Consider the following 54,627-nt stretch of genomic DNA (forward strand, 5'->3'; position numbering starts at 1 on the left):
GGTGGCTGCGCTGAGGCGCGTGGTTCCCGTCGCTGCGCTCAAGCCACCCAGCCGCGCAACGTCGAGAAACAGCCTCAGATCGTCCCAGTCGATATTCATTTTGCAGAAATGAAAAACTCCTTGCGAGCGTGGCTGTAGCGCGAAGCGGGCATCACGCGCAAGTATGCAGGCATTGAAGGAGTTGAACAATCCTGCCTGGAGCGACAGTGACAAGCGCCTCGGCTGGCCAAGAAGTCAGCGAATCCTTGCGAAACGCGCATGCGCTTCGCGCAGATGCTTTGCGTTTTCGACCAACCCCAGCGCGCGGCCATTCTGCGCGCCAAAGGAGACGATCATGTTCGATAAACTTCGACACCGTTTCGCCCGCTGGCTGGCCTATCGCCAGACGCTTGCGAGCTTGAGGCAGGCCCCAGACAGCACACTGGCGGATGCTGGCATTTCTCGCGAAGAGATCCGCGAGCATGCCCGCCACGCCAGCCTGCGTCGTTGAGGAGGCGGGTATGAGATGATGGAGCTTTGGGATGGCCGCTCGGTACCGCGCATCGGGATCGGCACCTGGGCGGCGGTGGCGCCGCGCGCTGGCGATGGCCTATGACATCGGCGCGCGGGTGTTCCGACTAGCATCCCTCTGAGGCATCGCCGAGATAAATGCGTCAGATGTTTTCCGGCGTGACTATTTCAAAAGGTATGGACCGCTGAAGGGTCGCGACCGGTGCTTGCGGTCCAATCACGTCAATCATCGTCTGCACAAGGAGGGCCGAGGTCGCCTCGAGTGGATGACAAAGCGCTGCGGTGATCATTCCCTCGGACAAGCCTTTTCGCGTCTCGGGGCCAATGTCACGGCAAACCAGCTTGATTCCCGCTCGCCTTTCGGCAGGGACCTCTCGCAGCGCACGGAGCACCCCGGTTATTCCACCACCGACGATCAGAATTCCCACAAGGTCATCAGTCGTCTTCAGGAGCTCGGCTACCATACGATAAGCTTCACTCGATTCCTCACGAGTAGGGCGACTTTCTTCCACTGCGAGCCGCGGAGCGTGTTCGCGCAAGTACGAACGGAAGCTGGCGTCTGAGACGTCTTGGCATTGATACCGGTGATTGCCTATGAAAACCGCAATGCGCCCTGGACCTTGGGTGGTTTGCGCAACCAAGAATGCCGCTGTGCGTCCCAGCTTCCAGTTGTCCGTGCCCACGTACGCTGCCCGTTCCGGCGCGGATTGGTCAGTAATATAAGCAACAACGGGCTTCCCCATTTCCTTCAGTGAACGGATGGCCTGACCTATGATTGGGTGATCTGCGGCAACCACCGCGACTGCGTCGCAAGTGTCGCCAAGCGCGATGAGGCGGCTAGAGATAGTCTCCGGCGTCAGTAGATCGACAAACTCGACGACAGCCTCGACCACCTCGTCGCGACGATCGCGACAGGCTGCGATGATTTTCTTTCCGAACAGTTGGTAGAGTTCACGGGTAGATTGCTGCAGCAGGAAACCAAATCGGTGATGGGGCGATAGTTTCTTGGCTCGGTCGTCGATCGCTCCGATCCCATAGAACCCGATTTCTTCGGCTGCGCTTTGTACTCGTTGCACGGTTTTTGGGCGAACGGAAACAGTGCCGCTGAGGATTCTGTTCACGGTGGCCACTGATACGCCAGCGGTTTGAGCGAGGTCGCGAATCGTCGGTCGCCTCATAGAACCGTCCCTCTACTGTATCATCATGAGTGAGACATTATGATACAAATGCAACCTCAATACTATTTTTGTGTTCCGACGATATCAAGCCTCCGATATGAATCGCCTCCGTTGAGGCCAATCGGGTGAAGGCAAACCGGGATTGGTCGGCCAGGAGGCGCTGTTCAGATGGATGACCTTCAGTATGGAACGCGCGACAAACGCGGAAACTGGGTCCCGCGCCGCCGCGCCGAACCGGTGCCGATCTGGCATCGCCCGTTCAACGCCAAGAAGGTACTAGCTTGGATTCCCGAGTTTCTGTGGCCTTGGAACGCGTTCCACATGGCCACGGCAATCATTTGGGTCAACTTGCTCATTCCGAGCTGGGACAGCCTGGCTTCCTTTTCGCTGCTCAACTACCTTTGGCTTTACGGCCTGAACGCGGGGGGCATTTTTCTCTTCTACGGGTTCTTTGAGCTGCGCTATTACATCCAGCGCAAGCAAGAGACGCGCTTCAAGTATAATCCAAAATTCCCCTCCGACGCGCCGTCCGACGTCTTCTGGTTTCAGAGCCAGAATATCGACAATTTCGGCCGATCGTTTTTCATCACCATACCGCTGTGGACCGTGGTCGAAATCGTGATGCTTTGGGCCTACGCCAATAGCTGGGCGGTCTGGCTGCCCTGGACGACGAATTGGCTTTACCTATCGTTCCTCGTCATCATCGCGCCGGCCGTGCACGAGATCTATTTCTTCTTCCTGCACCGCGCCATCCATTGGCAGCCGCTCTACAAATGGGTGCACTCGGTTCACCACAACTCGATCAACCCCAGTCCGTGGTCGTCGCTGTCCATGCATCCGGTGGAAGGGTTCCTCTACCATGCCGAAGCCTGGCTGCACCTGCTGATCCCATCCAACCCGGTCTGCGCGTACTTCACGCTGCATGGGGCCGGCTTCGGAGCGGTGAATGGCCATCTTGGGTTTGAGACCTTCGAACTTACCGACAAGGTCAAGCTCGATAGCCATTCCTACGTCCACTACCTGCACCACAAGTATTTCGAGGTGAACTACGGCGGTGACGGTCTGGTCCCTCTCGATAAGCTTTTCGGCACTTGGCACGACGGAAGCAAGGAGGCCGACGAGGCTATGAAGGCGCGCTTTCGCAAGAAGAAAGAAAAGCTCCGCGCCAAGCAGGAAGCCCCCGACGGCAGGGCCTCTGACATGCCGGCAGAGTAATCAACAGTCGCTGTTTCGCTTTGTGTGCCCGGAGGAGGGTGAGCGGATCGGCCATGTTTTTTCAAACCCGCGGGGCGGGTCAACCTGGGAGGAAGACCATGAAACTTTTCAAGACGCTCGTGTCGGCAACGGTGCTTACCGCATTCAGCACCGGCGTGACGCTCGCCGCCGACATCTTCGTTATCGGCGGCAAGCCGGACGATCCATTCTGGTCGATCGTCAAGCGTGGTGCCGAAGACGCCGGGAAGGTCGTTGAAGCTCAAGGCGGTAAAGTCACCTGGCTCGGGCCGCAGAACTACGACAATCTGGGTGTGGACGCGGCCGAACTGATCCGCCAAGCCATCGACCAGAAGGCCGACGCCATTGTCGGTCCTGACTGGGTGCCGGAAGCCATGGATCCGGCGTTCAAGGCGGTTGTGGACGCTGGCATCCCGCTTGTCATCTACAATGCCGGCGGTTTGCAGGCGGCAGATCGCCTCGGCGCCATGAACTATGTCGGCTCGGACGACTACAAGGGCGGCGTCGCCGGCGGCGAGTATCTCGCCAAGGCCGGCAACAAGAAAGGCGTCTGCATCAACACACTGCCGGGTGCGGCCAATATCGAGGCCTATTGTGGTGGCTTCAAGGAGGGGATGAAGAATGGCGGCGGCGAGGCCGATGTGTTGCCGTTGCCAGCCACCTCTTTCGGCTCGGCAACAGCAGTAGCGCAGGCGGTGAAGGCCTATCTTCTGCAGCATCAAGACGTGACCGCTGTGTTCACCATCGGCAATGTCGACGCCAATTCGGCCATGAACGGCCTCACCCAGGCCGGCAAGGCCGGGCAGGTTCAGCTGTGCGGCATCAACTTTGACGAGACCATCCTGAACAACATCAGAGATGGGAAGCAGGCCTGCGCGATCGACCAGCAGGGCTACTGGCAAGGCTACCTCGCCGTCTCGATCTTGAATGGCAAGATAAACTACGGGCTGACTGTGCCGACGCGCGAGATCCTCACCGGTCCTGGTATCATCGACAAGAACACTGTCGAGCTGACCATTGCCGGCGTGAAGGCCGGCGCGCGCTAGGTGTCCTTACGACCGCCCGCCTTGTGAGGCGGGCGGTCAGTTCTTTGTACTTCCATAGCGACCGCAATTTTGGCGCTCGATAACTCGCGGATTACCCATGATGACGGCACATCCCGTGACATCCACCCCAACGCCGTTGGCAAACCGCGGCGGTTCTGGACTGGCCCTGGGTCGTCTCGCGCGGCGGCCCGAGACGGGCTCGTTCCTGGGCATGGTCGCAGTCTTTCTGTTCTTCGCCATATTCGGAGGCAGTGGCTTTTTGTCAGCAGCCGGTACGGCCAGTTGGCTGAGCATCGCCTCCGAGATCGGCATCATCGCTCTGCCGATAGGGCTGCTGATGATCGCTGGTGAGCTGGACATCTCGGTCGGCGCCGTGATTCCCGCGGCCTCCCTAACGGCTGCGATCATATCCGGCTACTATGGCCTGCCTGATTGGCTCGGCATCACGGCCGCGCTTGGGCTCGGTCTCGCCATCGGCTTGATCAACGGCGTGTTCGTCACGCGAACCACGATCCCGTCGCTGATAATCACAATAGGAACGATGTTCGGCACAATGGGCCTGACGCTGGGTCTTACGGTGATGATCGCCGGCAGCACCGGTGTCTCGCTGGTACCCGACGAACTCACGAAGATGCTTCTCGGCCAATATCTCGGGGGCATGTTCCAAGTGACGATTCTCTGGTGGCTCGTCTACATCGCCGCCCTTCTCTGGCTCCTCCACATTTCGCCCGTGGGCAACTGGATCTATGCACTCGGGGGCGACAAGGAGAGCGCGCGCAACGCGGGCATCCCCACCAAACGGCTTACCATCGGTCTATTCATGCTTTCGGGGTTTTCCGCCGCGTTCATCGGAGTCAGCCAGGTGATGGTTTACCAGAGCTCTCAGGTTCTGGCTGGGCAGTCCTTCATCTTCAATTCGATCATGTGCGTGGTCATCGGGGGCGTTCTGCTTACCGGCGGATTTGGCTCGGTCGTAGGTATCGTGTTCGGCACGATCACCTTCTCCATCGTAAACCAGGGCATCTACTTCACGGGTATCGATCCCAACATGGGAAGCGTCATCATCGGCGCGCTTCTCCTGATCGCCGTGCTCACCAACGACACCTTTCGGCAGCTGGCGCTCAGCTACTCATCGAAGAAGGCTTGAGGGACCGCCATGACTGAGGCAATCAAATCCTTGTTGCGCCGCCCGGAAGCCGGCTCGATCCTCAGCCTGATCGGGGTGGTGCTGTTCTTCGTGTTTTTCGGTGGCGTGGACCTGGGCACACTCCTTGGCGCGGCGAGCTGGGTGAATTTCGCCGCCAATCTCGGCATTGTCGCCATTCCGGTCGGTCTGCTGATGATCTCGGGTGAACTCGACATCTCCATCGGCGCATTGATCCCCGCGGGCTCTATGACCACCGCCATCCTTAGCGGCTACTATGACCTGCCCATCGCGGTAGGCATGGCCGGCGCCCTGGCGGTCGGCGTGGCGGTCGGCCTCGTCAATGGTTTGCTGACGATCCGCACCTCGGTGCCTTCGTTGATCATCACGCTCGCCACCCTGGTTGCGATGCAGGGCTTGGTGCTCAGTGGCTCCGTGTTGTTAACTGGCAACGCCAGCGTTGCCGTCACCGCTCCCGAATGGGCCAAATTCCTGTTCGGACAGCTTATCGGTGGAAGCCATCAGGTCATCATCGTCTGGTGGGTGGTGTTCGCTGTCATCATTGGCTTCGTGCTGCACAAGACCCGCTATGGCAACTGGCTGTTTGCAATGGGCGGCGATCGCGTCAGCGCCCGCAATGCAGGCATACCGACAAACCGCATGACCATCGCACTGTTCGTGCTGTCCGCCGTTAGCGCCACATTCGTTGGCATGTGCCAGGCGATCCTGTTCAACTCGGCCCAGGTTTCCGGCGGAATGAACTTCATCTTCAACGCGATCGTGTCCGTGGTGGTCGGCGGCGTGCTGCTCACGGGAGGGTTCGGCTCGGTCATCGGCATCTTCGTCGGTACCATCACGTTCGCCATTGTCAGCCAGGGCATCTACTTCACCCAGATCGACCGGAACTGGTCGAACCTGATCATCGGCGTGATGCTTTTGACGGCGGTTCTGATGAATCAGGCATTCCGGGAACTGGCTCTGTCTTATTGGCGAGGTTCAAAACAAAGCGTGCCGAGGGCACCCATACAGCACTGAGCGATGCGGCTGCAGTTGCGATCAGCGACTGCTTGGAAGAACGAAAGATGCGACAATCATGAGCGAAAAACCTGCCATTCTCGAACTGAAAAATGTCAACAAGTCTTTCGGCCCGATCGACGTGTTGCATAACATCTCGCTGCAAATTCGCCGGGGTGAGGTCTTGTGTCTCCTCGGCGACAACGGCGCCGGGAAGTCCACTCTCATCAAGGTGTTGGCAGGCGTCCACAAACCGACCAGCGGCGAGATCCTGATGGACGGAAAGGCGGTCAGCTTCGACCGTCCGAGCGCTGCGCAGGAGCGGGGCATTGCCACCGTGCACCAGTTCGGCGGAACGTTCCCCTTAATGAGCATTGGCCGCTCCTTCTTCGTTGGGTTGGAGCCGACAAAGGGTTGGGGTCCGTTCAAGATCTACGACCGCAAGCGCGCCAACGAGATCGCGGTGAAAGCGGTGCGGGATTTCGGCATCACGCGTATCGACGACGGCGACCGGCTGGTCGGTGGCCTGTCAGGCGGCGAACGCCAGTCTTTGGCCATTGCCCGCGCCGTGCATTTCGGCGCTCGTGTTCTGATCCTCGATGAGCCGACGGCAGCGCTCGGCGTCAAGCAGGCAGCTCACGTGCTGCGCATCGTCAATGAAGCCAAGCGGCGCGGTCTCGCGGTCGTCTTCATCACCCACCAGGTGATGCACGCGATGGCGGTGGGAGACCATTTCGCCGTCCTCATTCGCGGTGCGATCGCCGCCGATTTCCGGAAGCGCGAGAAGACCCGCGAGGAGATCACCGACCTGATGGCCGGCGGTGAAACCATGGCTGACCTCGAGGCGGAAATCGAGCATGAATTGCATGCATGATCACAATGACAATGCGCCGTCTTTCGAGCTGGATCGGCGGGCGGCTCGATCGTTTTCCTCGGGAAACCTCTGCCGTCGACCGGCCCTGATGACCCTTGGCGCCACTAGCCACTTCACGTCGAACAAAGCAGAAGAAATATGACAATACGGATTGCTGTGATCGGTGCCGGTGTGATGGGCGCCGACCACGCCAGGATAGTGGCGGAAGACCTTCCCGGAGCAAGCCTTCAGCTGGTGTGCGATAGGGATGAGGCGCGTGCCCGCACTGTGGCCGACACCTTTGGTGCGCTCGACATCTCCACCGATCCAGAAGGCGTTGTTGCGCGGAAGGACGTGGACGCAATCATCGTGGCGAGCCCTGACGCCACGCATGCGCCGCTGTCGAAGGCCTGCATTGCCGCCGGCAAGCGTGTCTTGTGCGAAAAACCCCTCTCGCAAGCGTCCGCTGACTGTATAGCGGTGATGGAGGCCGAACAGAAGTCGGGCGCGAAATTCGTCCAGCTTGGTTTCATGCGGCGCTACGATCGCTCCTACGAAGAGATTAAGCGGGCGCTCGCAGACGGCCGCCTTGGCCAGCCCCTGATGATGCACAATTTTCACCGCAATGTCGAAACGCCGGCTGCAGATTTCACCGGCGCTATGGCTATCACCAATTCGGCTCCACACGAGTTCGATGTCGTGCGCTATGTGCTCTCGACGGAATATGCGTCGATCTCAGCCTTCCAGCCAAAGCGCTCAGATGCCCGAGTCGCGCCTGTCTTCATGGTGCTGGAGACGGTCGATGGCCAACTCGTCAACATCGAGATCAACAACAATGCCGCCTATGGTTACGATGTCCGTGCCGAGCTGATCGGCGAGCGGGGGACCGTTGCGATGAACAACGTCGCCTACACTCGCATCGATTCTGCGCTTGCACAGAGCACGAGCTACGACGCCGACTGGCGAACCCGCTATGCCGATGCCTACCGTCGGCAGAACCGCGACTTCCTACGCTTCGCCATGACTGGTGAGTTCCCGGCAACCGCTGCGAATTGCTGGGACGGTTATTGCGCCGCCGTCGTTGCCGAGGCGGGCGTGAAGGCGTTGCACGAGGGCCGCCGCATACCCGTCCAAATGATTGCAAAGCCGGAGTTTTACACGTGAAGCTGGGTTTCGTTTCAGACAGCCTCGGCAACCTGCCCTTCGAAACGATGCTGGATCATGCGAAGCGCATGGGTGTCTCCGGCGTCGAGGTAAACACCTGTGGCTGGTCCACCGCGCCGCATTTTCGGCTTTCGCCCATGCTGGGCAACAGGGAAGGCCAGAAGCGCTTCGTTGGCGCGTTCGAGGAGCGCGGCCTGGAAATCATCAGCCTCAACGCAAACGGCAACCCGCTACACCCGACCGACCCGGCCCAGGGCGAAGGGCTGAAAACCACTATTCGCGTCGCGGGCGAAATGGGCATCCGGACGGTCTGCACCATGAGCGGCCTCCCGGCCGGCAACGCTGCAGATACCATGCCCAACTGGGTCGTCTCGTCGTGGCCTCCGGAAACACAGGCCATTTTGAAATACCAGTGGGAAGAGAAGCTGATTCCCTTCTGGACCGAGATCGTGGCGTTGGCTGAAGAGAACGGCGTGGAGCGCATCGCGCTTGAACTCCACGGCAACCAGTGTGTCTTCAACGTGCCCTCGCTTCTGAAGCTGCGACAGGCGGTCGGACCGGTCGTAGGGGCGAATCTGGACCCTTCGCATCTGTTCTGGATGGGTGCCGACCCGCTGGCGGCGGCCCAATCGTTGGGCGAGGCGGTTTATCACGTTCATGCCAAGGACACGATGCTCAACGCACCAGTGCAGGCGACGACATCTCTGCTCGAGAATGGCAGCCTGATGGATCTTCCGGCCCGGTCATGGAGCTACATCACGCTTGGCTTCGGCCATGGCGAGGAGTGGTGGCGGCAATTCTGCTATCGCCTCAAGATGGCCGGCTATGACGGCTGGCTTTCCATCGAGCATGAGGACGTGCTCCTGAACTCCCTGGAGGGACTCGAAAAGTCCGTGGCGCTACTGCAGGGGGTCATGCCGTCCGCCCCCGCCGACTACAAACCGCAAGCCATCTGAAGGAAGGTTCCATGCCTTGGATCGACGCCTGTGCCGCCGACGACATCGAAGCCGAGGAAGCCAAGCGCTTCGATCATGGCGGTCGCACCTTTGCGATCTTTCGAAATGATGCGGACGAATATTTCTGCACCGACGGGCTTTGCACGCACGAGAGTATTCACCTCGCTGACGGTCTCGTAATGGGGAATACAGTGGAGTGTCCTAAACACGCATCCGTCTTCGACTTCACGACTGGGGACGTAGAGACCCCGCCAGCTTGCGAGAATCTCAAGACATACAAAACGAAGGTCGAAAATGGCCGCATCATGATCGAGATCTGAGCCATATGGACCAGCCGTTCCAGCTTGCAGCCTGCGCCGAGATGCTCTGGCGCGATCGCCCGATTACTTGGCGCGCCGAAATGAATTGGCCATTCATCGCCAAAGCGCTGTTTGACATACAAGGCTGCCTGATCCCCTGCGGAGGCTGATTATGGGCATGTATCATAACCGTCCTCATGTCGAGGACATCCGCAAGATGAAGAAGAGCGGACAGAAAATCTCCATGCTCTTCGTCAGCACCCCGGATGAGGCGGCTGCCGCAGCCGCCGCCGGCATCCATATGCTCTCCATCGAAGGTCGATATTTCGATCCGGAAATGCGCCAGGCAGCCGGCGATTGTTTCGTACAAGTCGGTTTGCCATATGGCAGCTATGGGAGTTTCGCGGGCCGCCCGCTCGCAACAGCGGAGGACTATCTGCGTGCAGCGTTCCACTTTGCCGGCATGGGCGGCGACGCCTTTTATTGTGCGGCGTCATACGACATCCAGAAGACGTTATGCGACAACTACATTCCCGTCGTTGGCCATATCGGCCTGGTGCCGTCTTATATCACCTGGACGGGTTGGCGCGCAGTCGGCAAGACCGCCGACGAAGCAGTGTGCATTTGGCGACACACCCAAAAGCTGGAGCAAATAGGAGTCTTCGGCGCGGAACTGGAAGTCGTCCCAGATCGCGTCGCGAAATTCCTCACCGAAAACTCCTCGCTTGTCATGCTAGGCATGGGCGCTGGCAAATATGCCGATGCGCAGTACCTCTTCACAGAAGATGTTTGCGGTTACGGCAAGAACCATAAGCCGCGACACGGAAAAGTTTATCGAAACCTTGGCCCTGAGCTGGAGAAGATTCAGGACGAGCGCGTCGCTGCCTTTAAGGATTACAAGGCAGACGTCGATTCAGGCAGATATCCCGGTTGCGAGCACACGGTTCCAATTGTGGATGCCGAGTTCGATATCTTCATGAAAATAGTTAAAGGTTGAGAACTATGTCTGTGGGCCCATCTTGTCCCTCACCGACATGCGGTCGACCGCGCGTATCAGTTGACAACCGACGAGCGCCATCGCTTGACGATCTCAAAGCGCTGATTGCCAAAAGGGAACTGACACTTCCGGCGAAGTCGGAGGCTGTCGCCCGGGTGATATTTGCGGAGCCGGATTACGTGGCTTTCGAAAATGCCGCCGCAATCGCGCGCCGATGCCATGTATCACCCGCGACCGTGTCCCGACTTGCATCGCGTCTCGGGTTTGGATCGTTTGAGGAAATGCAGAGCAGCTTCCGAAATCATATTCTGCATCGATTCAAACTTCAGGAAGAACACGTGAAGGCGAACTGCTGAGAAGGACCATGGCATAAAAGTGGCGCTTGCCTGCTGCGCCAAACAGTCATGCCGGGACGCCCATTCATTCTCCACTCCAACGCCATCCCAGACGGGTTAACCAACTTCTAACTCACAGCGATTCGCAGGCCGGTGTCATCGAAAAGATGCAGATGGCTGGTATCGAACTTCAGATCCACCGTGTCGCCGGAAGCCACCGGATATTGTCCGGCGACAACCGCCAGCATGGTCTGGCCGCCGCTTGTCCTGGTGTGGACGATCGTCTCGGAGCCGAGGGCTTCGACCAGCGCGACGCGGGCCGCAACGTCTCCCTTGCCGGCATCGGCGAGGCTGATGTGATGTGGCCGCAGCCCGAGCGTCACGTCGCCATTGGCCGCGCTGACGTTCCCGTCGATCTCGAATCCGGCTGAACCGTCCAGCGTGAGGCTTGACCGGCCAGTGCCCCCGGGTGCCACCTTTACCGGCAGGAAGTTCATACGCGGTGCACCGATGAAACCGGCGACGAACAGATTGGCCGGATGGTTGTAGAGCTCGAGCGGCGTGCCGATCTGCTCGATGCGGCCGGCGCGCAGCACGACGATGCGGTCGGCAAGCGTCATCGCCTCGATCTGGTCGTGCGTGACATAGACCATCGTCGCCGACAGCCGCTCGTGCAGCGCGGCCAGTTCGGCGCGTGTCGAGATGCGCAACTCGGCGTCGAGATTGGACAGCGGCTCGTCGAGCAGGAAAGCGGTTGGATTGCGCACGATGGCGCGGCCGATCGCGACGCGCTGGCGCTGGCCGCCGGAGAGCTGGCCGGGGCGCCGGTCGAGATATGGCGCGATTTCCAGCATCCGCGCGGCTTCGGCGATGCGCGCATCGATTTCGGCGCGCGCCATACGGGCGTTCTCCAGTCCGAAGGCCAGGTTCTGGCGCACGCTCATGTGCGGGTACAGCGCGTAGGATTGGAACACCATCGCCAATCCCCTGTCGGCGGCCGGAACGGTGGTCACGTTCTTGCCGTCGATCGCGATGGCGCCGCCTGTCGGCCGGTCAAGCCCGGCGATGAGCCGCAGCAGCGTGGACTTGCCGCAGCCGGAGGGGCCGACGAAGACGATCAGCTCGCCGTCAAGGATGTCGAGATTTATGTCGTGCAGCACGCCGACCTTGCCGAAAGCCCTCGATACGCCGGTAAGTGTGATCTGGCTCATGATAGCCTCTATTTCAGACCGGAGCCGGCAATGCCGGTGGTGATGAAGCGCTGAAGGAAAATGAACACCAGCACGACCGGGATCATGGTGACGACGGTCATGGCCAGGATGTAATGCCATTGCACATTGAGTTGGCCGGCATAGGTGTTGAGACCAACCTGCAGAGTATAGACCTCCTTGCGCGACAAGACGATCAGTGGCCAGAGGAAGTCGTTCCAGCGCCAGACCACGGAAAAGATCGCCAGTACCGCCAGCGCCGGGGCGGTCAGCGGCAGGATGATGCGCCAGTAGATCTGCCATTCCGACGCCTTGTCCATGCGCGCTGCATCGATCAGCTCGTCGGGGATCGTCAGCATGTACTGGCGCAGCATGAAGACGCCCGTGGGCGTCGCCACTGTGGGCAGGATCACGCCCCATAGCGAATTGAACAGTCCCATTGCCGAGATGACCGAATAGAGCGGCACCAGAATTACGGAGAGCGGCACCATCAGCGTCGCGACGATGAGCATCATCACAGCGGAGCGTCCCCGAAAATTGTACTTCGACAGAGCGAACGCGGCCATCGAATTGGTCAGCAGCGTAATCAGGGTGGCGACCACGGTGACGAAGACCGAGTTGCGCAGGTAGAGGAAGAAGTCAAAGGCGAGGAAAGGCTGGACATAATTGTCGAGCGCGAAGGCGATGCTGCGCTTTGGCGTACGGTTGCGGATGTTGACGCGTATGATCTCACCCGGGTTGGCGGGATCGACCATCTGCGCGACGGTGCCGAGGCGGCGCACTTCGGCGAGCACGCGCACGCTGCCGTCGTCATTGCGAACTTCAAAGAGTTGCAGCGGCTCCTCATACCCTTCCACGATCGCTTCGGCGGTGACATAGGGCAAAACAGTCGGCGGGAACTCGGCCAGCGCCGCAGGCGTCTTGAACGACGAGTTGACCAGCCACAGCGCCGGGCCGAACATGACAAGCAGCCCGCCGATCAGCCAGAACCAGGTGAAAACGTCGGTCCAGTGCCAGCCGGCGCCGCCGCGCCGGCGGAACAGAAATTCCGCAACCCTGCTCATCGCATTTTGCCCCGCTGCTCGTTGCGCCTTGCGATGCCCAACTGGATCAAGGTCAGCACGACCAGCACCGCTCCCATGAGGATCGAGGCCGCGGAGGCTAGCCCCGGATTGCGCAGCATCGAGGCGAAGCCGACCTCGTAGATGTACTGCGTGAGGAACAGCGTGCTGGTCCCGGGACCGCCGCCGGTCAGCACATAGATCTCATCGAATATCTGCACGGCGCGGATGAGTGTCAGCACCAGCACGACCAGGAGGTTGGGCGCCAGCAAGGGCAGGGTTATGCGCCAGAAGACGCGCATGGGCCGCGTGCCGTCCATCTCGGCGGCCTCATAGAGGTCTTTCGGAATGGCCTGAAGGCCGGCGAGAAGGATCAGCGCATAGAAGCCGACATGGGCCCAGACCGACACCATGATCGCGGCGGTGAAGGCCCAGTTGCGCTCCACCAGCCAGTTGACCGGGGTTCCGCCCGCCTCGAACACCATCAGGTTGAGCAGTCCCTGCCGCTGCAGGATCCAGCGCCAGATGAGACCGACCACGACCGGCGACAAAAGCACAGGGAAGAAGAACACGGCGCGCCAGAAACTGCGCGCACGCAACTCACGGTTGAGTACGAGTGCGGTGACAAGCGCCACGGCGACCATCATCGCCACTTGCAGCACGACGAAGGCCAGGGTGTTCCAAACCGCGATCCAGAACAGGTCCTCCGTGCAGCTCTTCGGGTCGAGATAGCTGCCGCAACTGAACAGCCGCCCATACTGATCGGCGCCGACGAAGGTGCGCTCGCCGAGGAACAGCGCCCCGCCACCGGTCATCGAATAGAGGATGTTGATGACCAGCGGAAACAGCACGAAAATGCCGAACACCAGCATGTTCGGCGCCAGGAAAAACACGGCCATGCCATTGCTGCCCGTGCGCCGTTGCAACATGCGCAGTGGCGTATCGAAAACATTCGCAAGCCAGCCGACCGGCGCCAGGATCATGGCGCCGGCGCGGGTTGCTATGCCGTTTCGGACGTCTGCCATGACACTGCCGCGACGCTACTTCGATGCCTCGGCCACCTGTGCCTTGATGTCCTCGTCGATGCGGACGAAAGCCTCGTCGAGCTTCAGCTCGCCGGCCATGACCTGACTGATGCGGGTCACCAGCGCGCCATAGACCGGAGTTCCCCATTTCCATGCTGGCAGGGCGGCGGCATTCGGCGCGATCTTGCCCGATGCCTTCAGGAAGGCTTCGAGCGACGCCTTGACGTTCTCGTCATCGGTCTTGTAATCGATCTTGCCGGCGAGAACGCCCTTGTGTGCGGGCAGGAACAGGGTGCGCTCGGTGAATTCGCGCATGATGTCCTCGCGGCCCAGGAAGTCCATCACCTTGCCGACTTCAGCGGCGTTCTTGGTGTATTTGACGGCGACCAGCGCGGCGCCGCCCGGCATGCCGGTGCAGGCGGCGGTGCCGCACGGCGAGCCCGTCGCCACCCAGTCGAAGTTCTTGCCGATCTTGCTGGCCAGGTTGGCAACCTGCCAACTGCCCGAATAATAGTAGGCAATCTGCCCATTGATGAAGTCGTCGGCCCCGGCGCGATAGGTGGTGCCCGACGCCGACACCCAGATTTCCTTGTTCATGCGGCCGTCGGCAACCCAATTGACCAGCTTTTCGGCGAAGGCTTTCGTGCCGGCGTCAATCGGCGCCGGCAGTCGATCACCGCCGATGTAGTTGGCGCCATAAGAGATGTTCGCCGCCGAGATACGATGGCCGCTGCGGTCGATGGCAAAGGCTGCGTTGAGTTGCTGGCTCTGCTGCACGTTGCCGGCGGCATCGACCCATTCGTCCCAGGTTGCCGTGTCGGCCGGGATCGGCACGCCGGCCTGTTCGAAAAGCGTCTTGTTGACGAAGCCGCCGGTCAGCGTGATCTGGGTCATGAAGCCTGGAATGACCTTGGAACCGTCAGGGCGCATCCAGTCGAACTGGTCGCCGAAATTCGTCTGCCAGTATGCTGGATCGGCAACCACAGGCGTCAGGTCGAGCCAATGATCGGCGAGTTCCTTGATGTTGGTGACGCGGGCGATATCGGGACCCCGTCCTGCCTCGAGTTCGACCGGAAGCTGCTCCTGGACAACCTTGTAGGCGACATTGTCGAGAATGACGTTGATGCCCGGATTGTCTTTCATGAAGCGGTTGAGCAGGTCCTGTATGACCTCGCCCTCGACGCCGTCCGAGTACCACATCACGCGAACGTCGCCTGCGAACGCGGTCGACGACAGAAGGCCCGCCGAAAGGCCCAGGATAATCGAATTCATTCTCATGGTTCACTCTCCTCCGCTTTTGCGGTCTTCACCGCTTGATTGTCGCTGTCCGAGCTGCTTGTCCTGCTCCTTTTGATCCGATCCTCACCTGGTTGCGATGGCGTCGGCCGTGAAGTACGTGGCTTCGCCCGTGACCTGCCAGTCGGCCGGATCGACGACACGGTCCTCAGCCTCTATGCGGCCATCCGGATGGAACAGCACGTCGCCATATTCCGGGTCGTTGACATGCAGAAGGTCGTTTTTTCCGTGGCCGAGCGCGAGCTGAGAAAACTGCGCCTCGAATTTCTCCAGCGACGCATATTGCCGGCGCCGGCCCAAGCGGATGATCCATGCGGCTTGATGGCCCGGCACGCGCAGCTCGTTTCCAGCGGTCGGTCCGCGGCCGACCAGCTCGAAGGCGCTGTCGGCCTTCAGCATCGCGAGCCCATCGCCGCCGCGCGCCGAAGCGATATTTTTCTTGACCCACGCTTCATCGAACGCGCTCTGTGGGAACCAGGCATGGGTAAAGTCGGGTTGCTCGGCAGCGCAGTTGAACAGCACAACGGCCAGGTCGCGGTATTGATGCACGCGCGGCAGAGATCCGGAGCCGCCCCAGTAGGACGGCCGGCCATAGCCCGAATGAATTGTCTCGCCCGGATGGTTGATCCATATCTGCGCGTCGGGATTGCCGCCGAGGCGCAGGTGCAGCACCGTTTCCTGATAACCCCATTCGTTCCAGCGATAGGCTGCTGCGCTTCCCATGGCGTAATCGCGGGTCTTGTAATGGTAGAGCTTGGCGATCCGGTTCTGGCCCTGCGCGAAGCGCCATTCCTGCGCGTCGTCGCCGGCCATGCATGCGATGCCGGTCAGTTCTTGCGGGACGTGGAGCCCATGGTCGCGCAGGCAGAGCGCAAGCTGCGGCAGGGCGTGGAAGCGCATGCCATAAAAACCTTTGCCCCACAGCACGCGTGCAATGCCGGAAAGTTCCAGCGAACGGGCGGCGCGCAGCGTGTGTTCGTAGGAGCGTCCCTGCGCGCCGGTAAGCATGCCCTGCTGAGCCGAGCGGGCGACGATCTCGAGCAGGCGGTTGATCGCAGCCCCGGCACGCCGGCGCACATCGGCATCTGGCCCAAGCGCGTAAAGAATCGTCAATCCCTTGAGATCGATCGGGAAATAAGGCGCGGAGTTGAATTCCGCCATTTCCCATGCCTCGAAATGATCGAGCCAGGCGCGCACGCGGGCAAGACCCACGGTCGACTGCTCCGCGCCGGTGCGCCCCGAGCGGACAAAGCGGGCATCGGGCAAGAGATGGCCGCCGAGATAAGCCGCGGTGTGAAACAGAAGCGCGTGGTTTTCGGAAAAATACCACTGCACGTCGTTGCCCGGCTCATCCATCCAATAGCGGTAATTGAGGATCGCCTCGTCAATGCGGTGACGCAGATCGACCGCAATCCTGTCGCCATAGGCATGACGGCACCAGAGCAGTGGAACCAGGATGAAATCGGCGCAGTCGTGGCAATCCTCGATCGCCGGCAGTGCAGCAGCAATGATGGCGTCGGTTTCGGCGCCGCCACGGCCGGTCGCCAGCCGCGCCAGCGCCCGCACGGTATCGGCCTCCGCCAAATTGGAGACCTGTTCCAGGGCTTCGCCGATCCTGTCGGCAAGGATGGCAGGGGCGCGGCCCTGACGCGCCGCATGACAGATCTCGACGCCGAAGACCCGCCGGGCAACAAAGCCTGAAGATGAGAGCGATACGGCAAAATGCCGGAAGTCGGCGGGAAGGTCTTCCGTGGCGGCGATCGTGATGCGTCTTGCCCCCGCTTCGATGCGGCGGCGGAAGATCACGGGCGCCTCGATCGACATGAAGTCGCCCTCGATCACAACAGCTAAATCCACCGCAACCGGCAGCGCGACATCCGTCACCAGCGCCACTTCGCCGCCGGAATAAAATGGACGCTCGAAATGCATTGCGTCGAGAGCGGCTTCCATGGCCGCCGCGACGTCGCCTTTGACGGTCGTGGGCAAGACCTGTTCGGCAGCTGGGCCTCGGAGATAGTCGAGTTGGAAGAAGTAGCGTGCGTCACGCTCGGCGAGATCGTCGAACCAGATGCTGATCTCGTTGGCGCCGGCGACAAGATCGACCTCGAAATCCTGAGAAGCCTCGAGGTTGCGCCCGTAGGGCGCCATCCAGCCCGCCTCTATCCCGTTGACGAACAAAACGGCGCCGCCGCAGGTGCGCAGCCGCAGCCGCGCCCGGCCGCCCGAGCCTGCGTCGAGCACGGTACTTGCCCAGGTGGCGACCACGGTCGGCCGGAACCAGAAGCCCGACAGGTCGACGCGCGGCGAGCCGAACGGAAGCCAAACACGGTCCGGCTCGAACACGCCCTGCGGCTTGGGCCGTTTCCCGCGGCGTTCGGCGGCAAACTCGGTTCGGCAGGGATATTCGTGCGGGATGAAATTCTTGTGCTTGGTCAGGAAGAAGAAGGGATCCATCTCCCCTTGCATCGGCTGATCCGCAACATCGTAGCGCTGCTCGGACGTCGTGCCGACGAGCCAGTAAACGACGGGGCCGCCGAGCGCGAGCGGCCGGCGCAGCGCAAGATCGTGCGTAATCGGTTCCACGGTGTTCATCGCAGCGTCTCAACGGGCACGGGCGACACGTCGTTATAGGCCTGGTTCTCGCCGGTCATACCCCAGACGAAGGCGTAGGGGCCGGTTCCGCTGCCCATATGGATCGACCAGGCCGGCGAGATGACACAGTCGCCATTGGCCACGATCAGATGGCGGGTATTGTCCGGCCGTCCCATCAGATGGATTACCCGATCTTCCGCCGCGAGATCGAAATAGAGATAGGCTTCCATGCGCCGCTCATGCAGGTGAGGGGGCATGGTGTTCCAGACGCTGCCCGCAGCGAGATCCGTGATGCCCATCAGCAGCAGGCAGGAAGGCGCGACTTCCGGATGAATGTACATGCGCAATGTGCGCTTGTTGGCGCGTCGCTCCTCGCCGAGTTCGAGCGGCTTCGCCTCGGATTTCGTGATCAGCCGATGTTTGATGTCTGCGCCGGCCGGGACCGAGTTCATATAGAACCAGGCCGGGTGCGCGGCGCTGTCGCTTTCGAGCGTCACTTGCTTAGCGCCGCGCCCGACATAGAGCACATCGCGGTTGGCGAGCGCGAAGCGCTGCTGGTCGACGCTCACCGTTCCTGCGCCGCCGAGATTGGCGATGCCCATCTCGCGCGCGGTGAACAGATGCGGCGTGCCGACGTCCGCGCCATCGCCGAAACTCAGCTTCTCTCCGGTTGGGCACGCGCCGCCGACGATCATCCGGTCGACATGGGTGTAAGCGAAGGCGATACGGCCGGGCTCGAACAGCCGCTCCACCAGAAACTCGGCGCGCAGCCGCTCCGTCCCGTAGCCATCGATGTCGCTCGGACCGGCGCCGAAGAGAACGCGCATCGTCATGCCGCTGCCTCGGCAGCTTCGGCATGGATCATCCCCTCGGTGAGGCAGAGGATCGCCAGGGCCTGGCCGTAGCCGGTAGGCTGGATCGGGATGTCGCGGTAGAACTGGAGATCATGGCCCATGCGGGTGCCATAGGAAACGTTTCCGAGCACGCCGTTCTCGTCGATGCTGGCCAGCACCGCGTCGAGTGCGCGCCGGCCCGCCGGACCGCACGCCTTGGGCCCGACGCCCAGGCGCGCAGCTTTCATGAGACCATAGCCGATGCCGGCGGTGGCCGACATCTCCTCATAGGAGGTCGGGTCATCGAGCAAAGTGTGCCATGCTCCCGATGGCGCCTGCAGGCGCAGCAGCGCTTCGATCTGCGCTTCCAGCACGCCGAGCAGATAGGCTTCGACTGGCTTGCCGACACCGCCATTTTCGATCAGGTCGAGGATGCCGACTGTGATCCAGGCGTTGCCGCGGGCCCAGAGAGCGCCGGCAAAATTATGTCGGCCGGCAAATGTCCAGCCATGGAACCACAAGCCGGTTTTCGGGTCGGCGAGATAGCGCGCATGGACGAGGAACTGGCGAACAGCCTCGTCGATGCAAGCCTGCCGGCCGGCCGCGCGGCCGTGGAAAGCGAGGAACAGGCCGGCCATGAACAACGTGTCGTCCCACAATTCGTCGTCGTTGATCTTGTCTGAGACATTGTGCTGGAACCCGCCCTCGGGCGTGCGAGGCATGTCGCGAAGCAGCCTTTCGGCCCATTGGCCGAGAGGCGTTTCCCAGCGCGGGTCGCGTGTCTCCCCCCAGAGCAATGCCAGCGCCATCATCGGAGCGGTGGTGTTGATGTTCATCGGCGGCAGGCCCGCCCTTAAATGGCGCTCGTACCAGTCTTCGATTGTCTTTAGGAGTTTCGGGTCGCGGTTGTGCCGCCAGAGGCAAACGAGGCCGTAGAGGCCTACACCCTGCGGCCATTCCCAGGAATCGAAGCTGATGTAGTCGCCGGCCGTGCCGTCGAGGTTGGGCTCGTCGAAACGGCCGTCATGGCGCAGGCCGGTCATGCCGCGCACGAGCAGGTCGAGCTTTGAGCGCATATCTCTCATGGACGACGCCACCACTCCTCCCAAGTTTGCGCGATGTCGGGCAAATGGGTGCCACAAGAATTTTTATTGCGCAATCTGAAATTTTTTTGCAGCATGAAGGCCTGGTGAGGAAACAACCGATGGTCGTCAAGGTCGAAAGCGGGAAGCGCGGCACGCCCAGCCGGCGCGTGCGGCTCGAAGACGTCGCCGCGCGCTGTGGCGTATCCGTCAGCACGGCATCGCGGGCGCTTGCCGGCGGCAAGGGCGTGCGCGGCGACCTCCGGTCGGCGATCATCGAAACCGCCAGGAAGCTGAATTATACGATCCCCACTTCGATCGCCGGCCGCAAGGTGATCCTCGCCGCAAGCAACGCTGCGATGATCGACTATGGCCGCAACCAGTTCACCTTCTATGTGCTCGACGGACTGAACGAGCGTGCAAAAACTCTCGGTGTCGAGCTGGTGCCGCGCTCGATCGCCGACGCCGATGATCAGATCGCGCTGCTCGATGACGCCAGGCAAGACAAGAGCGTCGTCGGCTGCCTGTTTCTGACGCTTGACGACGAGGCGGTGCTGACGCTGACCGGCGGTTTCGGCAAGCCGATCGTGCTCATAAACGGCGACGACCCGGCGATGCACCATTCGAGCCTGACGCCATGCAACCGCTCGGCGGCGCATCTCGCGACGCAGCACCTGCTCGACCTCGGCCACCGGCGCATCCTGTTCCTGATGCGACGCGGGCGGCGCACGATCGAGCGCCGCTTCGAGGGCTGGCAGGATGCACTGCGAGAGCGCGGCCTGGCGGCCGGCGAGCTGGCCGTGGAGGTGGCGGATTGGCTGCCGGACCTTGCGGCCGAAGCGATCGCGCGGCGCATCGAGACGCGCGGCCTCGACTTCACAGCTGTGCTCGCCGCGGGCGACAGCCTCGCTATCGGCGCGATGATGGCGATCCGGAAGTCGGGTTACGAGGTGCCTGCCGACGTGTCGGTCATGGGCATGGATGACCTTCCGCAGGCGGCTTTCCAAAACCCGCCGCTGACGACGATGCATATCCCGATGCGCGAGATCGGCGCGGCGTCGCTCGACCTGCTGCTCGCCGATCTCGGCGGGGACCTGCCGCCGCGCCGTATCGAATTCGCCTGCCATATCGTGCAACGCCAGTCGACCGGCCCGATTCGCGCCTGAGACGTATGGTTCACACGGCTGTCCGGGCCAGGCCATCACTACATCGATGGGGTCACGTTCGAACCGTCTTCGAAGCGTCCGTAACCTCCGCCGAAGAAAAGCAGAGGTTCGCCGTCTCGCAACGTCGCGGCAGTTACGCGGGCAACGACGATCAAATGGTCGCCGCCCTCATGCCCGGATATCCGCATGCATTCGAACCGCGACAGGCAGCCACCCAGCAGCGGCACGCCGGCATCGTTCAGGTCGTGCGGGAGGCCGTCGAAGGCTTGACCGACGCGAGCGAAGCGCTGGCTCAGCTCGATCTGCTCCGCGCCCAAGACATGAACCGCGAAATGCTCGCAACCTGCGAAGGTGGCAAAGCGCCTCGAATGCCGGCCGATCGACCAGAGCACGATCGGCGGGTCGAGGGACACCGATGCAAAGCTGTTCGCGGTGATGCCGACGGGACCATCGGGCGTCATCGTGGTGACGACGGTGATACCGGTCGCAAACCGGCCGAGTGCGTCGCGGAACTCGCGCTTGCGGTCGGGGCCGGGCACGAAGCTTTTCATCGGTTGCTGCTCGGGGTTGAGGAAGTGGTACATCAGACGCCCGCCTGGCCAAGGGCTGCGGTGGAAGCTTCAATCTCGTTGAGGCGCATTCGCATCATCATCATCATCGCCGCTCCCCGGTTCCGAGCGGAGTCGGCGGGGTGATTTCCGGCACCCGGCCATAGGCATGCGGCAGCGAGCAGGTGTTGATGTTCGGCAGCACGCGCTTGCCGAAGGACATGGCCTCGTCGAGATGCGGATAGCCGGAGAAGATGAAGGCGCGGATGCCCATTTTCCGGTATTCCTCGATCTCACACATGACTTGATCGGTCGAGCCGACGATCGCGGCGCCGCAACCGGAGCGTGCGCGGCCAACGCCGGTCCACAGATGCCGCTCGACATAGCCTTGTGCGTCGGCGCCGGCGCGGTTCTTTGCCTGGTGCGCGACGCCCAGGGATGTCGCGTCCAGTGCGCGGCCGCGGATAACGCTGCCCTGCTCGTCGTCGAGTTTCGAAACCAACTCCTCGGCATATTCGCGGGCTTCGGCTTCGGTGTCGCGCACAATCACGTGGACGCGTAGGCCATAATCCAATGTGCGGCCATGGGCGGCTGCACGCTCGTGAACATCACGCATGCGGTGCGCCAACACGTCCTTCGCCTCCGGCCACATCAGATACACGTCACACTGTGCGCCGCAGAGTTCGAGCGCGTCGGGCGAATAGCCGCCGAAATAGAGCAGCGGCCCGCCATTCTGTTGGTAGGGCTTTGCGGGGTCGGAGGTTACTTTCCCGAATTGGTAGACCTCGCCCTGATGGTTGATTTCGTCGCGCGTCCAGGCCTGACGCAGGATCTCGATGACCTCGCGCGAACGCTGATAGCGGAAGCGGCTGTCGGCGAGTTCGCCGGGAAAGTCGGAAGAGATGACGTTTATAGTCAATCTGCCCTTTAGCATGTGGTCGAGCGTTGCGAGCGTGCGCGCCAGCATGATCGGTTGCATTTCGCCGCAACGCACCGCCGCGAGAAGGTTGATCGAATGGGTTATCGGAGCGCAGCCCGCCACGAAGGACAGAGTATCCTGGCCGACCTGATAGGACGAGGGGCACAGGATATTGCGAAAGCCCAGTCCTTCGGCTGTCTTGACGATATCGGAGCAGTGCTCCCAACTCGACCGCAGCGCGCCATCCGGTACGCCGAGATAGCGGAAATCATCGGAGCACAAAGCGGAAAACCACGACACTTCAGCAGCATCGAGATCTGCGGACGTCACCGGAACGACCGTCAATGTCGGCACTCCTCGTTGTCAGAGACTGGATTTCCCTGTTGCATATCATTCGTGTTTGTGTAGATCAATAGTGTATCAATTTTGCGTTGGAGACAATGTGACCACGTCCAGAAACGCCTATGCGCTTCCGATGCATCAAAAGGTCAGCGAAATGCTGATTCGCGAGATTGCGGCCGGGCGGATGATTGAGGGCGAGAAGCTTCCGCCGGAGCGCGACATGGCTGCGGGGCTCGGAATAGCGGTCGGTACTTTGCGCAAGGCGCTCGGTGATCTCGAGCGCAAGGGCTTGCTCAGTCGCATCCAGGGTTCCGGCAACTACGTACGTTCGCAACCTGACGTGGCCAGTGTCTATTCCATGTTCCGGCTGGAACTCCTGGAGGGAGGCGGGCTGCCGACGGCGCGCGTTCTGTCAGTCGATCGGCTGGCGAAACCGATGGACCTGCCGGTGTTCGGGTCGAGCAGCGAGGCCCATAGAATAAGACGGCTGCGGAGCCTCAGCGGCAAGCCGGCGGCGCTGGAGGAGATCTGGCTCGACGGTTCCCGCGCGGAGACGGTTGCTATCGAAGAACTGTCGGATTCACTCTATCTCTACTACCGCAAGGCGCTCGGCATCTGGATCCTGCGTGCAGAGGACCGCGTCGGGGTCGGCCAGGTGCCGGGATGGGCGCTGCCTGAATTCGGCCTCGCGCCGGGCGCCGCCGCCGGCTTCATCGAGCGTACCGGCTGGATGCAGGACGGCGCCAGCGCGGAGTTTTCCAGGACCTGGTTTGATCATGGCGTCGCACGCTATGTCGCGCGGCTGCGATAGGGAACTGATATGGCGAAGCACATTTCCTACGGCATCATCGGCTGCGGCATGATGGGGCAGGAGCATCTTCGCAATATCGCGCTGCTGCCCGATGTCGGCGTCGCGGCGGTCTTCGAGCCCGACGCGACAATGCGCGCACGCGCGGCAGACCTTGCCCCGCAAGCGTCGATCGCCGGCTCGGTCGCGGAGGTGGCGGCCGATCCGCGCGTCGACTGCGTGCTCATCGCCAGTCCGAACTATGTGCATTTCGCGCAGCTTAGGGAAGTCGCTGCTGTCCGTGCGCTGCCCATCCTGGTCGAGAAGCCGCTTTTCACCGATCCGGTCGACGCAGCCGCGGTGAAGGCGTTCGCCGCGACTTTCACCGCACCAGTCTGGGTCGCGATGGAATACCGCTATATGCCGCCGGTCGCTCGATTCATCGAGCAGGCGCAGGACGCCACCGGCGGCATCCGGATGCTGACAATCCGCGAACATCGCTACCCGTTCCTGGACAAGGTGGCCCACTGGAACCGCTTCAACCGTCGATCGGGAGGCACGTTCGTCGAAAAATGCTGCCATTTCTTCGATCTCATGCGGCTGATCCTGAAATCGGAACCGGTAAGAATCATGGCGTCGGCCGGACAGGAAGTGAACCATCTCAACGAAAATTATTATGGCGAGACACCCGATATCTGGGATTGCGGCTACGTGCTGGTCGATTTCGCCAGCGGCGCGCGCGCCATGCTGGAACTATGCATGTATGCAGAGGGCGGCCGCTATCAGGAAGAGATCAGCGCCGTCGGTGCGCGAGGTAAAGTCGAATGCCTGGTGCCGGGTCCCGGCCGCTTCTGGCCAGCTCATCTCGGTGCGGCGCCGACGCCGCAGCTGATTGTCAGCCCGCGCTTTCCGCAGGGACCGTACACCATCGAGATCCCGATCGACCCACAATTGTTGACGGCCGGCGATCACAACGGCTCGACCTTTTATCAGCATCAGCGGTTCTGCGCCGCCCTGCGGGGCGAGGGGCCGGTTGAGGTGACGCTGGATGATGGCTGGAAAGCTGTCGCCATGGGTATCGCCGCACAATTGTCGGCAAACCAGGGCACGGCCATTTCCAACCCACTCGATGCCTGAGAGAGCGCAAGATCCACGGCGTGAGCCGCCTAAAGCGCGCCGCGTTTAACCGGCCTCATGCGACGTGCTTTAGGTTGTTGTTTTTATGCATGTCGTTGTCGCAAAACCGCTGCACACTTTTGCGCGACATGCATTAGTGGGATCAAGTCAACCCTTGCCTCCGATTGCCGCTATGGTTCGGACCAGCCTGTCCGCGACACAGGTCGATGCTCCAGCCGCCATGAGCATCTGCGGCAGGATCAACCATTCCAGGGTCCAGGCTGCACCAGAGCGCTCTTGCTCATGGATCAGCGCGTGATGCATTCCCGACAATTGGACTGCGTTGTAGCGGGCAAGCGTCACCAGCATCTCGGCGTCGATGGGATTGCGCTTGTGCGCCATGGCCGACGACGAACCGCCGCCCGCCCGTTGCAGCTCGTCGCCTGCCTGCGCCATTAGTGCAATGTCCTGCCCGAACTTGCCGAGGCCTCCCGTCACAAGTGACAGCCAGCTGGCCAGCTCAGCGATGCGGTCGCGCTGGCTGTGCCATTGCGGCGCGTCGCCAAGGCTTAGCTGCCGGGCCAGCGCGGCACGGAGGGCGGCGCCCTTGTCTGCAAACTTCTCGAGTGTCCCGGCGGCGCCGCCGAACTGGACGACGAGAACCGATCCCCGCACCGATTGAAGCCGCTCGTGGTGGCGCACGAGCGGTTCGCGCCAGCTTGTGACGCGGTCGGCTACGGAAATCGGAATCGCTGCCTGCATTCGGGTTCGGGCCATCAGCGGGCGATCGCCAAACCGATGGCCGAGATCGGCGAAGGCGACCACCAGTGCCGAAAGCCGTTCTTCCAACAGGTCGATACAGGCGCGAATTCTCAGGATCATGGCCGTGTCGATCACGTCCTGGCTGGTCGCACCGAAATGCACATGCTGCGAATGCGGCTCTCCGACAGCATGCCTGATCTGCCGCACGAGTTCCGGCACCATGACGCCGTCGCGCGCCGTTGCGTCCCTCAGGGCCTGGATTTCCGGCCGGAAGTTGTCGAGGACGCGCCCGATGGCGCTTGCTGCAGCCGCCGGGATGATGCCGAGCGCACCTTCTGCGTCGGCGAGCGCCTTCTCGAATTGCAGCATCGTCGCAAGTTCGGCCTCGACGCCGAGCAGCGTCGCCATCTTCTCATCGCCGAGAAGCCCGGACAGGAGGGGCCCGGACAGAAGGGGATTGTCGAATGCTGCGATCATATGTCGAAGAAGACCGTCTCTTTGATGCCCTGGAGATGAATGTCGAACTTGTAGATGTCGCCATCGCGCGGCGCGACCAGCGTTGACACGCGCTCTTTCTGCTCAATGCGCATCAGGACGGGATCCTCGGCGTTGGCGGTTTCCTCATCGCCGAAATACATACGGGTGTGAAGGCCAATGTTGATTCCGCGCGCGACGATCCAGACCGTCAAATGCGGCGCCATCTTGCGGCCGTCAAAAAACGGCACGCGACCGGGTTTGATGGTTTCGAACAGGCATTCGCCCGTCGTCATGTCGGTGGGCAGCCGGCCCCAGCCGGTAAAATTCGGGTCGGCGGAGCCGCGCAGATCCGAGGGCGAATTGTAGATGCCGGCGGCGTCCGCCTGCCAGATCTCCACGAGCGCGTCCTTCAGCGGCGAGCCGGCGCCGTCGATCACTCGGATGTTGACCCTGATGCGTTCGCCCCTGGTCTTGTCGTTGACCATCGCGGTGCCAAGGTCGCGTTCATAGACGCCCGTGATACCGGCAAAGTTGGGCGTCAGCCCGATATGGACGTAGGGTCCCGCGGTCTGCGAGGCGCTTTCCTTCAGCCGGCCGAGAGCCTGGACCATCAGTTGCCCTCGATGCGGTTTTCGAACAGCGTCGAGCGGCGGCCGCGCAGTACAATGTCGAATTTGTATGCGCGCGCATCCATCGGTATCGTTGCCTCCATGTCGAGTGCGGCGGTGAGGCCTTCAATAGCGCGGCGGTCGTTGATGGTCCGCACGATCGGGCACCTCCAGATCATCGGGTCGCCCTCGAAATACATCTGGGTGATCAGGCGCTGCGCGAAGCCGTGCCCGAAGATCGAGAAATGGATGTGCGCTGGACGCCAGTCGTTGGGTCCGTTGGGCCAGGGATATGGCCCCGGCTGGATCGTGCGGAAACAATAGGAGCCATCCTCGCCGGTGATCGTGCGGCCGCAGCCGCCGAAGTTCGGATCGAGTGGCGCGCGATAAGTCTCCTTCTTGTGTCGATAGCGTCCGCCGGCGTTGGCCTGCCATACCTCCAGCAACGCACCGGCGACGCCGATGCCGCGCTCGTCGAGCAGGCGGCCATAGACGAGGATGCGTGGCCCGATCGCGCTTTCGCCCCGCCCGGCAAAATTGTGTATGAGGTCATTGTCCAGTTCACCGAGAATACTTTGGCCGAAGACCGGCCCGGTAAGCTCCGACAGCGTGTTGTCGAGGGAAAGAAGCGGCCGTTGCGGCGAGCGCAGAACGGACGTCTTGTAGGCCGGCGTGAAGGCCGGCGGATGCCAGTTGCGGTCGCGCGGAAAGAAGGTACCGATTTCCGGCGTGCGGTTGGCGGGAAAGCGCGACTTGGTCATGATTAGCCGGCTTGAGCGTCGATTTCGTCGAACGTCTTCCTGGCGATCTTCATCGCATGATTTGCCGCCGGTACCCCGGCATAGATTGCCACATGCAGCAGCGCCTCGCGTATGTCGTCGCGCGTCGTCCCGGTATTGACGCTGGCGCGGATATGCATCGCAACCTCTTCGTCCTGCTTCAGCGCGGCGAGCAGCGCGATGGTGATCATGGAACGCTCGCGCCTGGTGATGTTCGGCCGCGACCAGACGTGGCTCCATGCAGCCTCCGTGATCAGTTCCTGGAAAGGAATGTCGAATTCGGTCTTGGCCGCCTCTGCGCGGTCGACATGGGCGTCACCCAGCACCGAACGGCGCGTCGCCATCCCTTCGACGTATCGCTCGCCGTGTCGTGGCTTGCTCATTTGCGCTCTCTTGGCATGTCGTTCAGGAAGCCACGGATCAGCCCGGCCAGCCTTTCCGGCTGCTCGACGCATGGGATGTGGCCCGCACCGGAGATGACCTCGAATCGTGCGGCGGCGATTGAGCGGGCCAGCGATTCCACCAGTTCAGGCGGGGTCGATCCGTCCTGATCGCCGACAATGCAGAGTGTCGGCACTTTGATCGCGGCGGTCGTCGCGGTGAAATCGGCGTCGCGGATAGCCGCGCAGGCAGCAGCGTAGCCGGCCGGATCCTGGCGCGTCAGCATCGTTTTAAAACCCGCCAGTTCCTCGCCGCGATTGTTATGGAAATCCGGCGTGAACCATTTTCGCATCACGTCGTCGGCAAAGCTGGCGATGCCCTCCGACAGGGTCGCGTTGATGCGCCCGTTCCACATCTCGACTGTGCCGATTTTCGCTGCCGTATCGCAAAGGATCAATCCCTCGATCAAATCCGGCCGCGTCTTGTAAAGGCATTGCGCAATGACGCCGCCGATCGAAAGCCCGCAGATCACCGCGCGCCTTACGCTGAGATGGTCGAGCAGCCCTGCAAGGTCCGTCGCATGGGTCTCGATTGTTTGCGGCGCGCCACCCAGTTCGCTCAGGCCGTGTCCGCGCTTGTCGAACGCAACGGATGTACAGTCGTCGGCCAGCCTTCGCTCGACCTCGTTCCAGATGCGCATATCGGTGCCGAGCGAGTTCGCGAAGACGACCGTCGGCCTGCCAGTCTTGGGACGATGCCGGTAGTGGATCGTCGCGCCATTGATGCGAGCAAAGTTCATATCCGTCATAGCTTTGGCATTCCTTTGGGCCGCATCAGCCGTTTTTGCGCGGCAATGCGGAATGGTGCGTTCGGCGCACCATAGCCTGCATACGCGCCGCGCCGTTCAACGAACTCGATAATGAATCCTTCTCCGAATGTCGGCGCATAGAGCTGAAAAAATTCGCCGTTGTCGTCGCGGTCATAAAGGATGTTGGCCGAGCGTAACCGATCGGCGACCTCCGGATCCAGACCGAAGCGCGCTTCTACGTCGTCGTAGTAGTTCATCGATATCTGAAGCGGTTCGAAGCCGTTGGCCTGCAGCTTCGCCGCCGTCGCAAAGATGTCATCCGTCGCGAGTGCCAGATGCTGGACGCCGGAACCAAAGGTTTCGGCGATGAAGTGGCCGGCCAGGGTGCGGTGACTCTCGGCGCCGTTCAGCGTGAGGCGGAAGCGCTTGTCCAGACCTTCGATGACCTGGCTGCGCACGAGGCCGGCCGGATCGACGATGTCGACCATCGGGGTCTTGGTCGTCCTGAAGATCGAGACATAGAACAGCAGCCAGCTCGGCATCTCCTCCTGTGCCATGGTCTGCCCGACATGATCGATACGGGTGAGGCCGACGCCATTGCCGGAACTTGCCGACGTGACCGGCGTGAACTCCATGTCCCAGACCTTCGCCAGGTCGGTCTTGGCATCGAGGAAGTAGATCAGTCCGCCGCCGACGCCGCGGATCGCCGGGATCGACAACTCGCCGGGCCCGACACGCTGGTGAAAGATCTCCGCGCCCAGTGCCTCGGCGCGCGCCACCGTGGCGGCGGCGTCCTCGACCTTCAGGCCCATCGCGTATGCCGACGTGCCATGGACAACAAAGGAAGAATGGGCAAAGCCCTGCCGCTCGGTATTGATGACGATATTGATCTCGCCCTGGCGGTAGAGCGTGACCTCCTTCGAGACGTGCCGACCGGCCTCGACAAAGCCGAGCATGCGCAACAGCGATCCAAGCCGTCCGGCGTCCTGGCGATCGGCCGCGAACTCGATGAACTCGACCCCTGCAACCCCGATGCGGTCGGGCATTGGCGGGATGGCCATCTCAAGTGCCGGTTCTTCACGCCGCACCTGGTCCATCAACCATACGAGCGAACGCCGTCCGTCGACGGAGATCGCCTTTGCCGACCCGCCACGGAACTGGTCGTTGAAAATCTCGAGCGACAGATAGCCGTCATAGCCGGTTGCCGCGACCGCCTGCATGAACTGTCGCACCGGCAGATCGCCTTCACCTGGCATGTTGCGAAAGTGCCGGCTCCAATAGAGCAAATCCATTTCGATCAGCGGCGCGTCGGCGAGTTGGACAATGAAGATCTTGTCCGCGGGTATCGAACGGATCGAGCCGAGCTCAATCCTGCGGGCCAGCGTGTGGAAGGAATCGAGAACCAGCCCGACGTTCGGATGGTCGGTCCTGCGCACGATTTCCCAGGCATCGCGATGATCGTTGACGTGACGCCCCCAGGCCAATGCCTCGTAGCCGACGCGCAGACCGCGCCTGGCGGCGCGCTCGCCAAGCTCGCGAAAGTCCATGGCCGCCCGGTCGATCCCGCCAAGCGAGACGGGCGACACCGACGAGCATACCAGCATCAGATCAGTGCCGAGTTCCTGCATGACGTCGAACTTGCGCTCGGCACGATCGAGGGCGCGGTTGCGCTGCGGCTCCGGCAACCCCTCGAAATCCCTGAACGGCTGGAAGAGCGTTATGGTCAGACCTGTGTCACCAGCCATTCGGCCGACGTCGCGCGGCGAGCCGTCAAAGGCGAGGAAATCGTTCTCGAAGATTTCGACACCGTCGAAGCCCGCGGCGGAAATTGCCGCGAATTTCTCCGCCAGGTCACCGGCGATCGACACCGTCGCGATCGACGTCTTCAAACGCGCCTCCTCCCCGGCTTGTCGTGAACGAACCAGTTCGTACATAACTAAGGCAACGCTGGCAGCACCGCAAGTTTCGGCCGCTCAGCGTTCTGCGGGAGCTTCGTCCTTCGCGACAAAACGCAACAGCATCTCCACGCTGTTGCGTTTGAGCCGCTCGAGTTGTGCCGGCGCGCCGAAGTCGCGTCCGAAGATCATCGAAAAGGTGGTGCGATTGGAAACGTTGAAGAAGCACAGCGCGCTTACTTGCCAATGGAGTTCGATCGCGTCGAGTCCCGGCCGGAAGACCCCGTCTTCGACACCGCGTGAATAGATGCGAGAGATGTGGTCGATCGCCGTCACGTTCAGTTCGCGGATCGCATCCGATTGTTGGAGGTATTGGCCGTGATGGATGTTCTCGATCATCACCATGCGGATGAATTCCTCGTGTCGGTGATGGTGGTCGAACGTGAACTCCACCAGGCGCGTCAGTGCCGCCACGGGGGGCAGACCTTCGATATCAAGTTGAGCCTCGCCCTCGCGCACCTGACGATACGCGTTCTCGAGCGCGCGCAGGTAGAGACCTTCCTTGTCGCCAAAATAGTAGTAGATCATGCGCTTGCTGAAGCGTGTGCGCGCCGCGATCTCGTCTATGCGCGCGCCCGACAAACCGTTCAGGGCAAACTCCTTGGAGGCGATCTCCAGGATGTTGCGGCGCGTGCCCTCAGGGTCCTGGATACGCGTCGTGCTCGCGTCCGGCTTCGGCTTTCGTTCTTTCTTGATAACGGCCATGCAGTTGAGTTCCCGCCCCGGCGTGCCGGCATTTGACTAAACTAACCAGTTAGTACATTATTCGCAAATCGCGACAGGCTCATTTATCGGCGCGTTTGGCGTGAACACAAGGGCGCGATCCAGGGGCGATCCGGGAATTGCCGCATTTGGGCTGGGAGGCGGCCCGCACAGGGAGGAATTTCGCGAGATGGACGACAGCCTTGTCGACCTCCTTTGCCGTCTTGCCGACGAGCACAAGGGCGCCGCCGGCGGCGACAACGAAAAGGTCGTGATTGGCCTCGTCGGACGCGGTATTCAGTCCTCGCGCACTCCCGGCATGCACGAGCGTGAAGCCCGGCGCCTCGGCATCGGCTATTCGTACCTTTTGCTCGATTTCGACAGGCTCGGATTGCCAGACGCGGCGATCGGCGACTTGATCGCGGCGGCGGAAATTGCAGGCTTTCACGGCCTCAATATCACGCATCCGTTTAAACAGGCTGTCATTCCCGTCCTCGATGCATTGTCGCCGGAAGCGCGCGTGATAGGCGCGGTGAATACGGTCGTCTTTGCTGGCGGACGCAAGGAAGGCCACAACACCGACAGCTGGGGTTTCGCGGAGAGTTTTCGCGAAGCGATGACAGGCGCATCGATGGGCTGTGTCGCAATGTTCGGCGCCGGCGGAGCGGGCGCCGCAGTCGCAAACGCGCTGATGCAAATGGGCGTTGGCCGGCTGTTGGTCCTCGACAGCCAACCCGGTCGCGCCTCGGATCTTGCGTCGCGCATGGGCGCCTTGTTCGGCGGTTGCGTCGAGACGTGGCCGGACCCGGCCGCAGCCGTGCGCATGGCAAACGGCATCGTCAACACGACCCCGGTGGGCATGGCGAAATACCCCGGAACACCGTTCGACACGGCTCTTCTGACAGCCGAAAAATGGGTCGCCGACATAATCTACTTTCCGACCGAAACAGAGTTGCTGGTCGCAGCCCGTACGATCGGCTGCAGAACGCTGCCGGGCATCGGCATGGCGATCCATCAGGCAGTCCGCGCGTTCGAGCTGTTCACCGGGCGCAAGGCCGACCGCCGCGCCATGGCAGATCATTTCGAGGCCGCCGCATAAGGCAATGACGCCTATAACCATATGAAGACCATAGGGAGGAAACCGACATGAAAGCTGAAATGAACCGACGCCTGTTTATGGTCGCCGCCGGCGCACTCGCCGCCGCGACCGCCATTCCCGCCTTCGCCCAGGACAAGCCGAAGCTGCGTTTCTCGGCCGTGTTCTCGGAACAGGACATCCGGGCCGAGATGATGAAGATGTTCGCCGAAGCCATCAAGGACGACTTTGCCTTCGAGGGTTATTACGGCGGCAACCTGTTCAAGCAAGGCACCGAACTTGTCGCCATCCAGCGCGGCAACCTCGAGATGGGCAACGTTGCCCCGCAGGACATCTCCAAGCAGATTCCAGCGTGGTCCATCGTCACCGCCGGCTACCTGTTCCGTGACGCTGCGCACGTTAAGGCGTTCTTTGCCAGCGATGCCGGCGCGGAGCTGAAGAGGATGACCGAGGACCAGCTCGGCGTGAAGGTGCTCGGCCCTACCTATTTCGGCCTGCGTCAGGTCGGCCTGAAACCGGACAAGGAAATCAAGACTCCCGCCGACATGGCCGGCATCAAGCTGCGCATGCCGGGTGGCGACGCCTGGCAATTCCTCGGCCAGGCGCTCGGTGCGAACCCGACGCCAATGGCCTACGCCGAGGTCTATACCGGCCTGCAGACAGGCGCGATCGATGGGCAGGACAACCCGTTGCCCAACGTCGAGAACATGAAGTTCTACGAGGTCATGTCGCAGATCGTATTGACCTCGCACCTTGTCGGATTCGACCTTCTCAGTATCTCGAAAAAGGTGTGGGACGAGATGGGGGCCGAGAAGCAGGCAAAGGTCCAGGCCGCGGCGGACAAGGCGATCGACTTCTCGACAGAGAAACACCTGACGCGCGAGAAGGAACTCGTTGAAACATTCAAGGGCAAGGGCCTGAAGATCTACGAACCCGATGTCGCAGCATTCCGCAAGCATGTGCAGGAGCAATATCTTGCCTCCGACCTGGCCAAGGAATGGCCTGCCGGGATGGTCGACAAGATCAACGCGCTTTGACGCGACGAACGCGCCGGCCGGTCCGCTTGCGACCGGCTGGCCGGTTTGGCCAGACGCTCGTCAGGGAGGCATCATGAACCCGGGATTGAGAAAGGTCGGCGGCTGGCTCTACCGGCGCGCCGAGAACGCGATCGCCATCGCCATCGGCGCCATGTTCGCCGCGTTTCTGCTGCAGGTTGCTTTTCGCTACCTTCTCAACTGGCCGACCGGCTGGAGCAACGAGCTCACCGTCGTACTCTGGATCTGGGTTGTGCTGTTCGGCGCAGCGTTCGTCGTTCGTGAAGAAGAGGAAATCCGTTTTGATCTCCTCTACGCCACAGTCGGTCCGGACATCAGGCGGGTAATGACGCTTGCCTTCGCAATCGCTCTCGTCGCGCTCTATGGCTGGTCCTTTCCGGCTGTCTTCAGCTACGTGACCTTCATGAAGGTCGAGAGCACCGCCTACCTCAAGATACGCTTCGACTGGCTGTTCTCGATCTATCTCGTCTTCGTGGTCGCCGTGATCGCCCGTTACCTGTGGCTGGCGTGGCGTGCTCTGCGCGGCGAAGCACCGGCGGAATTCGACCCCACGAAAGCGAGCTCCGGCGTATGAATCTCGCGAGTCCCTTTTCGCTGTCAGTCGTTGCGATCACAGCGCTGGCCCTGCTTGGCCTGCCGATCGGTCACTCGATGATCGCCGGGTCGATCCTCTATCTCTGGCTTGCAGGGCTCGACATGGGCACGTCGGCCGAGCAACTCCTCAACGGGCTCTACACAAGCTACATTCTGCTTGCCGTACCGATGTTCATTCTCGCCGCGGAGTTGATGAACGCCGGGACCATGACCGACCGGCTGCTGCAATTCTGCAACGCCGTCGTCGGCCGTTTCCGCGGCGGTCTGGCGCAAGTCAACGTGCTGCAGTCGATCATCTTCGCCGGCATGTCCGGCTCGGCCATCGCCGACGCCGCGGGCACCGGCAAGATGATGCAGCAACTCATGACCAGGGATGGCAAGTACCCGGCGAGCTATGCCGCTGCGCTGACAGCCGTCACCTCCGTCGTCGGCCCGATCATTCCTCCGTCGATTCCTCTGGTCATCTACGCGCTGATCTCGGACGCATCCATCGGCTACCTGTTCATTGCCGGTATCGTGCCGGGCCTTCTTCTCGCCCTGTCGCAGATGATCATCGTCGCCATCGACGCGCGCCGGAAGAACTTTCCGGTCGAGAAGCCGGTGCCGCTCAGGGAATTGCCGGGGATCACCTTGCGCGCATTTCCGGCGCTGATGCTGCCGGTCGTCCTGCTGGTCGGCATAAGGGGCGGCGTGATGACCCCGACCGAGGCCGCGGCGGTCGCCGCCGGCTACGCGCTGCTCATCTCGGTCGCGATCTATCGCAGCGTGACGCCGGGCCAACTCTACCATGCGCTTCTCAACAGCGCCCGCACCACGGCCTCGATCGGCATGCTCATCGCCGGCGCCCTGGTGTTCAACTACGTTGTCACGGTCGAGAACATTCCGCAGTCCCTGTCGGTGATCCTGAAGTCCTGGGATCTTTCGCCGATGGGTTTCCTGATCCTGGTCAACATCCTGCTGCTGATCCTGGGCTGCGTGCTGGAAGGGACGACCATCCTGCTGGTAATCGTGCCGGTGCTGATTCCGACGGCGCAGGCGCTCGGTGTCGACATGGTGCATTTCGGCGTAATGGTCGTCGTCAACATCATGCTCGGGCTCGTCACCCCGCCCTACGGGTTGCTGCTGTTCATCATGACCCGCATCGCAGAGGTGCCGCTGCGCGACCTGGTGCACGACGTAATGCCGTTTCTCTACGCCATGATTGCCGCCCTGATGCTGATCACCTTCTTCCCATCGCTGGTGCTGTGGCTGCCGCGCCTGCTGGGCTATCAAGGATAGGACCATGACCAAGCCAATCTTCGTCCTCAACGGCCCAAATCTCAACCGGCTCGGCATGCGCGAGCCGGAGATCTATGGCAGGACGACGCTCGCAGAAATCGAGGCGATGTGCCGTGACGCCGCCGGCGACCATCCGATCCGTTTTCACCAATCGAACATCGAGGGCGAAATCGTCAACTGGGTGCATGAGGCGATCGACGACGGCGCGGGCATTCTGATCAATCCTGCGGGTTTGAGTTTTATTTCGATCCCGGTGCTCGATGCGCTCAAGATGTTTCCGGGCCCGATCGTTGAACTGCATATCTCGAACATCCATCGCCGCGAGGAGATCTATCATCGGTCGCTGGTATCGACGGTCGCCACCGGCGTGATCGCGGGACTTGGCGCCGAAGGCTATCCGCTCGCGATCCGCTGGCTCATCGACCAGGTCGACGGATAGTGTATCGCCATGCCTGAACCTTGCATCATCGCTGTTGCGATCACCGGCTCGCTGCCGCGCAAGGAAGACAATCCTGCGGTGCCAATCAGCGTGGCCGAACAGATCGAGTCGACCCAGGAAGCCTTTGAAGCAGGTGCGTCGCTGGTGCACATCCACGTGCGCAATGACGATCAGAGTTCATCGTCTGAACCAACGCGCTTCGCAGCCGTCCAGGCGGGGGTGCGCAGGCACTGCCCCGGAATGATCGTCCAGTTCTCGACCGGCGGGCGCGGTCGTGATCCTGCCGCGCGTGGCTCAGCACTTTATCTGAAGCCGGACATGGCCTCGCTCTCGACCGGTTCGGTCAACTTCCCCTCCATCGTCTATGAGAACCATCCTGCCCTGATCGCTGATCTCGCGGCCGCGATGAAGGCAAACGGCGTGCTGCCGGAGATCGAGATCTTCGACCTGTCGCACCTTCACACTGCCAGGCGGCTGGCCGACGGTGGGCTTATCGGCGAGCGCCCGCACATCCAGTTTGTCATGGGCGTGCAAAACGCACTGCCTGCGCAGGAGAGATTGCTCGATGTGCTCCTCACGGAAGCGAAACTCCTGTTTCCACAGTCCACCTGGACAGCGGCCGGAATAGGACGCAACCAGACGATCGTCATGGAATGGGCGTTGGCGCGCGCAGCAGACGCAGTGCGCACCGGACTTGAGGACAACATCAGGATCACCAGGGAACGCCTGGCGCGCAGCAACGCCGAGCTTGTCGAACGCGCGGCGGCCTCAGTCGAGAAGTTTGGCCGGCGCGTGGCCACCGTCAACGAGGCGCGCCAAACGCTTGGTCTGGCGTCAGGATCGTAATTTCTGGGCCGCAACTTCGCGCCGCGATGTCGGACCTGTTGCGCCTTGGCCAGCGTCCTGGAATTACCGGCGTCTGGGAGAGCACGTGTGGCCCTTACACCCTCCATTCAATAATCCGTCGATCGGCTGACCTCGTCCCACTTGAGCGCGGCCGCGGCTCGGACGGCATCCGTCTGTGCTATGCGCTCTAAGGCATCACGTCCCAGAATCAGTTGCTCGGGCAGATTATCCTCACGCGATAAGTCGAAGATCACATTGGCGACCTTGCCAGGGTCGCCGGGCTCGTTTCCCGCATAATTCTCGGTCATCCGCATGATCTCGCCTATTGTCGGATCGTACTCGTCGAGCAGTGCCGGCGCGTGGCCACGGGCAACCCGCGTCCAGTTGGTGCGGATGCTGCCCGGTTCGATGGCAATGGTCTTGACGCCGAAGGGTAAAACCTCCTTGGCCAGTGATGCGGTGAAACCACTGACCGCCCATTTGGCGGCGGCATAAGCGGTGGACCCCGGACTTCCGAAGCGAGCGGAGCTGGACGAGATGTTGATGATGTGTCCCGATTTCTGCCTCCGCATGACCGGGAGCGCCGCGCGGGTCAGGTTCACTACACCATAGAAATTGGTGTCGATCTCGGCTTTGAAGTCAGCCTCGGAGGTCTGTTCAAACGGAGCAAGATGAGCGTAGCCGGCATTGTTGAGCAGCACGTCAAGACGACCGAACGTCCGGACCGCTGTGTCAACGGCATTCTGTACGGCCTTCATATCGGTGACGTCGAGTTCAACGAGAGCGACGTTTTCGGGATAGCGCTGCTTGAGTTCCGAAAGGCGACTGACGTTTCGGGCGGTCGCCACAAGGTTGTCTCCCCGTGAAGGCACGAGTTCCGCCGTGCTTCGGCCGATGCCACTGACGCTACCTGTAATGAGCCAAGTCTTGGGCATTTGTTCTCCGGGTCATCTCGCAAGGGTCGCGGAAGCGAACCGCTTTACGAAAGCATCGCTGCAGCGCTGCGAAGATTCAAATGTGCTAGAGGGTCATATCTCCGCTCGGATGGGCTAGGCAGAGCTATCCCAAGGGTCAGGCCTTTGCGTAGATCCATTATTAAACGTGATGGACTGTCTATCGGTGCGCGACATGCCCGGGTTCGTCATTTGCTCGTTCGACCAGCGTGCCGACCAAAGACACGCGTAGAACGCTATGTTGAGGGCGCGCGTTCAGTCGACTGCATCAAAGCTGTGAATGACCGATACCGCGGTTTAGAATCTCCCCGCGCTGGGTGTACCGGCGACAGGCAAGAGACACAGCCGTTGTTCGCTGCTCAAAGCGGCATCCTCTGACGTTTTGCGGGAGATCACCCCATGCTCGCAACGGGTCTACCATAGACCTTCGCATCGCCTGACCGACACTGCCGTTCGATAGTCGCGCGGACCGAGGCGGCGCAATCTCCTCCGCAGACACTAGGTGACCATCCATGGAGGCGCATGCCAACCCACGGGGGCCAGCGGCGGAGGTGGCCGATACGGCCGTGGGTAAGGCGATCAGCAGGAGACAAACATGAGCTTTGGACAACACCTCACACCCCGGTAGGCCGGAGCCTGACGAGTTGGTTCCGGCGCGCTACGCGCTGCGGAGCCGTTAGCGGCGACCCGATTAAACGGGCTGAACTCGTGAGCCCGCAATTGATAGCCTTATGGCCGCGCAGAAGCGGGCGTGGCTGAGTTGAGAACTGAAAAGGATCATTAAATGGCTAAATTTGAGGTCGGCTACGTTATTGGTAGCCTCGCGTCTCAATCTATCAACCGACGGCTTGCGCTCGCGCTCGTCAAACTCGCTCCTTCGAATTTGAGGCTCAGGGAAATCCCCATCCGGGATCTGCCGCTCTACAGCTACGATTATGACTCCAATTACCCAGAGGTCGCAAATCGCTTCAAGAGTGCCATAGCTGATACCGACGCCGTCCTTTTCGTTACGCCAGAGTACAATCGTTCGATACCCGGCGCGTTGAAGAACGCGATAGATTGGGCTAGCCGGCCGTACGGGCAGAATGCGTTCACGAGGAAGCCATCGGCGGTGATAGGAACGTCTCCCGGTTTGATTGGCACCGCCGTCGGCCAGCAGCACTTGCGCACTGTCCTCGGCTTCTGCGATTCGCCGCAGATGAACGCGCCGGAGGCTTACATCCAGTTCACGCCGGACCTTATCAGCGATGATGGCGAAGTGTCGCGCGAATCCACAGCCGAATTCCTGAAGACCTTCATGGTGGAATTCAGTGGCTTCATCGAACGGGCACGTACCGTGCCGGTTCCCGCCTGACCGATCCGGGGTTCGACGCCGTCCGGCTCGAGGACCCCGTGCTGTACGCGTCGCTGGGCACGGTGTTCGATGCGCGGCCCGCCCTGCTGCAGACCTTCGCGACCGCGCTGGCACCGCTGGGCGGCACCGTTGTCGTCTCGACCGGGTCCACGGAACCGGCAGACCTGGGTCCGCTGCCAGCCAACGTGCTGGCCCGCCGATCCGTGCCGCAGCTCCAGGTGCTGGACCGGGCGGCGCTCTTCGTGACCCACGGCGGCATGAACAGTGTCAACGAGGCGATGCGGACCGGGGTGCCGACACTCGTCGTGCCACAGGGGGCGGACCAGCCAATGGTGGCGCGGCGGGTTGTAGAGCTCGGTGCCGGCCTCGAGCTGGGGTCTCAGAAGGCGCCTATCGTGACCCTTCGAATATCCCGGAAAGGGCCGCTGCATCAGACATTTAAGCGTTCCGGTGCCCCGGGGTTAATTTTCGGCGCGCTTTCACACTCAGAGACGACGGTTGATCAGAGTCTCATCCGCGGGTTGGAACATGAGAGACTACTTGATCTGAAGTTCCGGAGTTCCGGGAATTCATGCTTGTCCACCTTCCTCCTACTAGCCCCGCCGCTGCCGTCGCCGCAGGCCAGGCAAAGGCTGCGAGCGTTCCAGGCTCAGGCTGGGATCAAGGGTAAAGAGCTCCCGCGCGCGTCCGACGCCACGCAACGCGAACCGGCCGACTGAAACGAGCTTTTTGCGCTCCTCGCCGAGTAGCAGCTCGGCGAATTCCGATGAGCAAAGCATATTGCGACCGGCCGACTCGCACATGGAGCTGATCCGGCTGACCTCATTGACCGGTTGGCCGACAACGGTGAAGTCGAGACGGTCCGGAGTGCCGATATTGCCGTAGAAGACCCTGCCGGCATGCAGGCCCAAGTGAATGTCGGCGACAGAAAGGCCATCGTTTTTGCGGCGTTTGGCAAGCTGCAGCAGCCGTGTGCGCATGTCGCGTTCTGCCTCCACCGCGGCGCGACAGGAATATTCGGGCCGCGAACTGGTGAAGATGGCCAGGACTCCATCTCCGATCAGTTTCAGCACATCGCCGCCGGCGGCCTTCACTGCGCCGATGACCGCTTCGGCGTAGTCATTAATCAACGGCACGAGTTGATCGTTTTGAACCGACTCGGACAGGTTCGTATAGCCGGTAATGTCGGAGAACCAGAGTACGGCGTTGATCCTCTTCACCGAGCCGTGGCGGATGCCGCCGCTCAGCACCTGGCGACCGGGGCCCCGGCCGAGATACGCCTCGACCAGCGTTTTGGTGAGCCTTGTTTGCGCAGCCGACCGAACCGCCAATCCCAGAAGCGGTGTAAGCCGGGAAAGAACGCCGACTTCCTCCTCGGAGAATCCGCCCGGCCGCGCTGTGGTCCAGCGGGCGTAGAATGCATCGACATCCTCTACCCTCATCGCCTGCCGGATACGATAGACGATCGCAAGATAGTCCGTCTGGCCGGCATCGCGCAGCTCCTCGATCGCCGGAAAGCCGCGCGTTTCGCCTGCTTCGAGCCGGCAACGTAGGGTCAATTCACGCCGCCGCAGCATCTCCAGAAACGGGCTGCGCTTCCACAACTCCGCTCCCTTGCCCTCACGGCTCGACGGGTATTCTTCTTCGCGGAAGCTGATCGACTCGTCCTCGTCCCAGAAGAAGGCGCGTGCCTCGTGCATCGGGTGCAGCGTGTCGATCATCACAAACGCCTTGCCCAGCGGCAGCCCTGCTTCGACGCAACGCTCGCAGAAGGCCTGTACAAGCGATTCCTCGCTGCGGATGCCAAGCAGCCCAGCCTCCGCGAGCCAGGTGGCAATTTCATCGCAATCGCTGATCTTCATTGCCGACGATAGCTTCCCATTGCACCGCAAAAACGGCGCCACGGTGTTTTATATCACATGCGTGGTCAACGGAGCACAAGCACGTCACCCGATGACAAGCTGATGCCCGCCGGCCCCCTCGAACACAACCTGACAGCCGGCAGGAAGGCGAGCCTCGACGAAGTTTCGAAACAAGGCGCGGATATGTTCCGGTCGCTGACCACCAACCAGGCGGAACGACAGTCGAGCTGTGGCCGATGAGGGTAGAACCGATCGTTCGCCGGGGCCTATATTGCCGCCCACGATGCCGTTGAAGTCGATGCCAGGACGCCCCACATCAACTCGACCGTACCGTATCCGCCTTCATCATGTCCTCCGGTTACCGAAACGCCGGCCAGAGCCTCAGTGAGATCCAGAGCTTCCCACTGAACACCCGACATTTAGCCCGACGGGCGGCTGAAGCGGCGGCGATGGAACGCTATGAGGCTGCAAACATTTATCCCCGAGATGCGCGCGTTCACCTCAGACGGTTTCGAGACCCTCGCAAGCATAAAGGATCCAGGATCGATAAAGCTGATTGAGTCCAGGCGGCGAAGCCATTGATGGCTGCGAGAGCAGTCCTTGCGCCTACGATTGGCGTTTGCCGCCGCGCCAGTCCGCGAAAGGGCCGGCCATGGCGGCAAAGCAGCGCAGTAAAGCCCCGATCCCCAAATACCCGCTCTGGATCACTCTGCCCTATTCGCTTTTTGTCGCCGTGCTCACGCCGGTATACTGGTTGCGATACGGCCCCGGCAATTTCCTGTGGTTCTCCGATATTGCGCTCTTTGCCGTGCTGATCGCGTTGTGGACCGGCAGCCGACTCCTCTATTCGATGATGGCAGTCGGCGTTCTGCCGCTCGAGTTCGCCTGGTTGGCGGACTTCGTGACCGGCGGCAAGCTGACCGGGCTCGCTGCCTACATGTTCGATCCAAGGGAGCCCGCATATGCGAGGACGCTGTCCGGCTTTCATTTGTTCATGCCGGTCATCATTATTTTTATGCTGATCCGGCAAGGCTACGACCGCCGCGCGTTCAAAGCGCAGACCGCTCTCGCCTGGGTGGTACCGGTTGCAAGTTACTGGTTCACCCGGCCCGACGAGAACATCAACTGGGTGCACGGGCCTGGTCCGGAGCCGCAGAGGATTTTGCCGCCACGCATGTATCTCGGCCTGTACATGGTGCTTTTGCCCCTGGTCGCCTACTTGCCGGTCCATCTCGTATTGAAACGGCTGTTCCGGCCGTAGCTGGCCATGCGGAGACGACCGGCGAATTCCAATGCGCTGCGCGTCCAGGCTTCCATCCCCGGCCAGCGCATTAGTCTGATGATCTTGGGCGGGGCGCAGGCGAATTGTCTCGGTGAACGGTTTTGGGGCTCGTCCTGAGTGGATCGCTGCCGTTTAGCATCCTGATCGCATCGAGGAACAACGGCTCCCTGCGTTCGTTGGCCTTCGGCGAGATAAGGAGCCAAATCATGCAAAGAGACCAGAAACGGAATCGCAAGGACGATTCTCCCAACATCTCTAAAACCACGGGCGTTGACTCGAGACATGAACGACAAAAAGCTCGTCCCGACGCCGATGATCCGACTGACCCGGAAGAGGTATGGAAGAGTTCCGAGACGACACCCCAGCGCGAAGCGAAAGAAAAAACGTCGGAAGAACCAGACGGGCGTGTCGCCGATGCGGGCGACGTCGGTGGCGGTCAGCCTTCGCCCTACGAGACGGAAGTGCAGGCGGACAGCGTTGCCCAGCAGACAGACCGCAACAGGCAGACTGGTGAGAAGCCGAAGCCATCCCAGGAATGAAAAGCCTCGTCATCCACAGGCGCACCGCGCCGTTCGACCGGCACGCCGTCACGATCGGCGAGCAGGACGCAGCATCCGAGATCGCCCACCGCAAGATAGAGCCGGTCCAAGCTCGATTGGGCGGCCCGGACGAGCGGTTCAATGCGTTGCCGGGCCTCTCCCAATTCCGCCTCTGTCAGATGGCGTGGCGGGCCGAGCACGGCAAAAAGTCCACTGTCACCGAAATACCCTTCACCGAAATACCTTTGCGCCGACACCACGGGATGGCGGCTGACGCTTCGCTCGTCTGCTCTACCTGGCTCAACGCGGTCGCCGCAGCATCGGGACTTGCGTCGGCGATGACCCGACCTGGATGGCGCCGAGCGGTTCGAAGCCGTGGCGCCGGTAGAACGGAATGTTGCGCGGGTTCGAGGATTCCAGATAGGCGGGCGCGTGATCGCGATCGCACTGCGCGAGCGCGTATGCCATCAAGGCGTCGCCGAGACCTTCGCCCTGATGCGCCGGGTCGACGCCGATCACGGGCAAGTACCAATGCGGTTCAGTCGGGTGGTACTTGGCCATTTGCTCGAATACAGCGGCGACTTCAGGGGCAAGGGAGGGCGCAACCGTGCTCTCGATAACCGCACCAAGCCCTTCCTCGTCGGGATGCACACCGGGCGACAGCCACAGCGCCGTCCCGACATAGCCATCGGTGCAAAAGCCGCTTCCGTTTGAGAATGCCCTGGCCCCGAACGCGCGGACCAGTCGCGGCATGGCCGCAAGGAACTGGTGTGCATGCGGCCAGGTCCATCGCGCCATGGGATCGGCTGCAAACGCCAGCACGATTGTTCCGACGGCTGGATCTTCGTCGGCCGCGGCCATAACCCTCACTGTCGGCGATTTCATGCTGCCCTCCAAACGACGCAAATGGTTCGACGAGGCGCCCGCGCCGGCAACGGGCGCCGCAACAAGCGGGCAGGGATCAGGCAGTGCATCGGAAACCGCCACATCCAGCTGCCATGTTTCGCCTCCGGCATTGAGTTTAACGCCTGACGCAACAAGTTGTTTCGAGAAACGGAAAGGAAGATCCCCGAGGAAGGAGACAGCAGCGATGACGAAACACAAGACCGGAACACGCGAGGAATGGCTCGGAGCGCGGCTCGCACTGCTCGAGGCGGAGAAAAGGCTCATGCGGCAGAGCGACGAGCTGGCGCGACAGCGACAGGAGCTGCCCTGGGTTCGGATCGACAAGGAGTATCTGTTTGAGACCGAGGAGGGCAGCGCCTCGCTCGCCGACCTCTTCCAGGGGCGCTCGCAACTCTTCGTCTATCATTTCATGTTCGGCTACGGATACCGGCTCACCGATGAGCGCCAGGGATGCACCGGATGCTCGTTGATCGCCGATCACTTCGACTGCGTCATCCCGCACTTGAACGGCCGCGACATTACCCTCGTTTGCGAATCGATCGCCCCGTTGCAGGAGATCCAGGACTACAAGCGGCAAATGGGCTGGCGCTTCCCGTGGGTTTCGTCGCTCGGGAGCGATTTCAAATACGACCTCGGCGCCGCCTTCACCGAAGAGCAGCAGAGAGACGGCGCCGACTACAACTATCAGCGTGTCGACAGGGCCGAGCCGCAGAAGGAGGGAATGAGCGTCTTCGCGCTCCAGGACGGTGCCGTCTACCACACCTACTCGACCTACGCCCGTGGCACCGAGGCGTTTATGGGGGTCTACCGTTTCCTCGACCTGGCTCCGTGGGGAAGGAACGAGAACGGGCTCGAGTTCCCCCAGGAGTGGTGGCGCCGCCATGACGAGTACGGCAACCGCTGAATGTCGCAGGGGCGCAGATCCGCCTCCTGAACAATAGTGCGCGTCCGCCCTCCCGCCGGGCCGTCAACCTGATGGCATTTTCTCGAACGTCGTCAGCCCGGTTTCCATCTTGTCCCAGGGGAGGGCCCGGATACCGTACGTCACCACGGTCGGATTGAACCGGCCCGGATCGTCGAGGCTTGCGGCATGGACCGAGATCACGTCCGGCATGGCAGTGTATGTCAGGTGAGTCGGCGTTCCGCAGACCGGGCAGAAGGAATGGATTTTGACATTTCCGTTGTCCGCCGCGACACGCCAGTCCGTCGTCACACCGGTGATCGTCACGTCCGCCCGCGACGGAAACGTCAGGTAAGATCCGTGACCGGTGCCGCTTCTTTTCTGGCAGTCGCGGCATTGGCAGTGGTTCTCGAAGATCGGGCCTGCCTTGGCCTCGTAGCGCACCGCGCCGCACGCGCATCCGCCGGTGTAGAGAGTGCTCATCTGCTCGGTCCTTGTTCTGCTCAGGCCGCCCGTTCGGACGCGCGCGGCCTGGCGAAGACATCGATCGCCTGATCGGTTTCGAGGAAGGATTTCAGGCTGGAGAGGACGATTGGCCAACCCTTTTTGATGCCGTTCGCCATGCCGCTGCCGGCTTCGAGGTCGTCATGGCTGACGGTCAGCCGGACCATGGCCTCGTATTCCTCGAGCTCGAAGGTCACCCGGCTGTAGCTCGCCGGATCGGACGCCTGCGAAGCGTTTGCCCAAGTGATGACGAGACGGGTCGGCGGCGACACCTCGACGACCTTGCCGACGAGTTCGACGATCCGTTCGTCATTGGCGCGGATGTGCTGCCAGCTCGAGCCGGGCTTCCAGTCGGAGACGTTCTCGTGGCCCCAGTAGCGCCGTGCGAGGTCCGGTTTGGTTATGGCCTCGAACACCTTTCCCGGTGTCGAGACAATATAGGTCGTGTAAGTAAAGCTGATCGTTTCCCTGGTCATTGCTACGCTCCTTTTGTTTCGCGAGCATAGGTAGATGGGGAAACCGGGTTCGTGTGAGTGACAATCTTGTCGCGAATTGCATCTGATATGAAATGAGATGAAAAAGGTTGACGCATGACGCGCTGGCAGCTTGCTCATGGACGGTATCTCGATCTTGGCGCGCAATCGTTGCTGATGGGGATTTTGAACGTCACGCCGGACAGTTTCTCCGACGGCGGAGAATTCGACCGGCCGGAGCGGGCGCTGCAGCAGGCGCGGCGCATGATCGGCGAGGGCGCGGCGATCATCGATGTCGGCGGCGAATCCACTCGGCCCGGCGCCTGCGCCGTCTCGGCGCGCGAGGAACAAGCGCGCATCCTGCCGGTCATCGAGGCGCTGTCGTCCGACGGCGGCAGCCTGGTTTCGGTCGACACCTACAGGGCCGAGACGGCGCGGCTGGCGGTCGCCGCGGGCGCGCATATCGTCAACGACGTGCATGGCCTGCAGCGCGAACCCGACATCGCGCAGGTTGCGGCGGAAACCGGCGCCGGCCTCGTCATCATGCACACCGGGCGCGGCCGCGAAAAACTGGCGGATGTGATCGCCGACCAGTTCCTGTTCCTGAACAGATCGCTGGAGATCGCGCGCGACGCCGGCATCCCGGACAAGCGGATCGTGCTCGATCCCGGCTTCGCTTTCGCCAAGGACGGCGAGGAAAACCTCGAGCTCATGGCTCGCTTCGGTGAATTGCGCGCGCTCGGTTTTCCATTGCTCGTCGGCACGTCACGCAAGCGCCTTGCCCGTCACCTGGTCGGCGGAAGTGACGAGGCGCGAGACGTCGGCACAGCGGCAACAAGCGTCATCCTGCGGCTGAAGGGCGCTGCGATCTTTCGCGTGCACAACATTGCCGTCAATCGCGACGCACTGGCATTCGCCGACGCAGTGCGCGAGCGCGAGACCGGGGAATAATGCATGTCGCCCAAAAGCATGCCTCGGGCCCTGACCCGAGGGTGCGCAGCGGTTTTGGGATAACGACATGCATAAAAACAAGAAGGCGCGTCAGGCGGGCTCGGTAACGACGCCGATCCGCCGATAGACGAATTGTTCGTCGTTCGAAGGAACTGCCGCAGCACGCTGGGCTTCGTCGATCAGCATGGCCATGCGCGTATGGATCGGCGATTTCGCGCAAGCCGGGTCCGTCGCGGCGGCGTCGCCGGCAATCGCCATCGCCTGGCAGCGGCAACCGCCCCAGTCGATCTCACGCCGTTCGCAACTGCGACAGGGCTCCTGCATCCAGTCGGTGCCGCGAAAGGCGTTGAATGCCGGCGAATCGGTCCAGATTTCGGCCAGGCTGCGCGGGCCGAAACGCTCAAAACTGAGCGACGGGATGGTCTGTGCGGCATGGCATGGCAGCACGGTGCCGTCCGGCGCCACCATGAAGGCGTCGCGCGCCCAGCCGCCCATGCACGGCTTGGGATAGATGGCGAAATAATCCGGCGTGACGAAATCGATGTTCATGATGCCGGTGAGCCGTTCGCGCGCCGCCGCGACGATCTCTGCCTGACGGTCGACCGCAGCACGCTCGGGCATCAGTTGATCGCGATTAGTCAGCGCCCAGCCGGCATACTGCACGTTGGCGATCTCAAGCCGCTCCGCGCCGAGCGAAAGCGCCAGGTCGATGAATTCCGGCACCTCCTCGATGTTGTGGCGATGGATCGGCGCGTTGATGGTAAGCGGCAGGCCGGCCGCGCGGGCGCGGCGTGCCGTCTCCAGCTTCTTTTCGTGGCCGCCTTTGTGATTGCCGATGCGGTCGGTGGTCGCCGGCCGTGCGCCTTGAAAACTCAGCTGCAGATGGTCGAGCCCGGCTTCGGCAAATGCCTCGATGCGGCCCTCGGCAATGCCGACGCCGGCGGTGATCAGGTTGGTGTAGACGCCGCGCGCCGAAAGCCCGGCGATCAATTGCTCGAGGTCACGGCGCAGCGTCGGTTCGCCGCCCGACAGATGCACCTGGAGAACGCCGAGATCGGCGGCCTGCGAGAACAAGTCGAGCCAGGTCTGTGTATCGAGTTCGCGATTGGCTTTCAGCAATTCGAGCGGATTGGAGCAATACGGGCATTGCAGCGGGCAGCGATGCGTCAGTTCCGCCAGCATGCCGATCGGAGGGAGAAGGGGCTCGCTCATAGTTTTACCAGCAGCTTGTCCGACCATTCTTGCAGGAAGGCGACGACGTCGGCCGCCACCGCCTCCTGTTCGGCGTCATAATCCGCGGCAAGCTCGGCGATGATGTGGCCGACCGTGGACCGTCCATCGCAGCGGCGCAATATATCGAGGCTGATGTCGTTCGGCCAAAACACCTTTTCCGGCGAAAGCACAGCGAACGCCTGCCGCACGGGATCGTACTGTATGCGCACGTGCTTCGGCAGCGACGGCACCGATCCCGACGACACCAAAGCTCTTTCGCGCAGCGCCATCATTGGGCTGGCTCCGGACGGAAGGCGCCGGGCGGGATGTTTCCCGGCTCGCCATAGGCGTGTTGAAGCGCGTCGAGCATGGCCCACAGTATATCGCATTTGAACACCAGCGCATCGATCGCCTGCTGCTGGCGTTCCGCCGTGTCGGCATGGCCGAGCACGTAAGCGAGGGCGAAGTCGGCGTCGCGCGAGGCCTGTTCGGGCCGTCGGCTGAAATAGGCCAGCGTATCCTCGGTGATGTAATCATATTTGGCCAGCATCGCCGGGACCCGTTCGCCGATGATGAGCGGCGAGAACATCTCGGTCAGCGACGATGCGACCGCCTCGAACAGCGTCCGGTTCGTGCAAAAGGCGAGGTAGGCGCCGACCGCGAAACGTGTCGCCGGCAGCGCCAGCCTTTCGCTCTTCACGTCATCGGCATCGAGGCCGAGCGAGGTCGCCAGATGCAGCCAGCGCGCGATGCCGCCGCTCCAGCCGTCCTCGCCATCATGGTCCTCGATGCGTTTGCGCCAGGCGGCGCGAAACGCCGGATCCTGCGCATGTGCGAGGATCATGGCGTCCTTGCGCGGGATGACGGCCTGGTAGCAATAGCGGTTCAGCGCCCAGGCCTGCATCTCGGTCCTCGACAGCGCACCGCTGGTCATCCTGTGGTGGAAAGGATGGCGGTTGTGATAGCGCTCGGCGCCGACCTGCCGCAGCACGGCTTCCAGCTCGCTGAAGGACAGGCCGCCCCTGGCCGCGTCGTGGAAATCACTCAAAATTCCATCTCCATCCCATCGCGGGCGACTTCCCACCCAGCCGCTTTGACCGCTGCGTGCTCGGCCGAATTCTCGTCCAGAACCGGATTGGTGTTGTTGATGTGGACGAAGACACGGCGGCCGATCCCCACATCGGCCAGGCCGGCGATCGACCCATCGTCTCCCGACATGGCCAGATGCCCCATGCGCGCACCGGTCTTTTGGCCGACGCCGGCGGCGATCATCTCGTCGTCGGTGTAGACCGTGCCATCGAACAGGACGCAGGCGGCATCGGCCAGGCGCTTGCGCAGGGCCGCATCGATGCGCGCGCAACCCGGGATATAGAAGACGCAGCCGCGACTGCCGGCACCGCCGATACGGACGCCGATCGTGTCGCCGGCGTCGGAACTGAAATTGGCTTCCGGCCGGCTTCTTTCCTCGAGATAGAGGGCTATCTTGCCGGGCACGGGAAAACTCTCGACAGTCACGCCGGTGTCGTGGCCGTCTGCGTCGCAGATCGCCAGTTCTTCCGCCGGCGGCAAGGTGCGTCGCGGCACGAGCGCCGGATCGAGGACATTGAAGATCGAATTCGCCTCCAGCGTCGCCAGCACCTGTGTCGTTGCGTAGATGGCGAAGGGCTGCCGCTCACGCAGGCTGAGCAGGCCGGCGACATGATCGACATCGGCATTGGTCAGCACCACCGCGCGGATGGGTGTCGAACGCAACGGCGCATCCTGCGCCGGCTGCAATTCAGGCGTTTGCGCAATCTGCTGGCGGATATCGGGCGAGGCGTTGAAGAGAACCCAGCCGGCCCCATCCACTGAGGCGGCGATGCTTGATTGGGTTCGCGAATGCACGCCAGCCATCCCGGTGCGAGCCGCGCGGCTCAGGCGATAGTTGCAATTCCACTGCGGGAAGCCGCCGCCTGCCGCCGAGCCGATGATCTTCAAGCGCATTGCAATGCCCGCTCTGCGGCTTGTTCAACCAACAGCAAATTTTCGACCGCGAATGGCTTCGCGCCCGCATTGAACGCATCAAAGCCTTTCACGAAGACCTCGCGCGAAATGGTAGTGCGTGTCCCCGTTGCCGGGGGCACGCACCTCTGCGGCCGACTTGTTGGGTGTAATTTGAGCAGGCAGATACCGCGCAATCTCGAAGCCCGCAGCAACTTGGCACATGGTCGGTTTTGTCCAGCTCTTCTTCATGGCATATCTCCTCTTCTACCAGCCCGAAGGGGCCGATCCTTTTCTCGGTCAACCATTGCTGGGCACCATTGCAATGGCTCGTCCATCAGCTCTCAAAATGGACAAATGAAACGGCAGGTCCTGAAAAGTCGAAAAACAACACGATTGAAAATAACAATGCTCATGCTCAATTGCTAATCACATAAGGCTTCCTTTCCTCCAGCGGAAGGTTGGCACGTTCCCATCCATCGGCGCCGGGCGGATACCAGATCACCGAACTGTAGCCCCATTCGATGGCCCGTTTCGCGGCATTCCACGACATCCAGCAATTCGTCATGCAATAGAACAGAATGGCACGCGACTTGTCGGGACCGGCTTCGGCCGCGAGGCCTTGGCGAAAATAGTTGGCGGTCTCCTCGGAGATAGCACCGTAACCGACATTGGCCAGCCAGGTGCTGCCTGGGATGTCCTTTCTGATCTTGGCTCTCCAAATCGTTCCCGCCGGCAAATTAGCCGGCCTGGGCGTGTTCGGCATGACGTCGAAGAACACCGCCTTCTTCTCCCGCCACAGCGCCTCCGCCTCCGCCGTCGTCACGACCTTCGCGCCCTGCAGCGTCTGCGGCACCGGCGCCCGATAGTCGTCCATCCGGTAGCCGCCGGGCTCGGCGATATCGCCGGCCCACATCGGTTCGGTCAGACCGAGAAGGCTCGCGGCAACCAGCAAAATCGTCTCCTTTCCCTTCATGCGTTTCTCGTCATTGCGTGATCGGATTATCGTGTTCGTCGATCAGCGGCACATCAAAGTCCAGCAGGATCCTGGTGATCTCCGCCTGGTTTTCCCTGATCACCCGGTTGAGCGTCCGCTTCCATTCCTGGTCGGATGGACGCACGCCCATGGTGATGCGGTATGACATGCGCGAGCCGGTCTTTTCCTTCACCAGCGGAACGATCGTGAGATCGGCGCCGAGTTGCTTGGCGTAGTAGCCTGCCATCGGTCCCCACATGACCGCCGCATCGATCTTGCCGGCGAGCATGTCCTTGATCATGACTTCCCCCATGGAAGGGGTGAGGCGGGTATCCACCGCCAGCGGATAGATCTTTGCCGTTCGCATGAGCTTGTTGGCGGCCATGTTGGCCGTCGGTGGTGTGCTTTCGACGACGCCGATCCTCTTGCCGGTGAGTTTCGGATCCTCGATGGTTTCGACGCCTTCCATGTCGTTGCCCTTCGGGTGCACCAGCACATAGGACGAGCGATAGTAGGCGTTGGTGTTCTGCACCAGTTCATCGCCCTGGGCATAGCCCATGATGATGTCGCATCGGTTGGCGGCCAGCGTGTTGCGCACGAAGCCGGCGACAAGAGGAAACCATGTATAGGCGACGGACTTTCGGCCGGTTTTCGCGGCAACCAGGTCGGCCAGCCGGTTTTCGAAGCCTTCGCCGCTCTCGTCGGTGAACGGCATGTTCGAAGGATCGGCGCAGACTCGCAGAATGTCTGGGTCGACCAGTTCGCCCGCGGCACCAAGGCCGGCGTCCTGCGCCTGGGCGTTCGCAGGCAGCAAGGCGAGTGCGCCGAGCATCGGCAGGACAAAACACAGCTTCAACGCGTCACGGCCAATCATATCATCCACCCATGCAGGATGCTTCGGCATCCTTCGCTGCCTGTGGCTTGTCTGCTTTCTTCGGCGGCCTGCCGCGCGGCGCCGCACCGTCGGCGCGGGCACGCAGATAGACGTAGAGATCATCCATGTAGCAATAGACGTTCTTGTTTTCGCCAAAGGCAGGCATGACATTTTCCTTGCCGCCGCCGACATTCTTGCGGCCCTCGGCGACGATCGAGATGAAGGTCGCGTAATCCATTGTTTTCAGGCTGTTGAGCAGGGCCGGCGCATAGCTCGAACCGGTGCCGTCCGGTCCGTGACAGACATGGCAATCGGAGTGATACCGGCGGTAACCGCTGAACGTGTACCAGTCGACGGCTCCGTTTTCGATCTTGAAGGTCGGATTTCCCTCCGCGTCGAAATGCTTGCCGCCTTCTTCCGTCACGGCCTTGGCTTTTTCAGCGCTGTCCTGGGCTTGCGCGAGGCTTGAACTTGCCAGAGGCAGCGCCAGGGCGAGAGCGGAAATTACAATGCGAACGGACATTCAGTCTCTTCCTTCATTTCTTGATTTCGCCTGCACACGGTCTTGCTGTCGTGAAGCGGCATGGATCGATGTGGGTGCGCGGCGAAATTGAGAGCCCGGTCCTGGCTTCCCGGTGATCCGGGCTCTCGCTTTTCAAGCCTTGGTCTTCTCACAAGCCCGAGGCGTGCTCCCGTATATCAGTCCGGGAGGCCGAAGACGGTGAGCTGGCCACCCAGCGTCGTGTAGTCGGCAAGTGCTGCGTAGCCACCGACCGCGCCCAGACCAGCAGTCCCAACGACCGCAGCCTCGTCGCCTTGCGCACGGCCCTGATCGACGGCGCCATGCCAGGCAGCGGCGTTTTCGGGCGAAAGCAGTCCACCTGCCAGACCGATACCAGCCCATCCACCGACGCCGGACAGAACGGCGATGTATTGCTTGCCGCCATGCTCGTAGGCCGTGATGTTGCCGATGATGCCGGACGGGGTCTTGAACTTGTAGAGTTCATTGCCGTCATGATCGACTGCCTTGATGTAGCCCTCGAGCGTGCCGTAGAAGACGACGTCGCCGTCAGTCGCCAGCGCGCCCGACCAGACCGAGAACTTCTCGGGCTTGGACCAGACGATCTCGCCCTTGGCAGCATCCCAGGCAATGAAGTTGCCCATGTGGTCGGCTCCGGGGGGAGGATACATCGACACGGTGGCGCCCACGTAAGGCTGACCGGCGGTGTAGCTCACCTTGTAGGGCTCATAGTCCATGCAGACATGGTTTGTCGGCACGTAGAACAGACCGGTCTTCGGCGAATAGGTCGCCGGCTGCTGGTCCTTGGTTCCAAGCGCGGCCGGGCAGATGCCCGTCGAGTTGGTGTCTTCGCCGTTCTGCTGGGTCGAATATTTGGCGACCACCTGCGGGCGGCCGTACTGGTCGCTGCTGGGGTCCATGTTGACTTCCGTCGCCCAGTTCACTGCCGGATCGTATTTCTTGGCGACGAGAAGCTCGCCATTGGCGCGATCCATGGTGTAGGCAAAGCCATTGCGGTCGAAGTGCACCAGCACATCGCGCTTGGCGCCCTTGATGTCCATGCCGTCGACAAGGATCATCTCGTTGACGCCGTCATAATCCCACTCGTCATGCGGGGTCATCTGGTAGAGCCACTTGGCCATCCCGGTATCCGCATCGCGAGCCATGATCGTCATCGACCAGCGATTGTCGCCTGGCCTCTGGACCGGGTTCCAGGTCGATGGATTGCCGGTGCCGTAGTAGATCAGGTTAAGCTTGGGATCATAGGCGTACCATCCCCAAGTCGTGCCGCCACCGGTCTTCCACTGCTCGCCTTCCCAGGTGTTCGTGCCCGAGTCCGCGCCGACTGGTTTGCCGAGATGGGTGGTCTTTTCGGGATCGATCAGGGTTTCTGCATCGGGTCCCGTCGAATAGGCCCGCCAGGCAAGCTTGCCATCCGAAAGATTGTAGGCCGAGAGGTGGCCGCGAACACCATATTCGGCGCCAGAGATGCCGACGATAACCTTGTCCTTGACGACCACAGGCGCCGACGTGCCGGATTCGCCCTTTCCGCCGTCGATCTGATCGCCGTTCTTGACCGTCCAGACGACTTTGCCGGACTTGGCATCGAGCGCCACGACGGTGGTGTCGGCCTGGTTGAGGATGATCTTGCCGTCACCATAGGCGACGCCACGGTTGACCGTGTCGCAGCACATGATGCCAATAACATTCGGGTCTTGCTTGGGCTCGTATTTCCAGAGGATCTTTCCGTCATCCTTGAGATCGAGAGCATAGACGGTGTTCGGGAACGGCGCGTGGACATACATCACATCGCCGATGACCAGCGGCCCGCCTTCATGGCCGCGCAGCACGCCAGTGGAGAAGGTCCACTTGACCTGCAGGTTCTTCACATTGTCCTTGGTAATCTGGTTGAGCTTGGAAAAGCGGGTGTTGGCGTAGTCACCCGTCTGCATCACCCAGTCCTTGGGATTCTCGGCCATTTTCATCAGTTCTTCATTGGCCGACGTCATGTGGACCGCGCCGAACGACATGAGCGCCGCGGTCGTTAGTAGGTAGGCAGTTTTCGCTAATACACGCATCAAAGTCCTCCCAGGGTGCACAATGACGAATCGTCCGTTGAGCCCACCAGGGCTTGCCCAAGCGATTCATGTGGGGGAAGTATTTCCGGCAGCGTGTCACGACCTAAGCCGAATGAGCAGAGGGCACCGTTACTGCCCATCCCACCTGGCCTACGAAAGACTGTCGCCGCTCCCTAATTGACGGTGACGCCCTTGAAGCCGGAAACAGGATGAAGCTATGTCATCCCCAGAAGGAAGGCAAGAAAAATCACTTCCATCTATGTTGCACTGCAATATAGAGAAATAGATATGAAAAAATCCGGACTGAAAGCTATTGATCGACTGTGGATGAAGCGCGATTTATATAAGTGGTTAAATTTTACGTATTTTTTGGGCAAAATGTATTGATTTTTATTTGGGAATATTCGCTGGATCGTATGATTTTAAGTATGCGCGCGTAGCTTCGGGTGCCGATAGTGGAGGAGACCTGAAATCAAGCTCAGCACCAGGATTCGGAGCCGATGTTCGTGCTGTCGGGGAGGCCTTTTGCCGGCCGGGACGGCCCTGTCCTTTGGTACTATATGGCCTGCATGAGAACTTGACGGGCGTGGCGACAGGAGGCCAACTGGTGCGGTGATCCGTCTCGATCCATTGGGCTCGATCTGTCACGTTCCGGGCCAATCGGAGGTTCCCCATGATCAGATATGTCGGCTTTTCGAGCTTGCCGCTGTTGCTCACGTCGGCCCTGGCCTTCGCCAATCCGGCCGGCGCCGCCTCAGATTATCCGACGGTGACGGTT

59 protein-coding genes and 3 pseudogenes (2 of these 62 running past the window's edge) are annotated in these 54,627 nt (G+C 61.5%); 28 read left to right on the top strand and 34 right to left on the bottom strand.

The features are described 5' to 3' along the window. On the bottom strand, positions 1 to 99 hold the start of the coding sequence (locus AC0L2V_RS13985) for a LysR family transcriptional regulator (RefSeq protein ID WP_473520373.1). 771 nt of this gene lie to the left of the window's left edge; the window shows 99 of its 870 coding nt (coding positions 1-99); it begins with the start codon at positions 97 to 99; its stop codon lies beyond the left edge, outside the window. Positions 100 to 334: 235 nt separating this feature from the next. On the opposite strand from AC0L2V_RS13985, the gene AC0L2V_RS13990 reads away from it, so the two are divergent. Beyond that, positions 335 to 490 carry a YjiS-like domain-containing protein gene (locus AC0L2V_RS13990; RefSeq protein ID WP_084833633.1) on the top strand — a complete coding sequence of 52 codons (156 nt, stop codon included), beginning with the start codon at positions 335 to 337 and terminating at the stop codon, positions 488 to 490. Between the two features lie 163 nt (positions 491 to 653). Here AC0L2V_RS13990 and AC0L2V_RS13995 read toward each other — a convergent pair whose 3' ends face one another. Then, a complete protein-coding gene (locus tag AC0L2V_RS13995; RefSeq protein ID WP_473520374.1) occupies positions 654 to 1,688 on the bottom strand; it encodes a LacI family DNA-binding transcriptional regulator in 1,035 nt (344 codons plus the stop codon). 168 nt (positions 1,689 to 1,856) lie between these two features. Between AC0L2V_RS13995 and AC0L2V_RS14000 the strand changes: the two genes are divergently transcribed. The 11 genes and pseudogenes from AC0L2V_RS14000 to AC0L2V_RS14050 all read left to right on the top strand — a co-directional run bounded on the left by AC0L2V_RS14000 (position 1,857) and on the right by AC0L2V_RS14050 (position 10,750). Then, positions 1,857 to 2,903: a sterol desaturase family protein gene (locus AC0L2V_RS14000; RefSeq protein WP_473520375.1), complete on the top strand. Its 1,047-nt coding sequence runs from the start codon at positions 1,857 to 1,859 to the stop codon at positions 2,901 to 2,903. 98 nt (positions 2,904 to 3,001) lie between these two features. Beyond that, positions 3,002 to 3,967, top strand: coding sequence for a sugar ABC transporter substrate-binding protein (locus AC0L2V_RS14005; RefSeq protein WP_473520376.1), 966 nt, complete (start codon positions 3,002 to 3,004; stop codon positions 3,965 to 3,967). 211 nt (positions 3,968 to 4,178) lie between these two features. Further along, entirely contained in the window at positions 4,179 to 5,114 is a 936-nt protein-coding gene (locus AC0L2V_RS14010) for an ABC transporter permease (protein ID WP_473520443.1), read from the top strand. A gap of 9 nt (positions 5,115 to 5,123) precedes the next feature. Next, complete coding sequence (locus tag AC0L2V_RS14015) at positions 5,124 to 6,146, top strand: ABC transporter permease (protein ID WP_091597747.1); 1,023 nt, start codon at positions 5,124 to 5,126, stop codon at positions 6,144 to 6,146. A 58-nt stretch (positions 6,147 to 6,204) separates the two neighbouring features. Beyond that, entirely contained in the window at positions 6,205 to 6,999 is a 795-nt protein-coding gene (locus tag AC0L2V_RS14020; RefSeq protein ID WP_287219718.1) for an ATP-binding cassette domain-containing protein, read from the top strand. A gap of 138 nt (positions 7,000 to 7,137) precedes the next feature. Then, the gene (locus AC0L2V_RS14025; RefSeq protein WP_473520377.1) at positions 7,138 to 8,142 is read left to right on the top strand and encodes a Gfo/Idh/MocA family oxidoreductase; all 1,005 of its coding nucleotides are present in this window, start codon (positions 7,138 to 7,140) and stop codon (positions 8,140 to 8,142) included. Then, positions 8,139 to 9,098, top strand: a complete 960-nt coding sequence (locus AC0L2V_RS14030; RefSeq protein WP_473520378.1) for a sugar phosphate isomerase/epimerase family protein — start codon at positions 8,139 to 8,141, stop codon at positions 9,096 to 9,098. The genes AC0L2V_RS14025 and AC0L2V_RS14030 overlap by 4 nt, the downstream gene beginning before the upstream one ends. Before the next feature lie 11 nt (positions 9,099 to 9,109). After that, positions 9,110 to 9,418 carry a MocE family 2Fe-2S type ferredoxin gene (locus AC0L2V_RS14035; protein WP_473520379.1) on the top strand — a complete coding sequence of 103 codons (309 nt, stop codon included), beginning with the start codon at positions 9,110 to 9,112 and terminating at the stop codon, positions 9,416 to 9,418. Between the two features lie 5 nt (positions 9,419 to 9,423). Further along, positions 9,424 to 9,510, top strand: a pseudogene (locus AC0L2V_RS14040) (hydroxypyruvate isomerase); the annotation flags it as partial. Positions 9,511 to 9,569: 59 nt separating this feature from the next. Further along, complete coding sequence (locus AC0L2V_RS14045) at positions 9,570 to 10,394, top strand: 3-methyl-2-oxobutanoate hydroxymethyltransferase (RefSeq protein WP_473520380.1); 825 nt, start codon at positions 9,570 to 9,572, stop codon at positions 10,392 to 10,394. Between the two features lie 5 nt (positions 10,395 to 10,399). Continuing rightward, a complete protein-coding gene (locus AC0L2V_RS14050; protein WP_473520381.1) occupies positions 10,400 to 10,750 on the top strand; it encodes a MurR/RpiR family transcriptional regulator in 351 nt (116 codons plus the stop codon). A 107-nt stretch (positions 10,751 to 10,857) separates the two neighbouring features. Here AC0L2V_RS14050 and AC0L2V_RS14055 read toward each other — a convergent pair whose 3' ends face one another. The 7 genes from AC0L2V_RS14055 to bglB all read right to left on the bottom strand — a co-directional run bounded on the left by AC0L2V_RS14055 (position 10,858) and on the right by bglB (position 19,829). Continuing rightward, positions 10,858 to 11,940, bottom strand: coding sequence for an ABC transporter ATP-binding protein (locus AC0L2V_RS14055; RefSeq protein ID WP_473520382.1), 1,083 nt, complete (start codon positions 11,938 to 11,940; stop codon positions 10,858 to 10,860). Positions 11,941 to 11,948: 8 nt separating this feature from the next. After that, positions 11,949 to 13,001, bottom strand: a complete 1,053-nt coding sequence (locus tag AC0L2V_RS14060) for a carbohydrate ABC transporter permease (RefSeq protein ID WP_287073773.1) — start codon at positions 12,999 to 13,001, stop codon at positions 11,949 to 11,951. Further along, on the bottom strand, positions 12,998 to 14,023 hold the full coding sequence (locus tag AC0L2V_RS14065; RefSeq protein ID WP_473520383.1) for a carbohydrate ABC transporter permease: 1,026 nt from the start codon (positions 14,021 to 14,023) through the stop codon (positions 12,998 to 13,000). The genes AC0L2V_RS14060 and AC0L2V_RS14065 overlap by 4 nt, the downstream gene beginning before the upstream one ends. A 15-nt stretch (positions 14,024 to 14,038) precedes the next feature. Continuing rightward, on the bottom strand, positions 14,039 to 15,301 hold the full coding sequence (locus tag AC0L2V_RS14070; protein WP_473520384.1) for an ABC transporter substrate-binding protein: 1,263 nt from the start codon (positions 15,299 to 15,301) through the stop codon (positions 14,039 to 14,041). 84 nt (positions 15,302 to 15,385) lie between these two features. Beyond that, a complete protein-coding gene (locus tag AC0L2V_RS14075) occupies positions 15,386 to 17,911 on the bottom strand; it encodes a hypothetical protein (RefSeq protein ID WP_473520385.1) in 2,526 nt (841 codons plus the stop codon). Next, positions 17,908 to 18,744, bottom strand: coding sequence for a 5-dehydro-4-deoxy-D-glucuronate isomerase (gene kduI, locus AC0L2V_RS14080; protein WP_473520386.1), 837 nt, complete (start codon positions 18,742 to 18,744; stop codon positions 17,908 to 17,910). The genes AC0L2V_RS14075 and kduI overlap by 4 nt, the downstream gene beginning before the upstream one ends. Next, positions 18,741 to 19,829: a beta-galactosidase BglB gene (gene bglB / locus AC0L2V_RS14085; protein ID WP_473520387.1), complete on the bottom strand. Its 1,089-nt coding sequence runs from the start codon at positions 19,827 to 19,829 to the stop codon at positions 18,741 to 18,743. Before bglB ends, kduI begins: the two co-directional genes overlap by 4 nt. Before the next feature lie 119 nt (positions 19,830 to 19,948). Between bglB and AC0L2V_RS14090 the strand changes: the two genes are divergently transcribed. Next, a complete protein-coding gene (locus AC0L2V_RS14090) occupies positions 19,949 to 20,992 on the top strand; it encodes a LacI family DNA-binding transcriptional regulator (protein ID WP_473520388.1) in 1,044 nt (347 codons plus the stop codon). Between the two features lie 38 nt (positions 20,993 to 21,030). On the opposite strand, the gene AC0L2V_RS14095 is transcribed toward AC0L2V_RS14090, so the two are convergent. Continuing rightward, positions 21,031 to 21,576, bottom strand: a complete 546-nt coding sequence (locus AC0L2V_RS14095) for a flavin reductase family protein (protein WP_473520389.1) — start codon at positions 21,574 to 21,576, stop codon at positions 21,031 to 21,033. Between the two features lie 70 nt (positions 21,577 to 21,646). Continuing rightward, positions 21,647 to 22,804, bottom strand: coding sequence for an LLM class flavin-dependent oxidoreductase (locus AC0L2V_RS14100; RefSeq protein WP_473520390.1), 1,158 nt, complete (start codon positions 22,802 to 22,804; stop codon positions 21,647 to 21,649). A 130-nt stretch (positions 22,805 to 22,934) separates the two neighbouring features. Here AC0L2V_RS14100 and AC0L2V_RS14105 point away from each other — a divergent pair, with 130 nt between their 5' ends. Both AC0L2V_RS14105 and AC0L2V_RS14110 read left to right on the top strand, forming a co-directional pair. Then, positions 22,935 to 23,612, top strand: a complete 678-nt coding sequence (locus tag AC0L2V_RS14105) for a GntR family transcriptional regulator (RefSeq protein ID WP_473520444.1) — start codon at positions 22,935 to 22,937, stop codon at positions 23,610 to 23,612. A gap of 9 nt (positions 23,613 to 23,621) precedes the next feature. Beyond that, the gene (locus AC0L2V_RS14110) at positions 23,622 to 24,725 is read left to right on the top strand and encodes a Gfo/Idh/MocA family protein (RefSeq protein WP_473520391.1); all 1,104 of its coding nucleotides are present in this window, start codon (positions 23,622 to 23,624) and stop codon (positions 24,723 to 24,725) included. Between the two features lie 147 nt (positions 24,726 to 24,872). Here the strand turns inward: AC0L2V_RS14110 and AC0L2V_RS14115 are convergent, their stop codons facing one another. The 7 genes from AC0L2V_RS14115 to AC0L2V_RS14145 all read right to left on the bottom strand — a co-directional run bounded on the left by AC0L2V_RS14115 (position 24,873) and on the right by AC0L2V_RS14145 (position 31,179). After that, complete coding sequence (locus AC0L2V_RS14115) at positions 24,873 to 25,943, bottom strand: 3-carboxy-cis,cis-muconate cycloisomerase (protein ID WP_473520392.1); 1,071 nt, start codon at positions 25,941 to 25,943, stop codon at positions 24,873 to 24,875. After that, on the bottom strand, positions 25,940 to 26,554 hold the full coding sequence (gene pcaG / locus AC0L2V_RS14120; RefSeq protein ID WP_473520393.1) for a protocatechuate 3,4-dioxygenase subunit alpha: 615 nt from the start codon (positions 26,552 to 26,554) through the stop codon (positions 25,940 to 25,942). The genes AC0L2V_RS14115 and pcaG overlap by 4 nt, the downstream gene beginning before the upstream one ends. Continuing rightward, positions 26,554 to 27,312: a protocatechuate 3,4-dioxygenase subunit beta gene (gene pcaH / locus AC0L2V_RS14125; protein WP_473520394.1), complete on the bottom strand. Its 759-nt coding sequence runs from the start codon at positions 27,310 to 27,312 to the stop codon at positions 26,554 to 26,556. Before pcaH ends, pcaG begins: the two co-directional genes overlap by 1 nt. Positions 27,313 to 27,314: 2 nt before the next feature. Next, the gene (gene pcaC / locus AC0L2V_RS14130) at positions 27,315 to 27,713 is read right to left on the bottom strand and encodes a 4-carboxymuconolactone decarboxylase (RefSeq protein ID WP_473520395.1); all 399 of its coding nucleotides are present in this window, start codon (positions 27,711 to 27,713) and stop codon (positions 27,315 to 27,317) included. Next, positions 27,710 to 28,510, bottom strand: a complete 801-nt coding sequence (gene pcaD, locus AC0L2V_RS14135) for a 3-oxoadipate enol-lactonase (protein ID WP_473520445.1) — start codon at positions 28,508 to 28,510, stop codon at positions 27,710 to 27,712. The genes pcaC and pcaD overlap by 4 nt, the downstream gene beginning before the upstream one ends. A gap of 5 nt (positions 28,511 to 28,515) precedes the next feature. Next, complete coding sequence (locus AC0L2V_RS14140) at positions 28,516 to 30,408, bottom strand: bifunctional sugar phosphate isomerase/epimerase/4-hydroxyphenylpyruvate dioxygenase family protein (protein WP_473520396.1); 1,893 nt, start codon at positions 30,406 to 30,408, stop codon at positions 28,516 to 28,518. 84 nt (positions 30,409 to 30,492) lie between these two features. Beyond that, complete coding sequence (locus tag AC0L2V_RS14145) at positions 30,493 to 31,179, bottom strand: TetR/AcrR family transcriptional regulator (protein ID WP_473520397.1); 687 nt, start codon at positions 31,177 to 31,179, stop codon at positions 30,493 to 30,495. Between the two features lie 187 nt (positions 31,180 to 31,366). On the opposite strand from AC0L2V_RS14145, the gene AC0L2V_RS14150 reads away from it, so the two are divergent. From AC0L2V_RS14150 to AC0L2V_RS14175, 6 genes are all read left to right on the top strand, one after another. After that, entirely contained in the window at positions 31,367 to 32,275 is a 909-nt protein-coding gene (locus tag AC0L2V_RS14150; RefSeq protein WP_473520398.1) for a shikimate dehydrogenase, read from the top strand. Between the two features lie 47 nt (positions 32,276 to 32,322). Beyond that, positions 32,323 to 33,309, top strand: coding sequence for a TRAP transporter substrate-binding protein DctP (dctP, locus tag AC0L2V_RS14155; protein ID WP_287219686.1), 987 nt, complete (start codon positions 32,323 to 32,325; stop codon positions 33,307 to 33,309). 73 nt (positions 33,310 to 33,382) lie between these two features. After that, positions 33,383 to 33,901, top strand: coding sequence for a TRAP transporter small permease (locus AC0L2V_RS14160; RefSeq protein WP_091595709.1), 519 nt, complete (start codon positions 33,383 to 33,385; stop codon positions 33,899 to 33,901). Then, complete coding sequence (locus tag AC0L2V_RS14165) at positions 33,898 to 35,199, top strand: TRAP transporter large permease (protein WP_091595707.1); 1,302 nt, start codon at positions 33,898 to 33,900, stop codon at positions 35,197 to 35,199. The genes AC0L2V_RS14160 and AC0L2V_RS14165 overlap by 4 nt, the downstream gene beginning before the upstream one ends. 4 nt (positions 35,200 to 35,203) lie before the next feature. Further along, positions 35,204 to 35,638: a type II 3-dehydroquinate dehydratase gene (locus AC0L2V_RS14170; RefSeq protein ID WP_473520399.1), complete on the top strand. Its 435-nt coding sequence runs from the start codon at positions 35,204 to 35,206 to the stop codon at positions 35,636 to 35,638. A 9-nt stretch (positions 35,639 to 35,647) separates the two neighbouring features. Next, a complete protein-coding gene (locus tag AC0L2V_RS14175) occupies positions 35,648 to 36,484 on the top strand; it encodes a 3-oxoadipate:acetyl-CoA acetyltransferase (RefSeq protein ID WP_473520400.1) in 837 nt (278 codons plus the stop codon). A gap of 107 nt (positions 36,485 to 36,591) precedes the next feature. Here the strand turns inward: AC0L2V_RS14175 and AC0L2V_RS14180 are convergent, their stop codons facing one another. Then, positions 36,592 to 37,419 (bottom strand): SDR family NAD(P)-dependent oxidoreductase, encoded by an 828-nt coding sequence (locus AC0L2V_RS14180; protein ID WP_473520401.1) that lies wholly within the window; start codon positions 37,417 to 37,419, stop codon positions 36,592 to 36,594. 802 nt (positions 37,420 to 38,221) lie between these two features. Between AC0L2V_RS14180 and AC0L2V_RS14185 the strand changes: the two genes are divergently transcribed. Both AC0L2V_RS14185 and AC0L2V_RS14190 read left to right on the top strand, forming a co-directional pair. Next, the gene (locus AC0L2V_RS14185; protein WP_473511005.1) at positions 38,222 to 38,791 is read left to right on the top strand and encodes an NADPH-dependent FMN reductase; all 570 of its coding nucleotides are present in this window, start codon (positions 38,222 to 38,224) and stop codon (positions 38,789 to 38,791) included. A 62-nt stretch (positions 38,792 to 38,853) separates the two neighbouring features. Further along, positions 38,854 to 39,120: pseudogene (locus AC0L2V_RS14190) on the top strand (nucleotide disphospho-sugar-binding domain-containing protein); the annotation flags it as partial. Positions 39,121 to 39,384: 264 nt separating this feature from the next. Here AC0L2V_RS14190 and AC0L2V_RS14195 read toward each other — a convergent pair. After that, positions 39,385 to 40,653, bottom strand: a complete 1,269-nt coding sequence (locus AC0L2V_RS14195) for an adenylate/guanylate cyclase domain-containing protein (protein ID WP_473520402.1) — start codon at positions 40,651 to 40,653, stop codon at positions 39,385 to 39,387. 84 nt (positions 40,654 to 40,737) lie between these two features. Further along, positions 40,738 to 40,968: a peptidase dimerization domain-containing protein gene (locus AC0L2V_RS14200; protein ID WP_473520403.1), complete on the bottom strand. Its 231-nt coding sequence runs from the start codon at positions 40,966 to 40,968 to the stop codon at positions 40,738 to 40,740. Between the two features lie 337 nt (positions 40,969 to 41,305). Here AC0L2V_RS14200 and AC0L2V_RS14205 point away from each other — a divergent pair, with 337 nt between their 5' ends. Both AC0L2V_RS14205 and AC0L2V_RS14210 read left to right on the top strand, forming a co-directional pair. After that, positions 41,306 to 41,914, top strand: coding sequence for a hypothetical protein (locus tag AC0L2V_RS14205; RefSeq protein WP_473520404.1), 609 nt, complete (start codon positions 41,306 to 41,308; stop codon positions 41,912 to 41,914). A gap of 227 nt (positions 41,915 to 42,141) precedes the next feature. Beyond that, positions 42,142 to 42,474, top strand: coding sequence for a hypothetical protein (locus tag AC0L2V_RS14210; protein WP_473520450.1), 333 nt, complete (start codon positions 42,142 to 42,144; stop codon positions 42,472 to 42,474). Here AC0L2V_RS14210 and AC0L2V_RS14215 read toward each other — a convergent pair. Together AC0L2V_RS14215 and AC0L2V_RS14220 are read right to left on the bottom strand one after the other, a co-directional pair. Continuing rightward, a pseudogene (locus tag AC0L2V_RS14215) lies at positions 42,465 to 42,665 on the bottom strand (sigma-54-dependent Fis family transcriptional regulator); the annotation flags it as partial. The gene AC0L2V_RS14210 and the pseudogene AC0L2V_RS14215 overlap by 10 nt on opposite strands. Positions 42,666 to 42,774: 109 nt before the next feature. Next, positions 42,775 to 43,359: a GNAT family N-acetyltransferase gene (locus AC0L2V_RS14220; RefSeq protein WP_473520405.1), complete on the bottom strand. Its 585-nt coding sequence runs from the start codon at positions 43,357 to 43,359 to the stop codon at positions 42,775 to 42,777. Positions 43,360 to 43,564: 205 nt separating this feature from the next. Between AC0L2V_RS14220 and AC0L2V_RS14225 the strand changes: the two genes are divergently transcribed. Beyond that, positions 43,565 to 44,284, top strand: coding sequence for a DUF899 domain-containing protein (locus AC0L2V_RS14225; protein ID WP_091596844.1), 720 nt, complete (start codon positions 43,565 to 43,567; stop codon positions 44,282 to 44,284). 63 nt (positions 44,285 to 44,347) lie between these two features. On the opposite strand, the gene AC0L2V_RS14230 is transcribed toward AC0L2V_RS14225, so the two are convergent. Both AC0L2V_RS14230 and AC0L2V_RS14235 read right to left on the bottom strand, forming a co-directional pair. Continuing rightward, positions 44,348 to 44,764 (bottom strand): GFA family protein, encoded by a 417-nt coding sequence (locus AC0L2V_RS14230; RefSeq protein WP_473520406.1) that lies wholly within the window; start codon positions 44,762 to 44,764, stop codon positions 44,348 to 44,350. Between the two features lie 20 nt (positions 44,765 to 44,784). Then, complete coding sequence (locus AC0L2V_RS14235; protein WP_473520407.1) at positions 44,785 to 45,261, bottom strand: SRPBCC family protein; 477 nt, start codon at positions 45,259 to 45,261, stop codon at positions 44,785 to 44,787. Between the two features lie 114 nt (positions 45,262 to 45,375). Between AC0L2V_RS14235 and folP the strand changes: the two genes are divergently transcribed. Continuing rightward, entirely contained in the window at positions 45,376 to 46,209 is an 834-nt protein-coding gene (gene folP, locus AC0L2V_RS14240) for a dihydropteroate synthase (RefSeq protein ID WP_473520408.1), read from the top strand. 90 nt (positions 46,210 to 46,299) lie between these two features. On the opposite strand, the gene pqqE is transcribed toward folP, so the two are convergent. The 9 genes from pqqE to AC0L2V_RS14285 form a co-directional block, all read right to left on the bottom strand. Beyond that, positions 46,300 to 47,421, bottom strand: coding sequence for a pyrroloquinoline quinone biosynthesis protein PqqE (gene pqqE / locus AC0L2V_RS14245; protein WP_473520409.1), 1,122 nt, complete (start codon positions 47,419 to 47,421; stop codon positions 46,300 to 46,302). Beyond that, positions 47,418 to 47,714: a pyrroloquinoline quinone biosynthesis peptide chaperone PqqD gene (gene pqqD / locus AC0L2V_RS14250; protein WP_473520410.1), complete on the bottom strand. Its 297-nt coding sequence runs from the start codon at positions 47,712 to 47,714 to the stop codon at positions 47,418 to 47,420. The genes pqqE and pqqD overlap by 4 nt, the downstream gene beginning before the upstream one ends. Beyond that, positions 47,711 to 48,469 (bottom strand): pyrroloquinoline-quinone synthase PqqC, encoded by a 759-nt coding sequence (gene pqqC / locus AC0L2V_RS14255; RefSeq protein WP_473520411.1) that lies wholly within the window; start codon positions 48,467 to 48,469, stop codon positions 47,711 to 47,713. Before pqqC ends, pqqD begins: the two co-directional genes overlap by 4 nt. Continuing rightward, complete coding sequence (gene pqqB, locus AC0L2V_RS14260; protein ID WP_473520412.1) at positions 48,466 to 49,404, bottom strand: pyrroloquinoline quinone biosynthesis protein PqqB; 939 nt, start codon at positions 49,402 to 49,404, stop codon at positions 48,466 to 48,468. Before pqqB ends, pqqC begins: the two co-directional genes overlap by 4 nt. 78 nt (positions 49,405 to 49,482) lie before the next feature. After that, a complete protein-coding gene (locus AC0L2V_RS14265) occupies positions 49,483 to 49,653 on the bottom strand; it encodes a hypothetical protein (protein ID WP_473520413.1) in 171 nt (56 codons plus the stop codon). A 166-nt stretch (positions 49,654 to 49,819) separates the two neighbouring features. Continuing rightward, a complete protein-coding gene (locus AC0L2V_RS14270) occupies positions 49,820 to 50,377 on the bottom strand; it encodes a PQQ-dependent catabolism-associated CXXCW motif protein (RefSeq protein WP_473520414.1) in 558 nt (185 codons plus the stop codon). A gap of 10 nt (positions 50,378 to 50,387) precedes the next feature. Continuing rightward, a complete protein-coding gene (locus tag AC0L2V_RS14275) occupies positions 50,388 to 51,251 on the bottom strand; it encodes a quinoprotein dehydrogenase-associated putative ABC transporter substrate-binding protein (RefSeq protein WP_473520415.1) in 864 nt (287 codons plus the stop codon). A gap of 1 nt (position 51,252) precedes the next feature. After that, on the bottom strand, positions 51,253 to 51,774 hold the full coding sequence (locus AC0L2V_RS14280) for a c-type cytochrome, methanol metabolism-related (RefSeq protein ID WP_287073835.1): 522 nt from the start codon (positions 51,772 to 51,774) through the stop codon (positions 51,253 to 51,255). A gap of 176 nt (positions 51,775 to 51,950) precedes the next feature. Continuing rightward, entirely contained in the window at positions 51,951 to 53,849 is a 1,899-nt protein-coding gene (locus tag AC0L2V_RS14285) for a methanol/ethanol family PQQ-dependent dehydrogenase (protein WP_473520416.1), read from the bottom strand. 673 nt (positions 53,850 to 54,522) lie between these two features. Between AC0L2V_RS14285 and AC0L2V_RS14290 the strand changes: the two genes are divergently transcribed. Further along, positions 54,523 to 54,627, top strand: the 5' end (the start) of a protein-coding gene (locus AC0L2V_RS14290; RefSeq protein WP_023797678.1) for a hypothetical protein. It continues 249 nt past the right edge of the window; only the first 105 of its 354 coding nucleotides appear in the window; it begins with the start codon at positions 54,523 to 54,525; the stop codon falls past the right edge of the window.

This window comes from Mesorhizobium sp. WSM4814 (assembly GCF_055811595.1).

Coding starts and splice junctions, on each gene's coding strand:
- AC0L2V_RS14010 (WP_473520443.1), top strand. CDS start 4,179: ATGGTCGCAGTCTTTCTGTTCTTCGCCATATTCGGAGGCAGTGGCTTT.
- pcaH (WP_473520394.1), bottom strand. CDS start 27,312: ATGACCAAGTCGCGCTTTCCCGCCAACCGCACGCCGGAAATCGGTACC.
- AC0L2V_RS14115 (WP_473520392.1), bottom strand. CDS start 25,943: ATGATCGCAGCATTCGACAATCCCCTTCTGTCCGGGCCCCTCCTGTCC.
- AC0L2V_RS14145 (WP_473520397.1), bottom strand. CDS start 31,179: ATGGCCGTTATCAAGAAAGAACGAAAGCCGAAGCCGGACGCGAGCACG.
- AC0L2V_RS14025 (WP_473520377.1), top strand. CDS start 7,138: ATGACAATACGGATTGCTGTGATCGGTGCCGGTGTGATGGGCGCCGAC.
- AC0L2V_RS14170 (WP_473520399.1), top strand. CDS start 35,204: ATGACCAAGCCAATCTTCGTCCTCAACGGCCCAAATCTCAACCGGCTC.
- pqqD (WP_473520410.1), bottom strand. CDS start 47,714: ATGATGGCGCTGCGCGAAAGAGCTTTGGTGTCGTCGGGATCGGTGCCG.
- AC0L2V_RS14195 (WP_473520402.1), bottom strand. CDS start 40,653: ATGAAGATCAGCGATTGCGATGAAATTGCCACCTGGCTCGCGGAGGCT.
- AC0L2V_RS14095 (WP_473520389.1), bottom strand. CDS start 21,576: ATGTACCACTTCCTCAACCCCGAGCAGCAACCGATGAAAAGCTTCGTG.
- AC0L2V_RS14005 (WP_473520376.1), top strand. CDS start 3,002: ATGAAACTTTTCAAGACGCTCGTGTCGGCAACGGTGCTTACCGCATTC.
- AC0L2V_RS14165 (WP_091595707.1), top strand. CDS start 33,898: ATGAATCTCGCGAGTCCCTTTTCGCTGTCAGTCGTTGCGATCACAGCG.
- AC0L2V_RS14075 (WP_473520385.1), bottom strand. CDS start 17,911: ATGAACACCGTGGAACCGATTACGCACGATCTTGCGCTGCGCCGGCCG.
- AC0L2V_RS14235 (WP_473520407.1), bottom strand. CDS start 45,261: ATGACCAGGGAAACGATCAGCTTTACTTACACGACCTATATTGTCTCG.
- folP (WP_473520408.1), top strand. CDS start 45,376: ATGACGCGCTGGCAGCTTGCTCATGGACGGTATCTCGATCTTGGCGCG.
- AC0L2V_RS14105 (WP_473520444.1), top strand. CDS start 22,935: ATGCATCAAAAGGTCAGCGAAATGCTGATTCGCGAGATTGCGGCCGGG.
- kduI (WP_473520386.1), bottom strand. CDS start 18,744: ATGACGATGCGCGTTCTCTTCGGCGCCGGTCCGAGCGACATCGATGGC.
- AC0L2V_RS13990 (WP_084833633.1), top strand. CDS start 335: ATGTTCGATAAACTTCGACACCGTTTCGCCCGCTGGCTGGCCTATCGC.
- AC0L2V_RS14175 (WP_473520400.1), top strand. CDS start 35,648: ATGCCTGAACCTTGCATCATCGCTGTTGCGATCACCGGCTCGCTGCCG.
- pcaC (WP_473520395.1), bottom strand. CDS start 27,713: ATGAGCAAGCCACGACACGGCGAGCGATACGTCGAAGGGATGGCGACG.
- AC0L2V_RS14045 (WP_473520380.1), top strand. CDS start 9,570: ATGGGCATGTATCATAACCGTCCTCATGTCGAGGACATCCGCAAGATG.
- pqqE (WP_473520409.1), bottom strand. CDS start 47,421: ATGAGCGAGCCCCTTCTCCCTCCGATCGGCATGCTGGCGGAACTGACG.
- AC0L2V_RS14280 (WP_287073835.1), bottom strand. CDS start 51,774: ATGTCCGTTCGCATTGTAATTTCCGCTCTCGCCCTGGCGCTGCCTCTG.
- AC0L2V_RS14205 (WP_473520404.1), top strand. CDS start 41,306: ATGGCGGCAAAGCAGCGCAGTAAAGCCCCGATCCCCAAATACCCGCTC.
- AC0L2V_RS14065 (WP_473520383.1), bottom strand. CDS start 14,023: ATGGCAGACGTCCGAAACGGCATAGCAACCCGCGCCGGCGCCATGATC.
- AC0L2V_RS14055 (WP_473520382.1), bottom strand. CDS start 11,940: ATGAGCCAGATCACACTTACCGGCGTATCGAGGGCTTTCGGCAAGGTC.
- bglB (WP_473520387.1), bottom strand. CDS start 19,829: ATGAGAGATATGCGCTCAAAGCTCGACCTGCTCGTGCGCGGCATGACC.
- AC0L2V_RS14180 (WP_473520401.1), bottom strand. CDS start 37,419: ATGCCCAAGACTTGGCTCATTACAGGTAGCGTCAGTGGCATCGGCCGA.
- AC0L2V_RS14160 (WP_091595709.1), top strand. CDS start 33,383: ATGAACCCGGGATTGAGAAAGGTCGGCGGCTGGCTCTACCGGCGCGCC.
- AC0L2V_RS14230 (WP_473520406.1), bottom strand. CDS start 44,764: ATGAGCACTCTCTACACCGGCGGATGCGCGTGCGGCGCGGTGCGCTAC.
- pqqB (WP_473520412.1), bottom strand. CDS start 49,404: ATGCGCTTGAAGATCATCGGCTCGGCGGCAGGCGGCGGCTTCCCGCAG.
- AC0L2V_RS14285 (WP_473520416.1), bottom strand. CDS start 53,849: ATGCGTGTATTAGCGAAAACTGCCTACCTACTAACGACCGCGGCGCTC.
- AC0L2V_RS14150 (WP_473520398.1), top strand. CDS start 31,367: ATGGACGACAGCCTTGTCGACCTCCTTTGCCGTCTTGCCGACGAGCAC.
- dctP (WP_287219686.1), top strand. CDS start 32,323: ATGAAAGCTGAAATGAACCGACGCCTGTTTATGGTCGCCGCCGGCGCA.
- AC0L2V_RS14050 (WP_473520381.1), top strand. CDS start 10,400: ATGTCTGTGGGCCCATCTTGTCCCTCACCGACATGCGGTCGACCGCGC.
- AC0L2V_RS14220 (WP_473520405.1), bottom strand. CDS start 43,359: ATGAAATCGCCGACAGTGAGGGTTATGGCCGCGGCCGACGAAGATCCA.
- AC0L2V_RS14270 (WP_473520414.1), bottom strand. CDS start 50,377: ATGAAGGGAAAGGAGACGATTTTGCTGGTTGCCGCGAGCCTTCTCGGT.
- AC0L2V_RS14225 (WP_091596844.1), top strand. CDS start 43,565: ATGACGAAACACAAGACCGGAACACGCGAGGAATGGCTCGGAGCGCGG.
- AC0L2V_RS14185 (WP_473511005.1), top strand. CDS start 38,222: ATGGCTAAATTTGAGGTCGGCTACGTTATTGGTAGCCTCGCGTCTCAA.
- AC0L2V_RS14275 (WP_473520415.1), bottom strand. CDS start 51,251: ATGATTGGCCGTGACGCGTTGAAGCTGTGTTTTGTCCTGCCGATGCTC.
- pcaG (WP_473520393.1), bottom strand. CDS start 26,554: ATGGTCCAGGCTCTCGGCCGGCTGAAGGAAAGCGCCTCGCAGACCGCG.
- AC0L2V_RS14000 (WP_473520375.1), top strand. CDS start 1,857: ATGGATGACCTTCAGTATGGAACGCGCGACAAACGCGGAAACTGGGTC.
- AC0L2V_RS13995 (WP_473520374.1), bottom strand. CDS start 1,688: ATGAGGCGACCGACGATTCGCGACCTCGCTCAAACCGCTGGCGTATCA.
- pcaD (WP_473520445.1), bottom strand. CDS start 28,510: ATGAACTTTGCTCGCATCAATGGCGCGACGATCCACTACCGGCATCGT.
- AC0L2V_RS14110 (WP_473520391.1), top strand. CDS start 23,622: ATGGCGAAGCACATTTCCTACGGCATCATCGGCTGCGGCATGATGGGG.
- AC0L2V_RS14015 (WP_091597747.1), top strand. CDS start 5,124: ATGACTGAGGCAATCAAATCCTTGTTGCGCCGCCCGGAAGCCGGCTCG.
- AC0L2V_RS14060 (WP_287073773.1), bottom strand. CDS start 13,001: ATGAGCAGGGTTGCGGAATTTCTGTTCCGCCGGCGCGGCGGCGCCGGC.
- AC0L2V_RS14090 (WP_473520388.1), top strand. CDS start 19,949: ATGGTCGTCAAGGTCGAAAGCGGGAAGCGCGGCACGCCCAGCCGGCGC.
- AC0L2V_RS14020 (WP_287219718.1), top strand. CDS start 6,205: ATGAGCGAAAAACCTGCCATTCTCGAACTGAAAAATGTCAACAAGTCT.
- AC0L2V_RS14265 (WP_473520413.1), bottom strand. CDS start 49,653: ATGAAGAAGAGCTGGACAAAACCGACCATGTGCCAAGTTGCTGCGGGC.
- AC0L2V_RS14210 (WP_473520450.1), top strand. CDS start 42,142: ATGCAAAGAGACCAGAAACGGAATCGCAAGGACGATTCTCCCAACATC.
- AC0L2V_RS14035 (WP_473520379.1), top strand. CDS start 9,110: ATGCCTTGGATCGACGCCTGTGCCGCCGACGACATCGAAGCCGAGGAA.
- AC0L2V_RS14070 (WP_473520384.1), bottom strand. CDS start 15,301: ATGAGAATGAATTCGATTATCCTGGGCCTTTCGGCGGGCCTTCTGTCG.